This is a genomic window from Enterococcus sp. AMC1157 (assembly GCF_058216555.1).
On sequence record NZ_CM177099.1, the window covers coordinates 2,521,530 to 2,579,200 of the forward strand.

Genomic DNA, 57,671 nt, shown 5'->3' on the forward strand with positions numbered 1-57,671 from the left:
ACGACTGAAAAAAATACGAAAATTGGCTTAATTGGTATTACTGCTCCTTTTCCATTAACGTATTCTCCCAATGGTTGGGACATTCGCCAATGGACGGATATCTTACCAGGATTAATTCAGCATTTGCGTGGACAAGTAGATGTATTAGTTTTAATGAGTCATTTAGGAATTGAAGACGATCATTTGATTGCTAGAGAATTTCCTGAGTTAGATGTGATTTTAGGTTCCCATACCCATCATCATTTTCCGAATGGAAAGACGGTCAATGGAGTTTTGTTAGCAGCTGCTAGTAAGTTTGGTTATTATGTTGGTGAAGTGACGCTTTTACTTCAGGATCATCAAGTTATTCAGAAATCAGCAATCACTTTTGCAACTGAAGATATGCTGAGTGAGACGGCAGATAATGAAGAGATTTTCGAATATACAGAAACAGGTCATCGTTTATTGCAAGCGAAAAAAGTAGCGTGGTTACCCCATGATTTAACTTTAGACAGGTTTGATGAATCGTTAGTTTTGGAGACATTGGCTGCGGTACGCAAACGAGGGAAAACTGAGGTTTCTTTGCTGAATACGGGCTTATTTCTGGGAGAGTTATCTCAAGGTCTGGTTAATCAAGATCAACTTCATCAAATTTTACCCCATCCGATGCGATTGATTCGGGTAACCTTATTAGGAAGAGATGTTGAACGTCTGGTTTTAGAAATTGAAAAGAATCGGCTATTTCTGCGTAATTTCCCAATTTTGGGCATGGGATTTCGAGGGGAAATTTTTGGTGAAGTTGTTTATGATGGCTTGCATTATGATGAAATCAATCATCGTGTTTTTTGGCAAGGTCAACCAATCGAATTAGAGAAAGAATATCAATTAACGACTGTAGATCATTTGATGTTTTTACCCTTTTTCCCTACTATTGAAATTGCTGGAAGGCATGAATTTTTATTTCCAGAGTTTATTCGTACCGTGTTGGCGGAATACTTAAATGAAAAGTATCCCTTGCCAGACTTTGAAGAAAATTAGGGATAGGCTACACAGTGAAATGAAATAAAGGTATAATGAAGAACAAGTGGTTCCAAATGGAAGTCTCGCGGAAAATAACCGTCAGTCTTAATCAATAGGAACACAGGATGAGTACGAGGTGAAAAAATGACCGACGAAAAAACGAATTTAACAGAAGAAATGACGGCAGTATTAGAAGAGATTGTTGAAACACCTGAAAAGGAAAAAACAAAAGGTGAAGTTGTATTGCCGATTAATGATACAGAATTTATGATTGGCTCACGTAAGTATCAATTAGTTACTAATTATCGTGAGGGCTTTAATGCGGAACGATTAGGTGAACGCTTCAGTGAAGTTCTTGCAAAATACGATTATATCTTAGGAGACTGGGGTTATGAGCAATTACGTTTGAAAGGTTTTTTTGACGTAAATAATCGTAAATCATTACCAGATCAACGAATTGATACCCTAGAAGACTATTTGTACGAGTTTTGTAATTTTGGTTGTGCCTATTTTGTGATTCAACGTATCGGTGGCAAACGAGAAAAATCGAACGCTAAGCGTCGCAAGAAAAAAATACCGACACAAGCACATATTTCTGAGAAAAAAGAAGTAGTCAAAGATCGGAAAAAGAAGCCTGTCATTAAAAATAGACAGGAACAAAAACCAAAAAATACGAATAAAATAACGAAAAAAGAAACAAATGAGAAAAAAAATTTTACAATTCGAAAGAGAGAAGATTAGATGACATATAAAGGATATTTGATTGATTTGGATGGAACAATTTATTTAGGAAAGGCGCCTATTCCTGCAGCTAAAGGATTTGTAGAAGAATTACAAAGACGCCAGCTACCTTTTCTATTTGTTACTAACAATACAACCAAGAGTCCACTTACTGTAGTAAATCGTTTAGCAAATGAATTCGATATACACGTCAATGAAGCTCAGGTCTATACAGCTAGTTTGGCAACCATTGATTTTATGAAAGATGATAATAAGGGGAACAAAGTCTATGTAATAGGTGAAGCGGGTTTGATTGATTTAATATTATCAGCTGGTTTCCAGTGGGATGAAGAAAATCCTGATTATGTTGTCGTTGGTTTGGACTCTCAAGTCACTTATGAAAAATTGACGACAGCAACCTTAGCTATTCATAGAGGTGCAACTTTTATTGGTACCAACCCTGATAAAAATATCCCAACTGAACGAGGGTTGGAGCCAGGTGCTGGTTCATTAATTAGTTTGTTGGAGACAGCTACTCGGGTTAAACCAATATTTATTGGAAAGCCTGAAGCAGTAATTATGGAAAAATCACTGGAACGAATTGGTTTGACAAAAGAAGAAGTTATCATGGTTGGAGATAACTATGAAACGGATATTCTTTCAGGAATTAACAACGGAATTGATAGTCTATTGGTCTTATCCGGTTTTACTCCTAAAGAAGCCGTTGCGACTTTGCCTGTAGCACCAACTTATGTCTTAAATAGTTTAGAGGAGTGGGATTTTGACAACTAAATCAAAATGGCTAGAACGGCTGGGCTTTTTATCACTGTTTTTAACCTTAATCACTTTAGCCATCACTATTACTATTAATTTTCAACCATTGTATCGCTGGGATGTGGACTATTTAAATATTTTAGATTATACGCATTTATCAAAAGAAGAGCTGTTAAATAACTATCAACTCTTGATCCGATTTTTGAATAATCCTTGGAATACCACCTTAGCTTTGCCAGACTTTCCAATGTCTGAAGCAGGTGCTGGACATTTTTATGATGTGAAAAATCTATTTCTATTAAATTATGGTATTTTAATTGTAACAATGATTCCAAGTGGTTATTTCCTTGCATACCTATCTAAACAACACCGAGTATGGCGTTTGATACGTCCTATGCAATGGGGAATGATTGTGCCAGTATTTTTTGGTACATTAATGTTTATTGGTTTTGATACATTCTTTGTGAAATTTCATGAACTTTTTTTTAATAATGATGATTGGTTGTTCAATCCAGCAACAGATCCAATAATTAATGTATTGCCGGAACAATTTTTTATGCATTGTTTTATTTTGTTTTTCCTTTTAATTGAAGTATTTTTCTTCATTTTCTTTTGGAGTGGAAAACGAACTTTAAAAAAATAAATACAAACTTTAGTTAACAACAAAGTCCCCTGTAAGGTAAAACGACAACTGCCGTCTTTATCTCACAGGGGACTTTTTTTAGATTATTTGGTAATTGTATCGGCCTTTTCAGGATGTTGATGAGCAATTCGACTAGCAGCAGAGGCAGCAATTGCACCAACAATATCGTCAAGGAAAGTATGAACACGAGGTCCTTCATGGGAATTTAGTTCTGCTAAAATTCCTGGTTTTACTTTGTCGATGTAACCATAGTTGGTAAAACCAATTGATCCATAAACATTGACGATGGATAGCGCTAAAATTTCATCAATGCCGTACAAACCTTCATCTTCTTCAACAATCTCTTGTAAAGGCTGTAATAACTTGTCTTCTTCTGCCAAGATATCTAATTGAATACCCGTTAAAATAGCATTATGCACTTCTCTTTTAGACAATACAGCATTTACACTATCCACGCATTCTTCTAAAGAAAGGTTTGGAATGTACTTTTCTTGTAAATAAATAACCAATTTTGCAATATCAACAACAGCGACACCACGATCACCAAGTAGTTGACGGGCTTTTTCTTCTAACGTTTTTGTTTCTAATACCATAGATGCTCCTCCTAGTTTTTAGTAATGATTGTTACTATTTACAATAAAATCAGCGAATGACAAACTTCCAATCCATCTGTCCGTAAAGAATAGACAATGTGAGAGACCGCTCTGAGCCTCTTATGAGTCTCAGATCTTTCGGCGTTCAAACGCTGTGTAAAAAGTAGCAAATTGCTACTTCCAACACAACGTAATTCATCCTCATCTTTAGCTCACGATGTCTGTCTTTTCTACCAGATGGCTTTCCAGTTTTGACCAATTTGTTTAAGTGAATGTATCGATTAGTCATTTACTAAAGTTGGAAGAACAAAGTGGAGAAAACTCAAGGGTCGTGTTCTAAAGAGCTGAATGAATTACTCTGACTTAGTATGAATATACTTAGTCAGAGTTTGAACGTCAGCAGCCGAAGAGACTCTGTTAAGAGGCTCGTGGCGGTCTCACACGACCCCTGAGCTTTCGGAGCTTTGTTCTGGAAATTTCAAGTTTCGTTTGACTTTAACTGTAAGTAGTACCAATTGATTTTCGATTTCTAATTACTTTCATGGTATACTATTGACGTGTTGGAATCAATGAAAAGGGATGAGGTAAAAGATGTTTCCACTAGTAGAATTCTGCGAAAGCAATTTAGCAGGAGGGAGTCAAATGGTTTTTGATGCGCTAGAACATATGGAAAATGTAGATGTTCTGAGCTACTCCTGCCTAAGTGAGTGTACTCTGTGCGCGCTAAAGCCTTTTTGTTTTTTTGAAGGAGAACGCCTGGCAGCCACGACACCGGAAGAATTACTAGTTTTAGTCAAAGAAAAACTAGCGGAATGGCAAGAAGACTATTTATAGCGTTAGTTAGAATACAAAGCAATAAAAAAAGTCGAATCACCCTACATTTAATGGGGGATTCGATTTTTTTTAATGTTGAAATAAGCTAGTACTATGAGCTGGTTGAGTTCGATTTTTTGGATTGATATAGTGTAAAGCATTATTTACAGCAGTTGGAGCTTCACCAAAACCAGTTGCAATCAAATTCACTTTACCATCATATAAAGTAATATCTCCACAGCAGTATACCCCTTCCATAGAACTGCGCATATCAGAACGCACAGGAATTCCTTGACGACTGCTAGTAATGCCCCAATCTTTTAAGTTAAGAGAAGAAGTGAAACCGTAATTAACAATCAAATAGTCGACAGACAAGCGGACTGTTTCATCACTTTTAGGTGCTTGCAAATGGATTTCTTCCAGCATTCGATCACCATGAACTTCTTTAATGATGTAAGGCGTCATAATATTCACGGAAGATTTTTCTAATTGTTGGATACTATGTTCATGAGCTCTAAATTCTGTTCGACGGTGAATAAGAGAAACTTCAGCTGCAATGGGTGCCAACATTAAGGCCCAGTCAACTGCCGAATCACCACCACCTGCAATAGCTACTTTTTTCCCAGCATACTTCATTAAATCCGGAACGTAGTAATCAACACCATAATTTTCAAAAGTTTCTGCATTAGGAACATTTAACTTTCGAGGTTGGAAAGAACCGTTTCCTAAGGCTAAGATAACCGCTCTAGAATAATGAGTTCGTTTATTAGTAGTGATTTCAATAATGCCATCTTCTTGTCGTTCAATTTTTAAAACTTGTTCTTCCAATCGGTAACGATGATTAAAGGTAGTCAATTGTTTTTCTAGCTTTTGGACAAGTTCCCCCGCTTTGACTTTTGGATAACCGGGAATGTCGTAAATATATTTTTCAGGATAGAGAGTTGCTAACTGTCCTCCTAATTGTGGTAAAGTATCGATAATTTTGGTTTTCGCATTTCGCATTCCTGCATAAAAGGCAGCGAACATGCCAGCTGGACCAGCACCAACAATGGTGATATCGTAAATGTTCATAGTCGGATCTCCTTTATATAAACTTTTTGTGACTACTTGCATTATAACAAAGAATTTTGCACGTGGCATTTTTATTTATTTCTGCTATTATTAAACTATAAAATAAGAAGGAGGAGATTTTGTGTCTCAATATCCACAATTAGATGTAGCAAATCAAACAGGGGTGAAAGCTCTGATCAAAACCAACCGTGGAGATATCACTGTTCAATTATTTCCTGAGCATGCACCAAAAACAGTTGAAAACTTTGTTCAATTAGCTAAAAAAGGTTACTATGATGGGGTGATTTTCCATCGAGTGATTCCTGATTTTATGATCCAAGGTGGCGATCCAACCGGAACAGGTATGGGTGGCGAAAGTATTTATGGAGATAAATTTGAAGATGAATTTTCTAAAGACGTCTTTAACTTACGTGGGGCTCTTTCAATGGCCAATGCTGGACCAAACACAAACGGCAGTCAGTTCTTTATCGTAAGTAATCAAAATGTTCCAGCTAATATGATTAGTCAAATGGAAGCAGCAGGTTATTCGGAAGAAGTGATTGAAGCTTACAAACAAGGTGGAACTCCTTGGTTAGATTTCCGTCATACTGTTTTTGGTCATGTAGCAGAAGGATTAGATGTTGTCGATGAAATTGGTGGTGTTCAACGTGGACCTCAAGATCGTCCGGTTCATGATGTTGTGATTGAAACGATTGAAATTAGCGAATAATTAGCTGATAAATATTATTTACTTAAAGAAGAGCGGCAAAAAAGCCTACTCTTCTTTTTTATATAGAAGCAAACTGTTTCTATGCTTCATTTTTTTCCGACAAAAAGGTATAATGAACTTGCGAAGAGAGGGAAGAATATGACATACAAAATTGGGGATATAATAGAAGGAACAGTTACTGGTATCCAACCTTATGGAGCTTTTGTCTCTTTAGATGAAGAAACACAAGGATTGATTCACGTTTCTGAAATTCAATCAGGTTTTACTAAAAATATCCAAGAAGTATTGACCATTGGTGAAAAAATTAAAATACAGATTATCGATATAGATGAATTTACCAAAAAGATTAGTTTGTCTAGAAGAACACTCGAATCTAAGTTTGTACAGGTGGGCCATCGTAAAAGAAGATATTTTACCAATAAAAATAAACGAATCGGATTTAAAACGATTGACGATCAATTACCTATTTGGATAAAAGAAGCTGTGGAGCTGTTAACTCAAGAAAATTTATCAAAATGAACTGCTACAATCTGAAATATGTGCTATCATTAATAGTAACAAGAAGACCAATTGGGGTGAGTGAATTGAAAGAAAAAATAGTCGCTGGAACAGTCATGCTTCACTTAGATGATGGGACAAAGAAATTTTTAATGTGTGAGAAAGAAAGTCGCATAGAACTTGCTTACACAGCTATTTCTCAAGAGAAGACAGGATTAGCCAATATCTTACAACTATTAAAAGAAGAAGTATGTTTGGATATTGCTAATATCAATTTACTAGAACTGACAAATGGTCAAGCGGAAAATTGCAATGTTCCTTTATTTGTTTTTGAAGCAAAAGAAGCGGAACAACCGACTGATTTGCCAAAAGATTATGAATGGATGGCTGCTAAATACTTCCGTCAAGCCATTCAAGACTTTGAAATTGAAGGAATGCCGTTTTTCTAAAGCCGATTTCGGCTTTTTTTTTACGATTTTAATTCTATATTTATAGGGAAAGCATTCAGTTTTCATGTTGTATATTCAATAAAATAGAGAATAAATTCTTTTTTTAGTTTAAAGGACGAACAATCAATAAAAATCCTTAGATTTCATAGGAAAAATAGCCAAAGAAGGTTGTTGACGAAAAGAAAAATACATGGTAAATTAGTCAACGTTGGTTCTGAACCAACTCGTCAAAAAATAATTTTGGAAAAAATGAAATTAGCAGTTGACGAATTCTGAAACAGATGATATTATAACAAAGTCGTCAAAAACGAATCAAGAAATAACCTTGATAAATCAAGAAAAATTCTTGAAAAAAGTCCTTGACGAATAACAATACATTTGTTAAGATAATCAAGTCGCTGAAAACAGCAGCTCAGTTAGTTGAAAAACTTCTGAAGAAAAACTTTTATAAAATAGTTGACATTTACTTGGTCAGCTGATATGATATAAAAGTTGCTAACGCAGCACAACGTAGACCTTTGAAAACTGAACAAAGCAAGCAAACGAACCAAATGTGTAGGATGCTTCTTTTATAGAAGTAAACAACAAGCAAGCAGTAATGCTAGCAACGTTAATTTTATGAGCTTAACAATCGCAAGATTGTTTTCAAATTTTTTTATGAGAGTTTGATCCTGGCTCAGGACGAACGCTGGCGGCGTGCCTAATACATGCAAGTCGAACGCTTCTTTTTCACCGAACTTCGGTTCATCGAAAAAGAGGAGTGGCGAACGGGTGAGTAACACGTGGGTAACCTGCCCATCAGAAGGGGATAACACTTGGAAACAGGTGCTAATACCGTATAATGCTTTTTCTCGCATGAGAGCAAGCTGAAAGGCGCTTTTGCGTCACTGATGGATGGACCCGCGGTGCATTAGCTAGTTGGTGAGGTAACGGCTCACCAAGGCCACGATGCATAGCCGACCTGAGAGGGTGATCGGCCACACTGGGACTGAGACACGGCCCAGACTCCTACGGGAGGCAGCAGTAGGGAATCTTCGGCAATGGACGAAAGTCTGACCGAGCAACGCCGCGTGAGTGAAGAAGGTTTTCGGATCGTAAAACTCTGTTGTTAGAGAAGAACAAGGATGAGAGTAAAATGTTCATCCCTTGACGGTATCTAACCAGAAAGCCACGGCTAACTACGTGCCAGCAGCCGCGGTAATACGTAGGTGGCAAGCGTTGTCCGGATTTATTGGGCGTAAAGCGAGCGCAGGCGGTTTCTTAAGTCTGATGTGAAAGCCCCCGGCTCAACCGGGGAGGGTCATTGGAAACTGGGAGACTTGAGTGCAGAAGAGGAGAGTGGAATTCCATGTGTAGCGGTGAAATGCGTAGATATATGGAGGAACACCAGTGGCGAAGGCGGCTCTCTGGTCTGTAACTGACGCTGAGGCTCGAAAGCGTGGGGAGCAAACAGGATTAGATACCCTGGTAGTCCACGCCGTAAACGATGAGTGCTAAGTGTTGGAGGGTTTCCGCCCTTCAGTGCTGCAGCTAACGCATTAAGCACTCCGCCTGGGGAGTACGACCGCAAGGTTGAAACTCAAAGGAATTGACGGGGGCCCGCACAAGCGGTGGAGCATGTGGTTTAATTCGAAGCAACGCGAAGAACCTTACCAGGTCTTGACATCCTTTGACCATCCTAGAGATAGGACTTTCCCTTCGGGGACAAAGTGACAGGTGGTGCATGGTTGTCGTCAGCTCGTGTCGTGAGATGTTGGGTTAAGTCCCGCAACGAGCGCAACCCTTATTGTTAGTTGCCATCATTTAGTTGGGCACTCTAGCGAGACTGCCGGTGACAAACCGGAGGAAGGTGGGGATGACGTCAAATCATCATGCCCCTTATGACCTGGGCTACACACGTGCTACAATGGGAAGTACAACGAGTCGCGAAGTCGCGAGGCTAAGCTAATCTCTTAAAGCTTCTCTCAGTTCGGATTGTAGGCTGCAACTCGCCTACATGAAGCCGGAATCGCTAGTAATCGCGGATCAGCACGCCGCGGTGAATACGTTCCCGGGCCTTGTACACACCGCCCGTCACACCACGAGAGTTTGTAACACCCGAAGTCGGTGAGGTAACCTTTTTGGAGCCAGCCGCCTAAGGTGGGATAGATGATTGGGGTGAAGTCGTAACAAGGTAGCCGTATCGGAAGGTGCGGCTGGATCACCTCCTTTCTAAGGAATAGTACGGAGACTACACAGTCGATTGCAACACGCTTTGTTCAGTTTTGAGAGGTTTACTCTCAAACGATTGTTCATTGAAAACTGGATAGATAAAGCAACAAATAATCAAAACAAACCGAGAACACACCGCGTTGAATGAGTTTTTTAAGAAGTTCAATTGCAACTTTTTCTTGATAAAGCTTCTATCGCTAGAAGTACTTTATCAAAACCCAACCGTAAGGTTGATAAGGTTAAGTGAATAAGGGCGCACGGTGGATGCCTTGGCACTAGGAGCCGATGAAGGACGGGACGAACACCGATATGCTTTGGGGAGCTGTAAGTAAGCTTTGATCCAGAGATTTCCGAATGGGGGAACCCAGCATCTTTGATAGGATGTTACTATTAAGTGAATACATAGCTTAATAGAGGTAGACGCAGAGAACTGAAACATCTAAGTACCTGCAGGAAGAGAAAGAAAATTCGATTCCCTGAGTAGCGGCGAGCGAAACGGGAAAAGCCCAAACCAACAAGCTTGCTTGTTGGGGTTGTAGGACTCCGATATGGTAGTCTTTTCAGATAGTCGAACAACTTGGAAAAGTTGGCCAAAGAGGGTAAAAGCCCCGTAGGCGAAAGATGGAAAGCACCTAGGAGGATCCTGAGTACGGCGGAACACGAGGAATTCCGTCGGAATCCGGGAGGACCATCTCCCAAGGCTAAATACTCCCTAGTGACCGATAGTGAACCAGTACCGTGAGGGAAAGGTGAAAAGCACCCCGGAAGGGGAGTGAAATAGAACCTGAAACCGTGTGCCTACAACAAGTTAAAGCCCGTTAATGGGTGATAGCGTGCCTTTTGTAGAATGAACCGGCGAGTTACGATTGCATGCGAGGTTAAGTTGAAGAAACGGAGCCGTAGCGAAAGCGAGTCTGAATAGGGCGAATGAGTATGTAGTCGTAGACCCGAAACCATGTGATCTACCCATGTCCAGGTTGAAGGTGCGGTAAAACGCACTGGAGGACCGAACCCACGTACGTTGAAAAGTGCGGGGATGAGGTGTGGGTAGCGGAGAAATTCCAAACGAACTTGGAGATAGCTGGTTCTCTCCGAAATAGCTTTAGGGCTAGCGTCGAAGTGAAGAATGATGGAGGTAGAGCACTGTTTGGACTAGGGGCCCATCTCGGGTTACCGAATTCAGATAAACTCCGAATGCCATACATTTATATTCGGCAGTCAGACTGCGAGTGATAAGATCCGTAGTCGAAAGGGAAACAGCCCAGACCACCAGCTAAGGTCCCAAAATAACTATTAAGTGGAAAAGGATGTGGGGTTGCACAGACAACTAGGATGTTGGCTTAGAAGCAGCCACCATTTAAAGAGTGCGTAATAGCTCACTAGTCGAGTGACCCTGCGCCGAAAATGTACCGGGGCTAAATAGTTTACCGAAGCTGTGGAGTGCACCTTAAGGTGCATTGGTAGGAGAGCGTTCTAAGGGCGTTGAAGGTAGATCGTGAGGACTACTGGAGCGCTTAGAAGTGAGAATGCCGGTATGAGTAGCGAAAGACAGGTGAGAATCCTGTCCACCGTATGACTAAGGTTTCCTGGGGAAGGCTCGTCCGCCCAGGGTTAGTCGGGACCTAAGCCGAGGCCGAAAGGCGTAGGCGATGGACAACAGGTTGATATTCCTGTACCCGTCTCTTTTGTTTGAGCAATGGAGGGACGCAGGAGGCTAAGGAAAGCAGACGATTGGAAATGTCTGTCCAAGCAACGAGTCTAAGTGAGAGTCAAATGCTTTCATTTGTGAAGGATGAGTTGTGATGGGGAGGGAAATAATAGTACCGAAGTTCCTGATGTCACACTGCCAAGAAAAGCTTCTAGCAAGAAAGAAACGGCCCGTACCGCAAACCGACACAGGTAGTCGAGGAGAGTATCCTAAGGTGAGCGAGAGAACTCTCGTTAAGGAACTCGGCAAAATGACCCCGTAACTTCGGGAGAAGGGGTGCTGCTCTAAGAGCAGCCGCAGTGAATAGGCCCAAGCGACTGTTTATCAAAAACACAGGTCTCTGCAAAATCGAAAGATGAAGTATAGGGGCTGACGCCTGCCCGGTGCTGGAAGGTTAAGAGGAGTGCTTAGCGTAAGCGAAGGTACGAATTGAAGCCCCAGTAAACGGCGGCCGTAACTATAACGGTCCTAAGGTAGCGAAATTCCTTGTCGGGTAAGTTCCGACCCGCACGAAAGGCGTAACGATTTGGGCACTGTCTCAACGAGAGACTCGGTGAAATTTTAGTACCTGTGAAGATGCAGGTTACCCGCGACAGGACGGAAAGACCCCATGGAGCTTTACTGTAGTTTGATATTGAGTGTCTGTACCGCATGTACAGGATAGGTAGGAGCCGAAGAATTCGGGACGCAAGTCTCGAAGGAGGCAATGGTGGGATACTACCCTTGCGTTATGGCCACTCTAACCCGCACCACTAATCGTGGTGGGAGACAGTGTCAGATGGGCAGTTTGACTGGGGCGGTCGCCTCCTAAAAGGTAACGGAGGCGCCCAAAGGTTCCCTCAGAATGGTTGGAAATCATTCGAAGAGTGTAAAGGCAGAAGGGAGCTTGACTGCGAGAGCTACAACTCGAGCAGGGACGAAAGTCGGGCTTAGTGATCCGGTGGTTCCGCATGGAAGGGCCATCGCTCAACGGATAAAAGCTACCCTGGGGATAACAGGCTTATCTCCCCCAAGAGTCCACATCGACGGGGAGGTTTGGCACCTCGATGTCGGCTCGTCGCATCCTGGGGCTGTAGTCGGTCCCAAGGGTTGGGCTGTTCGCCCATTAAAGCGGCACGCGAGCTGGGTTCAGAACGTCGTGAGACAGTTCGGTCCCTATCCGTCGCGGGCGTTGGAAATTTGAGAGGAGCTGTCCTTAGTACGAGAGGACCGGGATGGACTTACCGCTGGTGTACCAGTTGTCTCGCCAGAGGCATTGCTGGGTAGCTATGTAGGGAAGGGATAAACGCTGAAAGCATCTAAGTGTGAAGCCCACCTCAAGATGAGATTTCCCATTTCTTTAAGAAAGTAAGAACCCTGAAAGATGATCAGGTAGATAGGTCAGAAGTGGAAGTGCAGTGATGTACGGAGCGGACTGATACTAATCGTTCGAGGACTTAACCAAAGAAAAAAAGTAAAATTGCCGTTCGAAGAACGTTTTGATTCATGTTTTATCATCCAGTTTTGAGTGAGCAATCACTTGAAAATCAAATAGTGTGGTGGCGATAGCGAGAAGGATACACCTGTTCCCATGCCGAACACAGAAGTTAAGCTTCTTAGCGCCGATTGTAGTTGGGGGTTTCCCCCTGTGAGAGTAGGACGTCGCCACGCTGTAAATATTCCGGCATAGCTCAGTTGGTAGTAGCGCATGACTGTTAATCATGATGTCGTAGGTTCGAGTCCTACTGCCGGAGTCTTAGAGATAGCAATATTGCTATCTCTTTTTTTGTACGATTTTCCTTTTGTATCAATGAAATATCATTTAAAATAAAGAAAAGGGGATGAATACAATATGAAAAAAGCGCATATTTTGTTTGACTTAGATGGAACAATCATTGATTCTAGTGAAGGAATTTTTAATTCAATTAACTATGCTATGAAAAAACTAGTAAAAGAAGAGCTTCCGCTAGAGGTGTTAAAAACCTTTGTCGGTCCACCACTACAGGATTCCTTTGAACGTATTGGTTTAAGTGAAGAAAATGCGACTCTTGCGGTGACCTATTATCGAGAATTGTATTCGAAAGAAGGAATTTATCAAGCTAAACCCTATGATGGAATAGAAAAAACATTAACTGAATTATCTAAAAATCAAAAGCTTTATTTAGCAACTTCTAAACCAGAGTTTTTTGCTAAAAAGATCTTAGAGCATCTTGGGTTTACTGAATACTTTACAGGAATTTATGGTGCAGATTTAGAAGGATTGAGAATAGCTAAGGCCGATGTGATTGCCTATGCACTTAGAAATGCTACATTGGAAGATAAAGAAACGATTGTAATGATTGGTGATCGAGAACACGATATTTTAGGTGCAAAAATAAATAGTGTTGATAGTATTGGTGTGTTATATGGTTTTGGTAGTCAAAAAGAATTGTCTCAAGCAGGTGCAGCCGAGATAATTGAAAAACCTGAAGAGCTACTATCGTTAATTGATTAAAATGTTTCGGTTATTGAGTAGAAAGGGATAAGGAGCTTCTTTTCTCTTTCTACAAAAAAGCCAAGATTGTATTGACTTTCATAGTCAAATTAGGTATTCTAATACTTGTGTTAAATAACTAAATGCCGCCTTAGCTCAGTTGGTAGAGCACCACCATGGTAAGGTGGGGGTCGCCGGTTCAAGCCCGGCAGGTGGCTCTTAATAAAAAAGCTATAAACCTATTCCATTAGAGTTTATAGCTTTTTTTGTGTCTCCAATATTTTAACTTTCTGGGCAGTATGAGTCTTTGATAAACAACACTCAATATCAAAATAATCAAAAAATTTAAAATTCTTCTTCACTTTTTAATTATGTTTTGTTAGAATGTTTCATTGTGAGTCCGCTGTGTGATTGTCATGACTCTTTTTTTATAATTGAAAGGAGGCATACAATCATGATTACACTAGAAAACATTTCAAAGGCATACCGAGTTCCCGTAAGAAATGCAGGATTTAAACATGCTGTTTCTTCATTTTTTAAACGAGAATATCGTCATGTCAAAGCATTGGAACAGATTTCTCTAGACATTCAAGAAGGAGAAATGGTTGGTTACATTGGACCGAATGGAGCGGGAAAAAGTACGACGATAAAAATTCTTTCAGGAATTTTGTATCCAGATCAAGGAACAGTACGAATTAATGGTTTAGATCCATTCACAGAACGAAAGCAACATGCACAGCAAATTGGGGTTGTTTTTGGACAACGTTCTCAATTGTGGTGGGATTTACCAGTGGGAGATTCGTATGAATTATTAAAAGATATTTATAAGATTCCCAACGAAGAATACGAGCAACGATTGAAAGAATTTGTTGATTTATTTGAATTAGCAGATATTATTCAAAGACCTGTTCGTCAATTAAGTTTAGGGCAACGTGTACGTTGTGATATTGTGGCAGCCTTGCTCCACAATCCGAAAGTGTTATTTTTAGATGAGCCGACAATCGGATTGGATGCGCATTCAAAACAAAAAGTCCGTGAGCTAATTAAACATGTCAATCATAAATACCATACAACGGTAATTCTAACTACTCATGATATGCAAGATATTGAACAGATAGTATCTAGAGTAATTTTAATTGGTCATGGCGAAATTTTATATGATGGACAACTTGTGGATCTAGTTAAAAATTATGGGGCAAAAAAACAAATTCAATTACGCTTTCAAGGTGAATTGACAGAACACTCTGGCTATACAATTTTGGAATCGGATCAAGAATCAGCCTTGCTACAAATTGAAACAGATTTAGCTTTGGTGATTAGTACTTTACAACAGTCGTTGCAGATTGATCAGTTGGAAGTGTTAAACACGACGATTGATGATGTCATTCTTAATTTGTATAAGGAGTATCATGTATGATGGGATATGTGACGTTATTTAAACTCAGAATGAACGCTGGATTACAGTATCGAGGAGCGGCTTTGTCTGGTATCGTGACGCAATTGGCATGGGGCTTTCTGTTGATTACTTTGTTTCAGCTATTGGGTCAAAATACTATGCCAGCAGCAGAAATTGCCACTTATTTTTGGATGAATCAGGCTTTTATAGCAATGAATGCGATTTGGACCATGGATGGCAGCTTGTTTCAAGAAATTGAAACGGGGAATGTGCAGTATGCAATTTTAAGACCTCAAAATATTTATTTTCAATGGTTTGTTCGAAATGGAGCTTATCGTTTATCAAGAACTATTCTTCGGGCAACACCATTGTTTTGTATTGTTTTTTTATTACCAGAACCTTATCGAATGGGACTTCCAGCAAGTGGTATCTTCTTTATAGGTTTCTTATGCTCATTAATATTGTCTTTTTTGACGCAGTTAGCTATTGGAAATATTATGGTTGCTTTAGTGATGAAAAGTAAACAGGCGATGGGTGTTAGAATTTTATTTCTGTCACTTTTTGATTTTTTGGATGGAGGAAATATTCCTTACGCTTATTTCCCACCAGTTTTGCAAACAATTTTGACAAGGACTTTCTTTTATAGCATTAAATCAGCTCCCTTTCTAATGTATATGGGAAATATTTCCATTCTTTCGACTTTGCTCTTTCAAGTAATCTGGTTGATTATTTTAGTGATTATTGGTTACCAAATGGTTTCTTCAGAATTACGAAAATTGGAGGTATTTGGAGGATGAAACTATATTTTAAATTTTTTAGTATGCATCTACGCAGACAGTTACAATATCGTACGTCGTTTTTCTTTGTTGCTTTTGGACAAGCCTGTGTAGCCGCGACTAGTTTAATTTCGATTGTCTTTTTAATGCCACCTGGAATTGCCGTGATGGGGTTTAATCGAAATGAAGTATTACTGGCTGGAGCGATTATTAACTTATCTTATGCCACAGCAGAATGTTTTGCCAGAGGGTTTGATTCTCTTGGAGGAATGATTCAAAGTGGTGAATTTGATCGAGCGATCGTTCGACCGATTTCAGAAATTCGACAAATTTTTATGATGACGATGGAATTTACGCGGATTGGTCGCTTTTTAGTGGCGCTTTTAACACTAGGAATTGTTTTATCACAACTACCAGCCATTCCGATTTGGTATTTAATCTTTTTAGTTTTAACAGGTGCTTTTGTTTACACGTGTTTATTTATTATTTATGGTTCAATATGTTTTTATACCACAGAAAATCTGGAGTTTTTTAATATTGTAACGGATGGAACAAAGGAATTTGGAAAAGCACCTTTTTCTTTTTATGGGGAGTCGATACTAAAATTCTTAACTTATGTGATTCCACTGGCTCTGATTCAATACTATCCTTTACTTTATCTTTTAGGAAAAAGTCAAAATATTTTTTATGCTTTTGTTCCTGTATTTGCGTATTTGTTTGTGATTCCCACTATTTCCATTTGGCGAAAAGCGCGTAAACATTATGGTTCGACAGGGAGTTAGAAAATTGAGTAAAAAAGCAGTGGCCAACAAGTGGTCACTGCTTTTTTATATTGAAGTGCAATAGGTTAAAGTCATGTAGACGTGTAAGTTCCATATAGACTTGTATGATTAAAAAAACAATCATACACCTATTTATTGACAAAAAGTAAGTGATTTGATATATTTATTTCGAAATCGAAATAAAGGAGGAGGACCATGACAAGATCTGAAGAAGCCTTAAAAACATTTGTTGGGATTAAACGGACAAATGACCGTTTGAATAAAGCTGTAAAAGTGGATGTTAAAAATTATGGTCTAAACGTTAATGAATTTACCGTTTTGGAAGTTTTATTTCACAGAGGTAAACTACAAGTGCAGCAAATTAAAGAACTTATTTTGATTGCGAATAGTAGCACAACCTATATTATTGATAAACTGTGTCAAAAAGAGTTGGTCAAAAGAGTTCAGGATAAGGTTGATCGACGTATTACTTATGTTGATTTGACGGATGAAGGATATCAGTTAATGAAAGAAAGTTTTCCAAAACATGAACGGACGATTTTAAGCCTATTTGATAGGCTTGATGACGAAGAACTTGTTGAAATGAAAAGACTATTGAAAAAAATGAATGGTCACACATAAAAAGTATAGTTCTATACTTCAATTATATTTCGAATTCGAAATATATAAAAATATTATAAAAAAGAAGGTAATTATTATGTCAAATTTATTAGGGATTCATCATGTTACAGCAATAACAGATAGTGCAGAACGAAACTATCAGTTTTTTACAGAAATATTGGGAATGCGTTTAGTTAAAAAAACGGTCAATCAAGATGATATTCATACTTACCATACTTTTTTTGCAGATGATGAAGGAAATGCGGGAACGGATATGACTTTTTTCGATTTTCCTCAAATTCCTAAAGGTTCTAAGGGAACAAATTCAATTAGTCGAGTAGGTTTACGTGTACCTAGCGACGAGGCACTTGAATATTATGTAGGGAGATTTGAAAAATATGGTGTAAAACATGAAGGTATTCAAGAACTCTTTGATACTAAAGTAAAAGTTTTACCCTTCGAAGAAAGTGACGGGCAATACTATCAACTATTTTCAGATGAAAATAATCAAGGGATAGAAGGGGGGATTCCTTGGAAAGAAGGTCCTGTACCTGCTAAATACGCTATTTATGGTTTAGGACCAATCGAAATAACTGTAAGCTACTATAATGATTTCAAACAAGTATTAACAAATGTATACGATATGAAACAAATAGTAAATAAAGAAAGTTATGCTATTTTTGAAGTTGGAAAAGGTGGGCATGGAGGTCAAGTCATTTTAAGAAACGATCAAAAGAGTAGACAGGCGCTTGAAGGTTATGGTCAGGTTCATCACGTATCTTTTAGAGTAAAAGATCAGAATGCTTTAAACGAATGGTTTACAAAATACCAAAAGATGGGGTTACCTAACTCGGGTTTAGTCGATCGATTCTATTTTGGCGCTTTATATGCTCGGATTGGACATATTTTAATTGAACTATCAACGGATGGACCGGGTTTCATGCAAGACGAACCATACGATTCTCTAGGTGAAACTTTGTCTTTACCACCAAAGTTAGAACCACAGCGTGAAATTATTGAAAGTCAAGTTCGTCCATTCAATACGGTTTGGGACAAAGAAAAGAGGAATAAAGATGGAAATTATTAAACGTATTCATCATATCAGTGCGATTGTTGGAAAAGCACAAGAAAATTTAAATTTCTACCGAGATATTTTAGGCTTAAAACTAGTTAAGAAAACAATTAACTTTGATGATCCAGGAGTATATCACTTATATTTTGCTAACCGCGCCCTTGATGATGGAACGATTATGACGTTTTTTCCATGGGAAAATCATAATAAAGGACAAAAAGGTAGTGGTCAGGTAGGTCGTATTGCTTTTAGTATCCCTAAAGGAACCATAAACTATTGGAAAACTAGATTAATCGACCATAACATTCACTATTCAGAAAGTCAGTTATTCGCAAATAAAACGTTGGAATTCCAAGACGTGCATTCATTAGACTTAGCATTAGTGGAAAGCAATCAAAATTCAAATTCACAGGATATTTTAGGTTTTTATGGTGTAGTTTTAAATTCGAATAAACCATTGGAAACAATCAAGCTATTGTCAGAACACATGGGACTGAGGAAGGTTACTGAAGATGACAAGTACGTTGTGTTAGAAACTATTGGAAAAGAGCAACATCGTGTGATTATTCCCAAGGTTTCAACTTATCCCGGCCGTTTTGGAATAGGGACGGTTCATCATATTGCTTGGTCAGTTCCAACAAAAGAGAAACTTATAGAATGGCAAGATTACTTTATGAATCATAACTATGGTGTAACAGAAGTCAAGGATCGTAAATATTTCAAGTCTATCTACATGCCCGAGTCTGGCAACATTATTTTTGAATTTGCCACAGATGGTCCAGGTTTTGATGTGGATGAATCTAGAGAATCCGTAGGTGAAAAACTGATGCTACCAGAAGAATATGAAACTAGCCGAAAAGAACTAGAAAAGATATTACCGAAGCTCGATTAGGAGAGAATGAGACATGTTATCATACAAAGCAAGTGAATTAACTCAAAAGGAAATGTACAAATTATTAATTGGCTCAGTTATTCCAAGACCCGTTTTAATGCTAAGTACCTTATCAGAAAATAATCAGATAAATTTAGCACCCTTTAGCTTTTTTAATATCGTATCCTATAATCCACCGTTGTTGATGGTATCCATACAGCGGAAAAATGGTGAAAAAAAAGATACCGCTAGAAACATTTTAAACATGGGAGAAGCGGTTGGCCATATTGTGGATGAACAAACTGTACAAGCTGTCAACATAACAGCTGCGTCTTTCAAATATGGTGAAAGTGAATTAACTGCGAGTGGTTTAACAGCTGTTGAGAGTCTTGTGGTTCAACCGCCAGGGATTAAAGAAAGTAAAATCCGTTACGAATTATCCCTGTATCAACATATCCCCATTAAAGATGATGATACAAAGATGATTGCAGATTTATTTTTACTCAGAGTCGAATATATTCATATCAATGAATCAGTTAATCAAGACACCTATGTATTACCAGAGAAATTAAATCCGGTGAGTCGATTAGCTGGGAATGATTATGCTAGCCTAGGGAATATTTTTACTATAGAAAGACCAAAGTAGGAGGGATATTATGAATCATATTTTTTTAGAAGGTCATCAGCGAAATAAAACAATCATCTTGTTACACGGAACAGGGGGAAATGAACAGAGCCTGCTTCCTATAGCAGAGTATCTAGACACAGGCTATAATATTTTGAGTATTCGTGGAACTGTGAATGAAAATGGGGCGCTACGATACTTTAAGCGTAAATCAGAAGGAATTTATGATGTTGAAAATTTAGAAGAGAATGCGAGAAAGTTAGTTGGATTCATCAAAGAGGCAAGCAAGGAATATGAATTTAGTTTATCTGAAGTTGTTTTTGTAGGTTTTTCAAATGGTACCAATATGGCAACACATATTCTTTTACACCCTGATTACCAATTTACTAAAGGTGTTCTGATGGCTCCACTCTATCCTTTCGAAATCGATAAAAATCAAGACTTATCTGACATGAAACTGTTTGTTTCTATGGGAAAGCAAGATCCAATTGTCCCAATGGTAGAAAATGAAAAATTCCTGCTTCTCTTAAAAGAAATGAATATAGATGTAACCGTCACTTGGGTAAAGGGTCATGAAATAACAGAAACAGTTTTGAACAAGGCAAAAGAATGGTTTGAAACACTCTAATAAAAAAGTTTTGAAATATTACAAAACTGATTCAAAGAACTACGACATAAGTGGTTTAATAGTAAAATATTAGAAGGATAGAGAATTGACGAAAATCTTTCTTTGTTCAGATATTTTTGTCTTTTTACTTATGTCGCAGTTCCTTTTATACTTCAATATAAAAGGGGTGAATGTCTTCATAACTACCATTTTTTAAGCGGAATCCTTTTGGAATAGTTCCTAATTGAGTAAAACCTAATTTTTTATATAAATGAATGGCCCCGTGATTTGAAGCAACCACTGCATTAAATTGCAACAGGCTAAAGCCATGTAGACGGGCTTGTCGGATCGAATCTATTACTAGCTTCTCGCCAATTTTTTTACCTCTTTGATTGGCAGCAACGGCATAAGACGAATTGCCAATATGACCACAGCGACCAATATTATTTGGATGAAGGATGTACAAACCAAGAATATCTTGTTCTTCTTCAGCTACGGCAGTGTAACTTTGTTCTGCAAAATATTTACCTGCACTTTCCACGGTCAAGAATTCTTCTTGAGGAAAAGCAACACCATCTTCCACAATGCGATTCCAAATCTGACACATTGCTGGTAAATCAGTTGTTTGATAGTCACGTATATTAATTGTCATAAAATCCCTCCTTGATTGAATAGCAAAATAGTTCTCTATTATCATAACTAATTTGATTAAAAAATTCGAGTGGAGTTTTTAATTTTAGATGAAACTAAAAAACGGTGATAAAACGGGATAAATTTTATCTTTCGAATGACTATGATTCATCTTCAAATTCCATAAAAAATAACAATAAAAACTAAAAAAAGTGCTTGATTCACTGATGAAAAATTGCTATTATACATATAGTTATTCCGGCATAGCTCAGTTGGTAGTAGCGCATGACTGTTAATCATGATGTCGTAGGTTCGAGTCCTACTGCCGGAGTTAAAATCCCCATCTTCTTTAATTGAAGATGGGGATTTTTTATGTGATATTAAATTTGTTTCTTATTGAAAATAAGAATAGCTAAAAGATTGAAAATAACTAGTAGCAACAAACTAATCCCAATTGCGATTAAAAGATCAGAAGGTTCGACTGTTCCAACGAGTAAATCCATATTTTTTGTTGCTAATGATAAAGGATTAAACTTTTCTAACTTAGGTAGAATATTTAATAATAGCCCTAGGATAAAGGCTCCTCCAACAATGATTAAACTCCCATAAATGGTGTTGGTGAGGGTGGAAGCAAAAAGTAAAATTGAAATTAATAAGAGGGCGAATAACCAAATACATAAAACAGAAAAAAATAAATGATTGACAGCATCCGTTGGAAATAAATAGCTATTATAAGCCCAAGTAATAAGGAATGAGAGGCTTAGACTCATTGTCCAAATCAATGCAACAGCAGTAAACTTTGCAAGAATGACCGCTTTACGGGACAGACCTTTTGTCAGAACATTAATAAGCGTTCCTTTAGCAAGTTCAGAAATTAAGACACCACTAAAAATTAATAGAGTTATGATAATGCCCATTTGATTGATATTTTTGAAGAATTGTCCCCAAGAATCAAAGGCTGTGGGATCAGGAATGGTTACTTGATCCCCAAGCGGAAGAAAGGATTCGACAAGTGTGGGTGTTAGTTTCGCCACTAAAGGATTCATCACACCAAACAAAGCAAAAATCAGAAGCATAATCCATAACTTAAAGGTTCGTAGACTTTCAAGTAATTCTTTTTTTAAAAAGGCATAGTAGTGTCTCATTGAACCACCTCCGTAAATAAATGCTCTAAAGAAGTCTCGATTTTTTCAAATTTTAAAGGAACGATTTGTTGCTCAGACAATAGTTTTACCAAAAAAAGTCCGTCTTGTTGTGTATTCTCAAAGCGAATGGTTAAGGTATTTTTATTTCGGACTATCTCTGAAGGAAAAGCGGCTAATTTTTTGGATTGCACAAATCGACTTAATTGTGACTCATTGGCAAATTCAATAGAAAAGCTATTACTATTGTTTCGGGCTTTAATTTCTGAAAGAGGACCTTGTAGGACTAATTTTCCTTTGTGTAAAAAAGCGACATAATCACAAACTCTTTCAACGTCTGAAAGAATATGAGTAGAAAAAATGACGGTTGTCTTTCCCTTAATTGCCAACAAGATATCGAGAATTTCTTTTCTTCCGATTGGATCAAGTGCGGAAGTAGGCTCGTCACAAATCAATAATTTTGGTTCGTTAAGTAGAGCTTGAGCGATTCCTAATCGTTGTTTCATTCCACGGGAAAAGGATTTTATTTTTCGTTCTTCATTTTTTAGTCCGACTAAGTTTAACAAGTCTTCGCTTTTTGAAAGAGTCTCAGTCCTGGATAAGCCTGTGATTTCCCCACATAATAACAAATATTCTTTTGGTGTCATGTAGTCATAAAACTCAGGAACATCGGGTAGATAGCCAATAGAACGGTTTGTCTTAGTTTCGCCGTAAGTGACTTCTTCTCCGCAGATTGAAATGCGACCACTGTCAGCTTTTAATAAGCCTAATATCAATCTCATTGTCGTGGTTTTCCCAGCACCATTTTGTCCAACAAAACCAAAAATCGCATGTTCGGGAACTTTCATGTCCAAGTTTTTCAAAATGGCTTGATTCCCAAATTGTTTCGTCAGTTGTTTGATTTCTAGAATATTCACTAACTGTCACCTCTCCCAAAGGCAAAATAAATGACAGGTCCGACAATTTGAAAAAGTAAGACAATGACAATCCACATCGGTTTTGTTCCAAAACGATAGTTAGGATTTTTTAAAACATGCAAGAGAGCAGTAATAGCGAGTATTAATTGTAAAATAATCAAAGGAATTAAAAAGGGTAAATATTCTTTGAGGATTTGTAAATCGTTCATGGTAAGCACCAACCTTATTCTAGTTTTTTAGTGAGTTCTTCATAAGTAGCTATTGTTTTTGCCGAATTTTTATTTGTGTAGTAATAGTCTCTTTCCTTTGTCCGAATAAAAAGAATCGGCTGGGAGTGGTAGTCAACATACAGATTTGCTGGTCGACCCTCTACAGTAAAATGTCCTGTCGCGTAGTTATCGGTAGCTGTACCAAAGTTTCGTTGTCGATTTGCTGAAAGTTCATCTACAAGTGTTACTTCTCTGATATTTTCTAAGTCAATAGTGACGGTTCTAGTAAATGGAGCAGAAATCGTTACCGTGGTTTCTGTCTGATTCAGTTGAAAAGCATTATCGGAAAAATCGTAAAGATAAAAAGGAATTAAGGTTGCCAATAATACACCGAAAAGTAAAATAGCCGTCAGTCCAGCTAAAATTTTTCCGATAGGTCTTCCAAGATTGATTCCCATATTCAAACCAATTCGATCGGGAATAAAAAAACGAGTATCATTAGGATTAATGTAAAAGCCAAAGCGCCAGTATTCGTCGTCTCCGTAATAACGATAACCTGTGGCAGTTTTTAATAACTCATCTTGTTTGATTCTTAAAGAATATAGATACCAAAAAGTAAAAATCAGATATCCAGTGAGCAGAACAAAAATGATGCCTGTTAAAATCGTTTCAAGCAAAACGGATTGTAATAAGCTCATCGTTGGAATAAAAAGGATTGGCAGAATGAACCAACCAATTGTAATCATCATAAAGGACCAATGATGTTTTGTTAGATCATTCGCTTTCTGATTGATTTCTCGATTATTTGTCATTGGTCGAACAGGTAATTTACTCACAAAATACCAACCACCAATCGAAAATGCCAAAGTCAAGCCACTGACGAGAAATAAAATGAGTCCACCTTCGATAGGGGTAAAATAAAGAACAAAACTACTACCAAGTAACCAAAATAGGGTGGGTGGAAGGAACCACCAAGCAGACACGATTTTTTTATTTTTTTGCATAACTAATTTTGTATCAACTAATACGGGCTGGATGGTCATTCCCCAACTATTTTTAGCAAGTAAATCACGCATTTTACGAATATACTTAATTTCAGTCAGAAACATAGTTAGTGTGGAGGTGAGGAGGAAAAACCAAAAAGCACTCATAATTAGTGAATCGTAATTTAGAAAGATGATTCCTAGAGTTAGTACACTAAAAATTCCAGCAATTCCAAACATTGTATGGCTGTATTTTTGAGAAAGACTTAAAATTTCAGGTTGTTGTAAATATTCTTTTTCAATAGTATTTTCTAAAATGACTTGTTTATTGGGTTTTCCAGCTAAACTTAAAGTAAACGCTTGAATAAAATAAACAAAAAACAATAAAATAATAAAAACAATTTTCATTCTTCTCGTCCTTTCGAATAGTGGGTCAGATACTTGTCAACATCTTGTAATATTTCTTCTTTGGATTGATTGTGTAAAAAGCCTTCTGCTAATAATAAAGCAAGTTGATGTTGATAATTTTTTTCAGCAGTGTGATCAAAAGTTGTTTGTTGTGCCACAATCGTGCCATTTCGTCGATCCGTAATTAAGTAGCCTTCATCTTTTAGTAGATTGTAGGCTTTAGAAATAGTCATTGGATTTACGCCTAATTCTTCGGCTAACAAACGAACAGAGGGGAGTAACTCTCCCGCAGTTATCTGATTTTGTGCAATCGCCAAAACAATTTGATCACGAAGTTGTTTATAAATAGGTTCAGAACCTAAAGAATCAATTTCAAAAATCATTGTATTCACCTCTTTGTATTGCATGATATAATACAAATAATATAAAATCAAGAAATGTTAATTTGTTTTATCATATTGTTACTAGTTTGAAATAGTTCTTCTGTATAATATAAGAGAGAGGAGTTGGTCAAGATGAAACAAAAATTTCGTGATCCTTATTTTGATAATGCGAAATTTCTTTTAATGGTTTTTGTCGTATTTGGACATCTACTACAACCTTTTATTGAACAGTCAGCATGGAGTAAAAATCTCTATTTTTCTATCTATACTTTTCATATGCCAGCTTTTATTTTAATATCGGGATATTTTGCAAAATCATTCGACTATAAAAAAGCTGATCAAGTCCGGATGAGTTTTCAAAAATTTATTTTACCTTACCTTTTTTTCCAATGGATATATACCTTCTTCTATTTGCTAACAGGAGCTAGAGAAAGTTTTTCTTTTCAACTACATATCCCAAATTGGTCCTTGTGGTTTTTGATTAGTTCGTTTTTCTGGCAAATCACTTTGTACTTTTTCCAGAAAGTACCTCCAAAAGTAGGAATAAGTATGAGTATATTATTGAGTTTACTAGTGGGCTACATTCCATTTCTTAACAGAGAATTGACTTTGCAAAGAACTTTTGTCTTTTTACCTTTCTTTGTAATCGGTTATTATTTAAAACCGGAAGAAGTTGAGAAATTTAGACAATGGCAATATAAAAAATTCTTAGGTTTGGGTTTTCTAGTTATTTATGCCGTGATTCAAATGGTTGATATTTGGGATAAATATATGTTCTTTGGTTCCAAACCCTACGAAGATTTTTTAAACTTTCCAGAATGGGGAGGATTCGTTCGGATTGTCACCTTTGTATTAGCTTGGGTGGGAATTCTCGCTTTCTTTGCTTTGGTACCGGCTAAGCACAAACCTTATACAGAGAATGGACGCTATACCTTAGTTGCTTATCTTTTACATGGCTTTATTGTTCAAGGTTTACGTGGTTTAAATGTTCAAAGTCTTCCTTTTAATGCTTCGACAGCAATCATTGTTTTAGTTGGTAGCATTGTCTTAACCTTCGTTCTATCCAGCGAACCAGTAGGGGAATTGTACGCAAGTATTGAGCAAACCTTGCTGGGCTATAATCATAAACCTAAAAAGAAAATTACCCTTCATAATCAAAATTAGTCTATTAAAATTTCCTTGTTGTGTGAGATCGCTCAGCTCTTACATGATAAGGAATTTTTTTCTTCCATTTCTGTCCTTCTTGGGATAAAGGAAACAGACAAAATCAAGTATTCCTCTAACTTCAACTGGATAAAGTCAAGAACCAAACACAATTTGCTTATAAGTAAGAACGGTTGTTTTTCAATAAAGGTAGGAGTACAATATTAACTAGATGATTAAAGGGAGATGTTTAGATGTCTGAAATTACTAAGGAAATGACTGCGAAATATGCAGCCGATTTTAAAGACAACAACAAACAAACAGCATTACAACGTGCTGTAGTCAAGAATGGTATTCGAGCTTCTGCGGAAAATATCAGTGCGAAGGTCAATAATGTACCTGTGTTTTCAGTAGACATAAAAACTGGAAAGGTATCTAACCAAAAACAATCTGGTCGTTGCTGGATGTTCGCTGCTTTAAATACATTCCGTCATAGAATGTTGAATCAATTTGATTTAAAAGAATTTGAGTTATCTCAAAACTATACTTTTTTCTGGGATAAATATGAAAAAGCAAATTACTTTTACGAAAACATTTTAGCTACAGCTGATCAAGACTTAACTAGTCGTAAAGTCGCGTTTCTTTTACAAGTTCCCCAACAAGATGGTGGACAATGGGATATGATTGTATCGATTTTCCAAAAATATGGAGTCGTACCGAAATCAGTGATGCCTGAAAGTAATAACTCTTCTAGTTCACGTGAATTAAATACTTACTTAAATAAAAAGTTGAGAAAAGATGCTTCTGTTTTGCGTCAATTAGTTGCAGAAGAAAAATCAGCTGAAGAAATTCAAGCAGTAAAAGCAGAAATGTTACAAGATGTGTATAACTTCCTGGCAATTTCTTTAGGTACTCCACCAGAAGCGTTTGATTTTGAATACCGTGATGAAAATCAAGAGTATCACTTAGACCGTGAGTTGACTCCACAAAGCTTCTTTGAAAAATACGTAGGAGTGAATCTAGATGATTATGTAAGTATTATTAATGCTCCAACTACTGACAAACCATACAACAAATCTTATACGGTTGAAATGTTAGGAAATGTTGTTGGCGGAAAAGAAGTCAAATACCTAAATCTAGACATGGATAGCTTTAAAAAATTAGCCATTGCTCAATTAGAACAAGGTGAATCTGTTTGGTTCGGTTGTGATGTCGGTCAATCTTCTACTAGAGATTCTGGTATTATGGCTTTAGATGCTTATGATGTGGACGACTTATTTGATGTTGAATTTGAAATGTCCAAAGCAGACCGTTTAGATTACGGTGAAAGCTTAATGACACATGCGATGGTTCTAACAGGTGTGGATTTAATTGATGGCGAACCAACCAAATGGAAAGTTGAAAACAGTTGGGGAGAAAAAGTTGGCGAAAAAGGGTTCTTTGTTGCTAGTGATGCTTGGATGGACGAATTTACTTATCAAATCGTTGTCCGCAAAGACTTACTAACTGCAGATCAATTAGCTGCCTTTGATGCAGCACCAACCGTTTTAAAACCTTGGGACCCAATGGGAGCCTTGGCTTAAGATTGATAGATCAACATTTTTAACTCGTCATAGATGAATATGAATAAAACTGGCAAAAAAATGCCATTTTCGAAGGGATAAAAAGCTTTACGCGATAGTTTTTTATCCCTTTTTATGTACCTAAAAAGAATTTGTGTTTTGTTGTTAAATAAGATTTGATTTTTAAGGAGGAGTATTAAATGGAAAAAACAACAATTTTACCTAACACGGAAGAATATTTACAATTAAGACAAGCAGCAGGTTTGTCTTTGCGAGACGAAGCTTATGTTGAACAAGCCTTGGAAAATAGTATTTATGGAGTATTTTTAAGAGAAAAAGATCAGTTAGTAGGGATGGGAAGAATTATTGGTGATGGTGGGACAGCCTATCAAATTGTCGATATTGCTGTTTCTCCGGAGTATCAAGGGCAAGGATTAGGCAAAATCATAATGGATGAGTTACATACGTATATTGAACAAAGTATTCCTAAAAAAGCGTATATCAGCTTAATCGCTGATGGAAATGCCAAATTTTTATATAAAAAATTCAATTTTATTGAAACTGCACCCGATTCAGTAGGAATGTACTATCGTAGAAATTAGAAAAATCTCATATGAAATAAAAGTCATGTATTAGACAGAAAAAATAACCTTCGATATAATAAATATGTCACTAATGAAAATTTCGCACGCATTTTCATTAGAGTGCACTGTTGAAGAATGGTCACTAGGAACCTTTCATTCCGTTGACGGACTTGTCATTACAGGTGATCTTTATTTTCTGAGATGGCCGTAAATCATAATTTTTAGGAGGAAAGATAATGACAACTCTGCTCACAGTACTTGTCTTAGCTATTTTTGTAGCAATTTTATTTGTTTTTTACCGACTACAACAAAAGCATATTAAATTCTCAACAAGAGTGTTTGCTGCTTTATTTGTCGGAATTGTTTTTGGAGGAATTTTACAATTAATTTTTGGTAATGATCATGCCGTGGTACTTCAATCCTTAGATTGGATTAAGGTTGTGGGAAATGGTTATGTATCACTATTACAAATGCTGATTATGCCATTAGTTTTTGTTTCGATTGTCAGTGCGTTTACTCGTATGAAAGAAAGTGGCAAAATTGGAAAAATCAGTTTTACCGTAATAGCCACGTTATTAGTAACTACTGCGATTTCTGCTTTAGTTGGAATTGGCATGGTTATGCTCTTTAATTTAGATGGAGCGACCTTTACAGAAGGAGCAGCAGAAACTGCTCGTATTGCTGAGCTGGTAGAACGCCAGGCTCAAGTGGAGAACTTATCTATTCCGCAACAAATTTTGTCATTTATTCCACGCAATGTCTTCGCTGATTTAGCAGGAACTCGCGCAACAAGTACGATTGGTGTAGTTATTTTTTCTGCTTTTGTTGGAGTGGCCTACTTAGGCATTAAACGAAAAGCACCAAAAGAAGCGGAATTTTTCTATAACTTAATGGAAAGCTTGTATAAAATTGTCATGCGAATTGTGACATTGGTCTTGCGTTTAACTCCTTATGGGGTATTTGCTTTAATGACGAATGTTTTAGCAACCAGTGATTTCCAAGCAATTCTTAATTTAGGTGTATTCATTCTAGCGTCATATGCGGCTTTAATTTTAGTATTAATTGTGCATTCGTTAGTTTTAGTTGGTGTAAAAGTCAATCCACTTACGTATTTCAAAAAAGCTTTTCCAGCTTTAAGTTTCGCTTTTACTTCTCGTTCAAGTGCGGGAACCTTGCCATTGAACATTGAAACTCAACGTAAAGCATTAGGTGTGGACGATACCACAGCAAATTTTGCAGGAAGCTTCGGTATTTCAATTGGTCAAAATGGTTGTGCTGGTGTTTATCCAGCCATGCTTGCTACGATGGTTGCACCAACAGTCGGTATTAATGTTTTTGATTGGCAATTTATATTGATGCTTGTTGCCATAGTAACTATCAGTTCTTTTGGTGTAGCTGGTGTTGGTGGAGGAGCGACATTTGCTTCTTTAATTGTTTTAGGAGCGATGAATTTACCAGTTGCTATCGTTGGTTTAGTCATTTCAGTTGAACCTTTGATTGACATGGCTAGAACTTTAGTAAATGTCAGTGACAGTATGGTAGCTGGTGTGGTGACTAGTCATCGAATCAATGAACTGAATCGGGAGACCTTAAATAATCCTGAAGCAGTAGTAAGCGAACGAGAATAATTAAATACGGAGTGCGTGTGCTCCGCTTTGGACTTATAATGAAGTCTGTGATATCCAAGCAATGTAGAAGAAAGACTTCAGATAGTCAATTTCTATATTGCTTGGATTTTTTTAGTAGAAGTTGGTTTTAAAAATTTTTGTTATACTAAAAGAAGAATAGGAGGAATAGAATTTGGCTACAAAATATACAGCACCTCATGAAGTAAGCTATTATGAATGTGATGTCAACGGTACAATGACCATGTCATCTATGATTGCAATTGCGATTAAAGTATCGGAAGATCAAAGCGATCAATTAAATAGAGGAACGGATTTTGTTCGTTCATTTGGTTTGACTTGGATTGTGACAAATTATCAATTTTTTATTGAGCGTTTACCTAAAGTTGGCGAAAAAATTTATATTTCTACTCAAGCACAAGAGTATAATAAATATTTTTGTTACCGGAATTTTTGGTTAACCACAGAAGAGGGAGAAGAACTTGTTCGAATCGAAACCATCTTTGTATTAATGAATATCGAAACGAGAAAAATGAGTAGCGTGCCCGAAGAAATTATAACTCCATATGAAAGTCAGAAAGTGAAAAAAATCAAACGCTATCCTAAGATTGAGAAAGTTTCTGATGGAGAAAGTCTACCGTTTCGAGTTCGTTTCTATGATATTGACAGTAATCAACACGTCAATAATTCTGTTTATTTTAACTGGATTTTAGATGTATTAGGTTATGACTTTTTGACGAACCATACGCCAAGTTATCTACATATTCGTTTTGATAAGGAAGTAGAGTATGGTAATGAAGTGGAGAGCCATTTTGAAGTTAAAAAAGCAGAGACAATTCGTAGTCTGCACGAAATTCGTATAGGGGAGCAAACTTACTGCGAAGCTAATATAGAGTGGCGAGAAAAATAATGAAAAATATCCAAACTGTCTAGTAAGAAATACTCTTCTAAACGGTCTGGATATTTATTATTATTAGGATATTCGAATTTAATTCTCCATAAAATAAATAAATTCTTCTGATGTGAGTTGGCGATTTTTGGCGATTAATAATTTAATTCGTGCTTTTTGACTGTTGATACTATTGCAAAAGATAATGCCCATTTCTTTTAACTCAGCACCGCCACCTAAATAATCATAGACAGGTTCTGCAATTCCGTTAAAGCAACGAGAAACGAGAGCGACTGGAATCTTTTTTTCTAGCATTTTTTGAATAGGTGGTAATGTTTCAGGTGGCAGATTTCCAGCACCTAAAGCCTCAATCACCAAGCCATCAATATCTGAGGATAATAAGCCTTCAAACAGTTCGCCATGCATTCCGGCATAAGCTTTCACAATCGGAATCAATCCATCGACGCTGTCTACATCCCAATGTGGTGTTTCTAATAGTTCTTGCATAAATAAAATGCGTGTTTTACTGACTAAACCGATGGGACCTAAAGTGGGTGTACGGAAAGTTGCCACATTGGTTGTATGGGTTTTAGTGACATAACGAGCAGAATGAATTTCATCATTCATAACCACTAAAACACCTTTACCAAGGGCATCTCCGCAGGCAGCAACACGAATAGCACTTTCGAAGTTGTATAAGCCATCGCTACCTAATTCATTACTAGAACGCATGGCACCAGTAATCACAATCGGAAGTAAATTGCCGATTGTCGTATCTAAAAAGAAAGCTGTTTCCTCTAAAGTATCCGTTCCATGGGTAATCACGATACTATGGATACCAGCTAATTTTGCTAATTGAATCCGTTCTTTGATTTGTAACATATGCTCTGGTGTAATATGAGGACTAGGAATATTAAAAATATCCTCTACTAATAGCTCCACGTCTTCAGGAATGTCCACGACAGCATCCATTAAAGGGTTCGCTACATCTGGACTCACGCCACCAGTTAAAGAATCTTCTTTCATGGCAATGGTTCCACCAGTATGAAGAACGAGTATTTTTTTCATAAAATTAACCTCATTTCTGCCAATATGCAAATTCAGTGTAGCGTAAAAACTCAAAAAAAGAAACAATATTTATTTTAACTTTTAAAAATTGGAATGTTGCGAAAATGACAGAGACTCATTATAATTATTCTGTATTGAAAAGTAGGTGTGTCAATGATTCGAATCGGATGTACAAGCTTTAAAGAACATATTTATTTAACTGGGAAAAAATCAGCCTCACTTTATGAGTATGCTGGTCATATGCCTTTAGTCGAATTAGATACGGGCTTTTATAATATCCCTTCCCAATCCAATGTGGAAAGTTGGTTGGCTCAAGTACCTAAAGATTTTAAGTTTATTGTCAAAGTACAGAAGGTTTTTACCAAGCATCAAGAACTAGAAGCAGGACAGTCGATTATTGAAATGGCTTCCATGTTGAGAAATAATTTACGACCAATGATAGAAGAGAATAAATTGTTATGTTTGTTAGCTCAGTTTTCTTCTTCTTTTAAATGTACAAGAGAAAATGTTGACTATTTACGCATGCTGCGAAAATTATTAAAAGATTTGCCAGTTGCCATTGAGTTACGAGATCGCTCATGGTATGACGAAAAATTTTTAAAAAATACCCGTCAATTTATGAAAGACCATCAATTTTCGTTAGTAATTGTGGATCAACCAAAAAAACTAACGACTACGGTACCACTAGATCCTTATGTAACGAATGAAGATTTTACCTTTTTCCGTTTTCATGGAAGAAATGATATCGGTTGGACTGCAACTGGTCCAGATGCCCAAAAGGTTCGCACAAATTATTGCTACAATGATAAAGAATTATTAGAATTACAACAAGCAGTTGAAGCCGTGCAGAGTAAAACCAAAGAGATAGCCATTATTTTTAATAATAACGCGGGCGGAGATGCCGCAGCGAATGCGATGCAGTTTAAAAAGCGTTTAGATATTGACTTCGATGATTTAAATCCTAGTCAATTAGGACTCTTTTAAAAATGAGAAAAAAAGGCAGGTGAACCAATGATTAAAGCTATTTTCTTTGATATTGATGGTACCTTACTGAGCAGTAATGGTAGAATTTTAGAAAGCACAAAACGAGCAATTCAAAAAGCTCAACAAAAGGGCATCCTCTGTGGTGTTTCCACAGGACGTGGACCAGAAAGTATTCGTGAAATTGTAGAAGAGTTAAATTTAGATATGTTTGTGACTTATAACGGCCAACTTGTCTATACTAAAACAAAAACTTTGTATGCACGACCTTTTGATCAAACTGTTTTACAAAAAATTATTGATTACGCCAATGACAATTCTCGTCAGATGATGTTAGGCAGTAGAACTCATATGGAAGGTAGTTTGACGATGAGAATTGGACAATCACGCTTTGTTCGGAGAATGATTCGTTTTGTACCTAGACACTTCCCTATTCGTTGGATGAAATTAGTGTTACAAAGATATAGCCCAAATCGTCGTTCCCACAGATATTCTCAATTAAAAATTGTGAATGAACCGATCTATCAGTGTGTAATGTTAAGTGGTGAATACGAATTAGATAAATTACAAAATAGGTTACCAGAATGTGATTTTCAACGTTCTAATCCTTACACAATTGATATTGTTCCTAAAGGTGGATCTAAATTACAAGGTATTCGTTTTTTCCTTGCTCATAAAGAAATTGACTTATCTGAAACCATGGCATTTGGCGATCATCTAAATGATATAGAGATGCTTCAAGGTGTGGGTGTCGGTGTATGTATGGGAAATGGCATGTTAGAGACACAGGAAGTTGCTGATTTTGTTACTGCAAGTAATGATGATGATGGAATTGAAAAAGCATTGCTTCATTATCAACTTATTTAAGCAAGGAGACTTAGTTATGAAACCATATGAAATGACGGAAGAATTTCATCGCACCTTTGATCCTAGAAGACCCAAAGAACCCACGGCTTTTACCAAAGAAGATGTCTTACACCGAGCAGGATTTAAAGTAGAGGAATTGGTTGAATTTGTTTATTCGATTAGTGAAAATAACCCGCAATTATTTGAAACAGCCGTTGATTCCTTACATCAATCTTTGGACCAAGCCAAAGCAAAAGTTCTAGCTAAGGGAAATTCTGTGACAGATCCATTAGTTGAACAAGTGGATGCCTTAATTGATTTATTATATTTTACCTATGGTTCATTTTCACTACTAGGAGTTGATCCTGAACCGATTATAGAAATTGTCCATCAAGCAAATATGGGAAAACTTTTTCCAGATGGTAAACCTCATTATGATCCAGAAACAGGCAAAGTGCTAAAACCTGATAATTGGGAACAAGACTTTGCACCAGAGGGTAAAATTAAAGAAGAGCTAGACAGACAAAAAAATCAAAGATAAAAAAAAGTCGCTGACCGGAGAGTGTGGTTTCTCCAGTCAGCGATTTTTTGTGTTTATTCAAAGAAAGTATAGTAAAGTGTTCGAATGGCATCTTGTTCACGTTCTTTGTGAATGCCAAACATGATACTGACTTCAGAAGAGCCTTGGTTAATCATTTCAATATTGATACGTTTTCGGGCTAAGGCTGCAGCGCTTTCAGCCATACTTCCGACACGATGCTTCATGCCTTCACCTACGACTACAATCATGGACAAGTCATGAGTAATTCTTAGTTCATCAGGATCAATTTCATAGGCGATTTTTCGCAAAAGTTCTTCTTCCAGTTCAGGATTTAATTGATTTGCTCGAAGAATGATCGAAATATCGTCAATTCCTGATGGCATATGTTCGTAGTTAAGATTGAAATCTCTCAGAATTTCTAAGACACGTAAGGTGAAACCGACTTCTCTATTCATCAAATATTTGCTGATATAAATCATGCTAAAACCTTCATCACTAGCAATTCCCACTACAGGATTCTCACGATTGTCTCGTTCTGTTGTAATCAAAGTTCCAGGATGAGAAGGATTATTCGTATTTTTAATCACTACCGGAATTTTCGCTCGGTAAGAAGGCATCAAAGCTTCTTCATGAAAGACACTAAATCCAGCATAAGCCAACTCACGCATTTCACGATAGGTGACTTCTGGCATGGATTCAGGATGATGGATATATCCTGGATTAGCAACAAAAATACCATCAACGTCTGTGAAATTCTCATATAAATCGACTTTTAAACCAGCAGCGACAATCGCACCTGAGATATCTGAGCCACCACGAGAAAACGTACAAACCTCACCTTGCTCTGTATAACCAAAGAAACCGGGAATTACCAGAATCTCTTCACTATTGCGCCATTGATAAATATTTTTATAGGATTTCATTAGAATTCGAGCATTCTGTGGTTCATCAGAAACAACCATACCTAGATCTCTTGGATTGACATAACGTGCTTTAAGACCTTCTGCTTGTAAAATACCAGCAATCAATTTAGCATTATTGTCTTCACCACTAGCAAGGACCGTATCATAAAAATGTGGGTTATTTTCAAAAGGAATATCTAATAAACTTTGTAAGTCTTTATGAATTTGTCTCAGAATACCATTGTCTACTTTGTAAGGAGCTCCAATTTCTTGGTAGCGTTCAACGATTTGGTCAATAATTGGTGTTACTTCTTGATTGGCTAAACGACCTTGATATAGTGCGACAAGCAAGTCGGTAACCTTAATATCTTGTGAATTACGCTTTCCTGGAGCAGACACGACAACAAAACGCCGTGCTGGATCTGCTTTGATAATATTGACAACTTTTCTAACCTGGGCAGAAGATGCCAACGAGCTCCCCCCGAATTTTGCTACTTTCATTTCCCTGTACTCCTTTTTATTCATCCAACCCTTAAAACTTGTTTTAAGTTATTATTTGCAAAGAGTGATGAAAATTACATGTATAGTTTTTATAAGAATACAGTTTGACCGATAAGAAATCAAGCCTTTTAATTAAAAACAAATGAGTAAAAATGAAAATAAAGGGAGTTTTTATGCATTTTTTCCAAAAGGTAAAAAGCAATCAAAAAAAGTCTTATTTTTTTGAGAGTAATTAGTGATTGATTTTTTTGTTTATGCTATAATTTAACGTAGATGTCTTTTGGCTAGAAATATAGATTTTTTTGATATAGATATGCCGGTTTTGTTAGTAAATACAAACGGCAAGTGGAACTTGGAAAATTGGAGGAACTTTAAAATGGAGAGTAGAGTAATTATTGGAATAGTCATTGCCATTGTCGTGGTAGCGGCGATCTTATATGGAATCAGCTTTTTCATGCGTAGAAAAAATCAAGAAAAATTAAACTCATTAGAAAAGAGAAAAGAAAATTTATTTGATTTGCCTGTTATTGAAGAAGTCGATGAAGTGAAAAAGATGCACCTTGTGGGACAAAGTCAAAATACCTTTAGAGAATGGAATCAACGATGGACAGATATTTCCACTAGTTCTTTCGCAGAATTAGAAAGTCAAATTTTTGAAGTTGAGAGCTTAAATGAAACTTTCCGATTTTTCAAAGCAAAAAGTGCGATTACTGAAGCTGAAACAACTATGCAAGACATGGAAGATTCAGTTGCGGATATTCGTAATGGATTAAAAGAACTTCGTGAAAGCGAAGAACGCAACTCCTTACAAGTTCAACAAGCTTTGGATGTTTATGAAGAATTAAAACAAACATTAAAAGATAATGATGAAAGTTTTGGACCTGCTTATCCAGAATTACAAAAACAAATTCGTAATATTGAAATTGAGTTCACTCAATTTGTTACCTTAAATACTTCTGGAGACCCAGTAGAGGCTCGTGAAGTATTAGAAACAGCGGAACAACACACGTATGAAGTAGAAGATTTAATGAAACGTATCCCAGTTGTTTATGAAGAGTTGAAGAGTACTTTCCCAGCTCAAATTAAAGAAATTGAAGATGGTTATAAAAAATTAAAAGAAGCTAAGTACGTATTCCCTGATGATGATATGGATACTCGTATTCAAAAAGTTTCTCGTCGTGTTGAAAATTCTTTAGGTGATTTAGCCAAAGCTGAAGTAGCGACTGTTGAAGTTGCTAACCGTGATACTGCAAGTGAAATTGATTCCTTGTATACAGTCATGGAAAAAGAAATTGACGCACGTAAATATGTGAGAAAAAATCGCAAAATTATTGAAGATTATCTAGGTCATGCTACTAAGAACAATCGTCAATTATTAATTGAAATTGATCATACTGCTCAAAGTTATGCATTGAACCATAATGAATTAGGTCGAGTACGTGGTTTCCAAACAGAAATCGAAGAAATTACTCGTCGTAACAATACCTATACTCCTCAAATGGACGAACTTGAAGTAGCTTATACAGAAGTACAAGCCTTCTACAAAGATGCCTTCAAAATTTTGGATGACGTTGAAAGCCAACAAGTTGAAATTGACAATGGCTTACGTGAACTAAGAAAAGGCGAGCAAGTTGCACAAGAAAAAGTTGAGAGCTTCGAATTCAAATTACGTAACTTAAAACGTTTTGTTGAAAAACAACGCTTACCTGGATTACCTGGTGAATATTTAGAATTCTTCTTTATGGCAACAGATCGAGTGGAAGAGTTAAATAAAGCTTTAAACAAAATCCGCATTGACATGGAAGAAGTTAATAAATTAACTGCCATCAGCGAAGAAGATATTGAAATGTTAGAACAACGCACCAATGATTTAGTGGATGCTGCAGCTTTGACTGAACAAATGATGCAATATGCTAATCGTTACCGTCACTCTCATTCAGAAGTGAAAGCATCGATTGACCGTGCATTACTTCTATTCACACAAGAATACCGTTATCAAGATGCACTAGATGAAATTGGAACTTCTTTAGAACGAGTGGAACCAGGTGCTTTCAGACGTTTAGAAGATTTCTACTTCAAAAATAGAGACTTAGTATAATTGAGAATGAACCGTTTTTGATCGTTGATCAGATACGGTTTTTTATTTGAGAAAAATAGGGTTAAATATGCGGAAAATGATTTATCTTCGAAAAAGTGAAAAAAGCGAAGATAAAAGAGTGTTTATCTTTGAAAAAGTGAAAAAACCAAAGATAAAAAGATATTAGCAATCGTTAGAACCTCTAAATGCCAAATAGTTAAAGTTTCTTGGCTTGAAAGCATCCGAACTAGTCGTTATAATAGGAAAGAATGTGACAAAGAGAGGATCTTTAAGAATGATTTATTTTGATAATAGTGCAACAACTCCGATTTTTCCCCAAGCATTAGATACCTATATAAAAACCAGTCAACGAATTATTGGTAATCCTTCAAGCTTACATGATTTAGGAACGCAATCTAATCGTCTCCTGCAGCAAGCAAGAAAACAAATTGCGGATCAACTAAATGTTTCCCCTAAAGAAATTTTCTTCACTAGTGGAGGCACTGAGGGAGATAACTGGGTTCTAAAAGGAACTGCCATTGAAAAAAGAGATTTTGGTAATCATATGATTATTTCAAGTATTGAACATCCTGCAGTCAGTGAGACTGCAGCGCAACTAAAGGACTTAGGAATGGATATCAGTACTGCACCGGTAACCAAGGATGGATTTGTTGATGTTGAAAAACTTAAGAAATTGATTCGTAAAGATACTATTTTAGTTTCTGTCATGGCAGTTAATAATGAAATTGGTTCGATTCAACCAATCAAAGAAATTAGTGAAGTCTTGGCTGATTATCCTAAAATTCATTTCCATGTGGACGCTATCCAAGCTATTACCAAAGTTGAAACCTCAGAATGGTTGACGCCACGAGTAGACTTTGCGACATTTTCTGCCCATAAATTTCATGGTCCAAGAGGAGTAGGTTTTAACTTTTGGCGAGAAGGACGAAAATTAGCTCCCTTGTTAACAGGTGGTGGACAAGAAAATGGTTATCGCAGTACCACAGAAAATGTACCAGCGATTGTGGCTATGGCAAGAGCTTTACGCATCTCATTTGAGATAAAAGCCGAAAAACCGAATCACGTCCAACTTTTAAAGAACTATTTAATAGACGCTTTAAAGACTTATGAAAAAGTGACAATCTTTTCTGAAGGGGAACGTTTTGCGCCACATATCCTGTGCCTTTCTTTAAAAGGAATTCGTGGGGAAGTTTTAGTACATGCACTGGAAGAAAAAACTATTTATACTTCAACAACAAGTGCTTGCTCCAGCAAAAAAAATTCAGCCTTAGGAACCTTACATGCGATGAATGTGCCGAATCAAATCGCCACTTCTGCTATCCGTATCAGCTTAGACGAAAGTAACACCATGGCAGAAGTAGAACAATTTTTGATTGTCTTTCGCCAGTTGTATGGGAAGTTTTCGAAGATTAATTAACTAGCAGTTTTAATTCCCGACAAAAGCTTGTTTGTCGGGAGTTTTTTTGTGAAATTGGATAAAATAGAGCTAGTGACTTACATGAAACAACTTAGTATTGATGAAACCTACCACGCACGCACTATTTCCTCTTCCCATACTTTTATGTTACAATACCCACTGTGTCGAAAAGAATTCGTTGATTTTTAGATAAATATTTAGAAGAAATAGGAGGCAATAGCTGCTGTGAAATATACAGAAATTATGGTTCGTTATGGCGAACTTTCAACAAAGGGGAAAAACCGTCATACTTTTATTAGTCGATTGGCTTCAAATGTCAAAAAGACATTAATTGAGTATCCTCATGTCCGTGTTCATGCGTATCGTGACCGGATGCACTTATTATTGAATGGGGAAGATAGTGATATCATTATCCCTAAGTTACAAAAAGTATTCGGCATTCAAAATTTCTCTCCAAGTGTCCGAGTGGAAAAAGAAATTGAAGCAATTAAATCAATGGCACAAGAAATGATGAAGGAAGTTTACACTGGGAAAGAAACTTTCAAAATTACAGCTAAGCGTAGTGATCACGACTTTGTGCAAACGAGTGGCGAATTAAACTTGACTCTTGGAAATGCTGTGATTGATATTTTTCCAGATATTAAAGCAAAAATGAAGCAACCAGATATTAATTTGCGAGTAGAAATTCGTAGAGATGGGGCTTATCTTTCACATGAAACCATTAAAGGTGCGGGTGGTTTACCAGTTGGAACAAGTGGTAAAGGTATGCTGATGTTATCAGGAGGAATTGATTCGCCTGTTGCAGGTTATTTTTCCATGAAGCGTGGTGTGGAGATTGAAGCTGTCCATTTTGCTAGTCCCCCTTACACCAGCGAACAAGCACTGAAAAAAGCCAAAGATTTAACAGCAAAATTAGCTCCTTATGTAGGAAGTATTCAATTTATTGAAGTTCCTTTTGCGGAAATTCAAGAAGAAATTCGTGACAAGGTTCCTCAAGGGTATTGGATGACGATTACCCGCCGAATGATGTTACGTTTGACAGATGCAATTCGTGAAAAACGTAAGGGCTTGATTATTTTAAATGGAGAGTCTCTAGGGCAAGTCGCTTCGCAAACACTACAAAGTATGGTAGCTATTAATGAAGTGACGAATACACCAATTGTTCGTCCTGTAGCGACAATGGATAAATTAGAGATTATTGATGTTGCACAAAATATTGATACCTTTGAATTAGCGATTCAACCTTTTGAAGATTGCTGTACGATTTTTGCACCGCCACAACCAAAAACGCGTCCTCGTTTAGATAAAGTTCATCACTATGAAGAACGTTTGGACATTGAAGGCTTGATGGAACGTTCATTGGCTGGTTTGAAATTAGAAGAAATCCAACCTGAAACAGAACAAATGGAAGCAGAAGAATTTTCTGATTTCTTATAAAAAATTAAAAACAAGAAGTTTCTCACGAAGTTTCTTGTTTTTTTCGTTGGAATTTTTAATAGTGCTTGCACATGTGGGATTTAAGTGATAATATTTTATGTGAATATGTTAACAAAAAAGGAGTTGGCAAAGTGGAAAAAAGGAAAGAAGGAAAATTACCTCGTGCAACAGCCAAACGTTTGCCTCTTTATTTAAGAAATCTGAAAATACTAGAATCCTCAGGAACGACTCGAATCAAATCTAAAGATTTTTCAGTGATTACGCAAATTCCTGCAGCAACAATTCGTCGAGATTTTTCTTATTTAGGAGAACTAGGTCGCAGTGGTTATGGGTATGATGTCTCGTATTTGATTGAAGTATTTAGTGACATTTTGGCAACGGACGATGAAAAAAGAATTGCCTTAATCGGATTTGGAAATTTAGGAAGAGCTTTGGCAAGAAATAATTTTCGTCGCAATGATAATTTGAAGATTACCTGTGTCTTTGACAATAATCCCGAATTAATTGGTAACAAAGTAGACGGTTTTATGATTTATGGGATGGATGAATTGAAGGCTATCTCTGAAAAAAATGGTGTGACAGTTGCAATTTCAACGGTTCCTAGTCAGTATGCTCAGGAAGCGATTGATGCTATTGTTGCCGCTGGTGTTACAGCAATTCTTAATTTTGCTCCAGATCGAGTGATTGTTCCGAAGAATATCAATATGCGTTATATTGACTTGACCACAGAATTGTTAACTTTAATTTTCTTTGATACTCATTATCAAAATCGCCCACTGGTGGCAACTTCTTAAAAATGGAAAATACATGGGTAAGAACTCGAATGACTGATTTTTCAGTTGTGCGAGTTCTTTTTTAATTATCTTCCGTATCATTAAGGAAATAGCTTGGTTTCACATTGAAACCGCTTTACATTATTATTTAGTTAATAAATTAAAGGGGGATAGGTTATTATAAAGATATCAAAGCTTACAAAAAATGGAGGAAATAATATGAAAAAAGCATTAATTATTTGTGCAGGTGGAATGTCATCATCTGTTATTGCTAAAAAAACAACGGAATTTTTTGCAAATAAAGGTGTTGAAATTTCTTTAGACGCGACTTCAGCGACACAAGGGGCAGCAACAATCGAGAAAGACGAGTTTGATTTGTATTTAGTAAGTCCACAAACAAAAATGTATTTTGCTAATTTAAAAACAGCTGCTGACAAGAAAAATAAACCAATTGTGAATATCCCACCTCAAGCGTATGTTCCGATCCCAATGGGAATTGAAAAATTGGCAACAGTTGTAGAAGAAAATATTTAATTATTTAAGGGCTGAGGAAAATGTTGAGCCAGAAAGAAACAATCATACTAAGACTGTTATACAACAATCTTCACACGTATGTCACTAGCCAAGAAATTGCTTCTGAGTTGAGTATGTCAGATCGAACCGCTCGTAAATATGTAAATTCCTTAAGAGAAAAACTGATTGCTAATCAAGCAAAATTGGATGCGAAACAAGGGCAAGGATATCGTTTAGTTATTATAGACGATTCAGTTTTCGAAAAATTTTATCGACATGAATTACATTTGATTCCTAACAATCACGAAATAACATCGATCCATGAATCTCAAGATCGACAGTATGTTATATTAAATCGTTTATTTTTTGGAGATGAAAATATTTATGTAGATGATTTAGCTAATGAATTATTTGTTTCTCGCTCAACTATTTCTAACGATATTGTCGAAATTCGTAAAATATTGAAGCCTTATGATATTGAGATTAAGAGTCGAGCAGGAAAAGGGATTTATGTTTCAGGAAGTGAACAAAACTATCGTCATTTTATCATGAACTACTTTTTTATGAATCGTTTGCAGGATAATTTATACACATTTTCTAGTTATGAAAATTTCTTAGAGGGAATTAGTATTGAAGAAATCGTCATCATTGTACTAGATGAGTGTCGTGAATCACATTTAGGGTTATCTGATTTTATTATTTACAATATCGTCTTACACATTGGACTTGCCATTAAGCGTATTCAAGCGGGTTTTGAAATTGAACTTGGTTTCGTAGAAGAATTTTCTCAAGAAACAAAAGAATACCAGACGGCAGTAAAAATAATTCAACGAATGGAAGAATCTTTAGACATTCAGTTTCCTGAAGAAGAAGCAACCTATATTGCAATGCATTTGCAAAACAAAGTGACTTCCCAGAAGGTATTTGAGAAATCTACTTATTCTGAAGAAGAAATTAAGCGACAGTTAATTGCAGCGTTGAGTGATATCGATCAAAAGACAGGATTTGAGTTTCATCAAGATACGATTTTAATTGATGGACTAATGATTCATGTCACACCACTGTTGACCAGATTGCAAAATCAAATGTCTATTGAAAATCTTTTGTTAGAAGATATTAAAAATAAGTATGGAGAATTGCTAAATCTAACCGTGACTCACGTATCTAAAATGCCTGTATTTCAAGAGTATAAAGTGACGGAAAGTGAATGGGCGTATATAACGATTCATTTGACTGCTGCAGTGGAACGATTTTATAATGCGCAAAAAATTCGAGTGATAGTGATATGTGCCACCGGCTTAGGTAGTTCACAAATGTTACGCATTCGTTTAGAACATGAGCTAGGATCAAAAATTATTATTGAAAAAGTGATTAGTTACTATGAAATTACAGAAGAGCTTTTAGAGGGCATTGATTTGATTATTTCATCTATTCATTTGCCAAACGTCGTTTATAGTGTGCCAATTGTTAATGTAAGTGTCTTTTTAGATGAACAGGACATTCAGGCAATTAATCATGAAATCTCCCGTCAAAAAGGGACGCAAAAGATTTTGAATGAGAAAAGAGAAACGCCTCTTGTACAAGATATTCAGGAAATTACTCAAGCAGTATTTAAACCAGAATTATTTTTCTATACATCGGAAAAATGGGATAAGGCAGAATTGGTTGATTATTTGATTCAACAAATTAATCAATTGGAACCGACTGATGTACAAGAAACTTTGAGCAAACAAATAAAGCTTCGAGAGTCCTATAATTCAGTCGCTTTTTCTCCCTACTTGGCAGTTCCACATCCGATTGAGCCAGTGACAGAAAAAGCATATGTTGCAGTTGCAGTTGTGCCAGAAGGAGTTTATTGGGATGAACAGCATCCGAATATTCAGCTAGTCTTTTTGATGTCGCCAGATTATGGTCATCAGATTGAATTGGAAAAAATAAGCCAGCACATAGTACCAATTATTGAAGACGATCAACTTAGAAAAGAGTTAGTTGCTAGTACCAATTATCAAAAATTTATTGCAACATTTAATCGTCGTTAATAGAAAGGGGAAAAAGAAATGGATCAAGAGACATTGCAAGGTGTTGCTTTTGAAATTATTCTTAGCAGCGGGGATGCAAGAACCATTATTCATGAGGCCTTTGGGAATATGAGAAAGAGTGAATATGACGAAGCAGCTAAAAAGTTGGAAGATGCCAATGATGCTTTAGTTAAAGCCCATCAAGCGCAAACGGGGCTTTTAAAAGAGTATGCAAACGGCGAAACAATCGTAATGGAAGTTATTATGGTACACGCTCAGGATCATTTAATGACCACTATGACTTTAAGAGAAATTGCGTTGGAAATGCTAGAGCTTTACAAAAGAAAATAAAGGTCGGCAATTAGATTAACAAGAAAAGGTGAGAAAATGGAAAAAACGAAGCAATTACAAAGAAAACAATTACAAAAAGAAACCTCAAAAAAGAATTTTAGATACAACCGCTTTTTATTATTGCGCTATACGTTGGCCTTTTTCTTTTTTGTTAATCTGCACTTAGTTATCTTTTTAGTTCTTGGAAAAAGTTTAGCTGTCATTTGGCCACTGGCTTTATTATTTGTGATTTTACCAGCGGTTTTTGAGCACGTGAAATTATATGGAGCTTCAGAAAATGATTCGGCAAATCAACTACATGCTAGTGATGTGTACTTACGCATCCAGTTAATTGTTAACGGTTTATTGTTACTCAGTGCAGGGACGGGAATTGGATTTCAAACTGTGCTCCCATTTCTGAGTAACACTAGTCAAACAAGAATTTTTCTAGCAATTTTAGTTCTTTTGGGCACTACCCTTGTATGTATTTGCTTGAAACGTATTTCAGCTATTCGTTCAAATCAAGATAAACATTATCAGTACATTCAAAAATTTGAAAAAATGTAAATCAAGAAAGGTGTGTTAGTAAATGGAACAATCAAGTGGATTATTTGGGTTTTTAGAAAAACATATCATGGGTCCAATGGGAAAACTTGCTCAATTTCGTTTTGTTCGAGCGATTATGGGAGCTGGGATGGCAACTATTCCTTTTACCATTGTCGGTTCAATGTTCTTAGTTTTAAATGTTTTACCTGATGTTATTCCAGCTTTGGAAGGTTTTTTTAGTGCAACATTTTTCAAAATTAGCAGTTTATACATGGTAGCGAATACCGCAACTATGGGAATCTTGGCTTTATATTTTAGTATTGTATTAGGTTATGAGTATACAAAAATTATTGCAGAAGAAGAGGATATTGATTTGACACCTATTAATGGTGCGTTACTATCAATGTTTGCTTTCTTTATGACTATTCCTCAAATCATTTTTGAAGATGGAACAATGACGCGTGTGCATATTGCAGATGTTGAAAATGGTGCCTTTACAATTGGTGGTTGGGAATTAGGCGGCGATGGTGTCGCAAGATTAGGAACTGTGGGGATTTTTACCGCAATCTTGATGGCAGTATTAGCTGTTCAGCTATATCGTTTATGTGTGTCTAAAAATTGGGTTGTTAAAATGCCAGAAGCTGTTCCATTAGGAGTGGCACGTGCATTTACCGCATTGATTCCAACTTTCTTAGTATCCTTTGTTGTTTTAGCGATTAATGGTGTATTGGTTGCTTTAGGAACAGATATTTTCCAATTAGTAGCCATTCCATTTGGATTTGTAACTAATTTGACAAATAGTTGGTTAGGTTTGATGGTTATCTACTTCTTAGTGCATGCTTTATGGTTAGTGGGGATTCATGGAGCAAATATTGTTTTCGCTTTTATTCAACCCATTGCTTTAGCTAACCTTGCTGCTAACGTTGGAGGGGCACATATTCCTCTTGCAGGAGAGTTTAACAATGCCTTTGTAACTGTAGGTGGATCTGGTGCAACATTAGGTTTGACTATTGCGATGATTTTCTTAGCACGTTCCGAACAATTAAAAGTATTAGGTCGTGCATCTATTGGCCCCGTGTTATTCAATATCAATGAACCGTTAATTTTTGGTATTCCAATTATTTACAATCCATTCATGGCGATTCCATTCTTCTTGGCACCAATGGTTTCTGCAACTATTGCTTATTTTGCAATTCAAACAGAATTTATTCGTCCAATGATTGCTCAAATGCCTTGGCCATCACCAGTTGGAGTGGGAGCCTTTATTGGATCAGGTGGAGACTGGAAAGCTGGAGTTGTCGCCTTAGTTTGTGCGTTTGCCGCTTTCTTAATTTGGTTACCATTCTTCAAGAGTTATGACAATCGTTTAGTGAAAGAAGAGCAAGCAAACCTAGCAGAATAAATTAAATAAATAGAGACTATGAATGATGAGTTGTTCATAGTCTTTTTTATAATAACAAAGAGAACTTTTGAACGAAGAGAGTAAGAACTCAAACTCTAAAGTAGAGTAATTTACAAGCAGATGTTTTTGTAAATTATTGGCCCTCCTTTATACTCGAAGAGAAAGGTGTTAAAAGAACATTGTCAATTTTGCCAATGTAAAATAATACTTTAAAAGAATTAAGAGGTGTATATTAGATGAAAATTACTCGTAGAGAAGATGTATTAGAAGTACCAGGAACACAACCAACAGTTGGGGAAAAAGCGCCCGCATTTGCTTTGAAGGATTTGCAAGATCAAACACACACGCTAGCAGAATTTGCTGGTAAACCAACAATTTTGAGTATCGTTCCAGATATCAATACTCGTGTCTGTGCCTTGCAAACAAAACAATTTAATGTCGAAGCAAGTCAACTAACAGAAATTAACTTTGCTACTATTTCTAACAATACCAAAGAAGAACAAGCTGCATGGTGCGGTCAAGAAGGTGTTGACATGATTATGTTACACGACCCAGAAAATACTTTTGGTGAAAGTTATAGCTTAATTATTTCTGATGTGAATCGTTATGCTCGCTCGATTTTTGTATTAGATGGTGAAGGTGTCATTCGTTATGTGGAAATCGTTTCTGATATGACCCACGAACCTGATTATGCTAAAGCGATTGAAGCAGCCAAAGCATTAGCCTAAAGTTGACTTTCAAAATACTTCATTGTAGAATTAGTCAAGGCGAAGAACAAGAGGAGTAACTAGCCGTGCTGTTTATAGAGAGAAAATCAAGTGGTGGAAGATTTTCAATAGTCACTAGTGAAGGTAGCTTGGGAGTCTTTGATTTGAAAAGAGAGTAGAATCAAACGAGTAGTGACCGTTAACTCACTATCGAGAGGTAGAGCAGGTCTCTACAAATTAGGTGGTACCGCGTAAATTACGTCCTAAAATGCATTGTGCATTTTAGGGCTTTTTTGTTTGTTGCTGGGTTTTGTTCATAGGAGTGTGAAAAATATGCCGATTAAATTTGCTAAACGAGTATCAGACATTCAATCATCAGAAGTTCGCGAGTTATTAAAGCTAACGGAACAACCGGATTTTATTTCCTTTGCCGGAGGTTTGCCCGCACCGGAATTATTCCCAATTGCGGAAATCGCCAAAGCCAATGAGATTTTACTAAAGGAAGATGGAGCGGCAGCCTTGCAATACAGTACAACAGAGGGCTTTGAGCCTTTGAGAAACTGGATCGCTCAGCGGATGAATCAACGTTTGCAGACGAATTTTACCCAAGAGAATATTTTAATTACCAGTGGTTCCCAACAAGCGATTGATTTGACGGGAAAAATTTTTCTAGATGAAGGCGATGTCGTTTTTTGCGAAAGTCCGACTTATCTAGCTGCTTTAAATGCGTTTCGAGCATACGGTTGTGAATTTGTTGAAATTGACACCGATCATGAGGGCATGGTAATGGCGGATTTAGAAGCGAAAATCCAAGAGTATCCTCAAGCGAAATTGATTTATGTGATTCCTGAATTTCAAAATCCCACTGGACTGAGCTGGAATTTGGAACGTCGTCAACAATTAGCTGACCTTTCGGAAAAATACCAATTACCGGTATTGGAAGATAATCCTTATGGTGAATTGCGTTTTGAAGGCGATACCTTGCCATCGATTGCTCATTTTAATCAATCGGGAAATATCATTTGCACGGGAACTTTTTCAAAAATCTTTTGTCCAGGGTATCGAATTGGTTGGATTGCCGGCGATGAAGAGATTCTGCAAAAATACACAATTATGAAACAAGGGACCGATTTACACAGTAATACCAAAGCGCAAAGGGAGATTGCAACTTACTTAACTCACTTTGACATCGATCAACACATTCAGAAAATCCGCGAATTGTATCGGAAACGTCGAGATACAATGTTGGCACAAATGGCGACTTCTTTTCCTGAGGCTGTCAGTTATACTCATCCAGAAGGCGGTTTATTTATTTGGGTAACTTTGCCAGATAATCAAGATGTGAATCCAATTTTGCAAGATTGTTTACAAGAAAAAGTTGCTTTTGTCAGTGGGGAAACTTTTTATCCTAACAGCCAGAAGCGAAATACCTTCCGCTTGAATTTTTCTAATATGCCAGAAGAAAAAATTACTATCGGAATTCAAAAATTAGGAAATGTACTTCATACGTACATTGATAAATAAACAGAAGATTTTTAGGAGGAAAAGAAATGTCAGATAATAATTTATCGACAAAGTATCAACCACAAGAGGTTGAAGCTGGCCGCTATCAAAATTGGCTAGACCATGATTTGTTTAAACCAAATGGAGATAAAGAGGCGAAACCTTACTCTATCGTGATTCCACCACCCAATGTGACCGGAAAACTTCACTTAGGACATGCGTGGGACACAACCTTACAAGATATGATTATTCGTCAAAAACGGATGCAAGGTTTTGATACGCTTTGGTTACCAGGAATGGACCATGCGGGAATTGCAACCCAAGCGAAAGTAGAAGAAAAGCTACGTGAACAAGGAATTTCTCGTTACGATTTAGGTCGGGAAAAATTTGTGGAACAAGTTTGGGATTGGAAAGAAGAGTATGCTGGGCACATTCGTGAACAATGGTCGAAACTAGGTTTGTCTTTAGACTATAGTCGTGAACGTTTCACTTTGGATGATGGTTTATCAGATGCCGTTCGTAAAGTCTTTGTAACTCTTTATGAAAAAGACTTAATTTATCGTGGGGAATACATTATCAACTGGGATCCACAAGCTCGTACTGCTTTGTCAGACATTGAAGTGATTCATAAAGATGTCGAAGGTGCTTTCTACCATATGAGCTATCCATTAGCCGATGGTTCAGGCGTTGTGGAAATTGCCACGACTCGTCCAGAAACCATGTTAGGAGATACCGCCGTTGCTGTTCATCCTGAAGACGAACGCTACCAAGACTTGATTGGTAAAAATGTCGTTTTACCATTAGTTAATAAAGAAATTCCAATTATTGCTGATGAATATGTGGAGATGGAATTTGGAACAGGTGTCGTGAAAATTACTCCTGCCCATGATCCAAATGACTTTGAAGTTGGTAATCGTCATGACTTACCTCGTGTGAACGTCATGAATGAAGATGGCTCAATGAATGAGTTAGCGGGTAAATATGCTGGCATGGATCGTTTTGCAGCCCGTAAACAAATCGTTAAAGATTTGGAAGAGTTAGGACGTTTAGTAAAAATTGAAAAAATGAGCCATAGTGTGGGACATTCTGAACGTACAGGTGTTGTCGTTGAACCACGCTTATCTACGCAATGGTTTGTAAAAATGCAACCTTTAGCAGAAGAAGCGATTCAAAATCAAGCCACTGAAGATGCCGTTGAATTTTATCCACCACGCTTTAATCAAACTTTCTTGCGTTGGATGGAAAACGTTCATGATTGGGTAATCTCTCGCCAATTATGGTGGGGACATCAAATTCCTGCTTGGTACCACAAAGAAACCGGCGAAATGTATGTCGGAATGGAAGCGCCAGAGGACAGTGAAAACTGGCAACAAGATGAAGATGTTTTGGACACTTGGTTCAGTTCAGCTTTATGGCCGTTTTCAACAATGGGATGGCCAGATGAAGAGTCTACCGATTTCCAACGTTATTTCCCAACCAATACTTTAGTTACTGGTTACGACATTATCTTTTTCTGGGTAAGTCGGATGATTTTCCAAAGCTTGGAATTTACCGATCAACGTCCATTTAACAATGTATTGATTCACGGTTTGATTCGTGCAGAAGATGGCCGTAAAATGAGTAAATCTTTAGGCAACGGAATTGATCCAATGGAAGTGATTGATCAATATGGTGCCGATGCCTTGCGTTGGTTCCTATCAAACGGTTCCGCTCCAGGGCAAGACATGCGTTTTAGTTACGAAAAAATGGATGCTGCTTGGAACTTTATCAATAAAATTTGGAATGCTTCTCGTTTCGTATTGATGAATGTGGAAGGCATGACCGTTTCAGATATTGATTTTTCTGGTGAAAAATCAGTTGCCGATCGTTGGATTCTGACTCGTCTAAACGAAACCATTGAAAAAGTTACTGATTTATTTGATCGCTTTGAATTTGGTGAAGCTGGTCGTCAATTGTACAATTTCATCTGGGATGATTTCTGTGACTGGTATATCGAAATGAGTAAAGAAACCCTTTATGGTGAAAACGAAGCAGCAAAACAAGTCAATAAGAGCGTGCTTGTTTATACTTTAGATCAAATTTTGCGCTTATTGCACCCAATTATGCCATTTGTAACAGAAGAAATTTGGAATAAAATTCCTCATGAAGGAGATTCCTTAGTGGTAGCTGCCTACCCAACTGTTCAAGCTGAATTAACTGATGAAACAGCAGCCAAAGGGATGGAAGTATTGCAGGAATTGATTCGTTCAGTTCGTAATATCCGATCAGAAGTAAACACACCATTATCTAAACCAATCACTTTGTTGATTCAAACAAGCGATGAAGCGATTGATACCTTCTTAAAAGGCAACCAAAATTATATTGACCGCTTCTGTAATCCAGAAGAATTAGTGATTGATAGTAGCTTGGAAGCTCCTGAGTTGGCAATGTCAGCTGTCTTAACTGGTGCAACAATCTATCTACCATTAGCAGGTCTAATTAATATTGAAGAAGAAATCGCTCGTTTGGAAAAAGAATTAGACAAATGGAATAAAGAAGTTAAACGCGTACAAGGTAAATTGTCTAACGAACGTTTTGTGTCAAATGCTCCTGATGAAGTCGTTGCACAAGAACGTGAAAAAGAAGCCGATTACCTTGAAAAACAAAAAGCAGTGGAAGAGAGAATCGCCCAATTGCGTACAATTTAACTTTGTAAGAGTAGGACCTTAGCGCCCTACTCTTTTTTTGAGGAGTTGTAGTGAACGAATGGTTGGTAAGATAGCTTGGGATGGATTTGTGTTCGATTATTGCAGATTTTGGAACACAAGCGAAGAGTTGTGTTCGATTTTTTCTGATTTTGGAACATAAGTGAAGAGTTGTGTTCGATTATTGCTATTTTTGAAACAAAAGCCAAGAGTTGTGTTTGATTATTGCAGATTTTGGAACACAAACTGAGACTTGTGTTTGATTATTGCTATTTTTGAAACAAAAGTGAAGATTTGTGTTCGATTATTGCAGATTTTTGAAACAAAAGCCTACCCTTGAACTAGATTCTCCAATTTTTTCTCACACAAGAATATGTTTCTGGTAAGTGGCTACTATTTTTATAAAAATTAATTGGCATCAAGAGCAACTATTCAATAAATTTGCTATAATGATGCGAGATAGCATAGTAAATATTGACAGAAATTAGGTGAAACGTTGTGGCATTAACAATAGAGGAAGCAATTGAATGGATTCATAGTCGTTTAGCTTTTGGTTCACGTCCAGGATTGGATCGAATAGAAGCACTTTTAGCATTAGTGGAAAATCCAGAGAAAAAAGTTCCGACGATTCATGTGGCCGGAACCAATGGGAAAGGCTCAACCGTGAGTTACTTGCGAGCACTTATTCAAGAAACAGGCTTAACGGTAGGGACTTTTACTTCGCCTTATATTGAAAGCTTTAATGAACGGATTGCAATTGACGGAAAAGCCATTCCAGATGATGATTTGGTCATTTTAGTTGAACAAATCCAACCTTTAATTGCACAATTAGATCAACAAGAAGCAGTTTCAGGAATTACTGAATTTGAAATTTTAACAGCAATGGGTTTGATGTACTTTGTTGAAAAAAAAGTAGATGTAGCAGTGATTGAAGTGGGACTTGGTGGACTTCTAGATAGTACCAACGTCGTTGAACCGATGTTGACAGCTATTACAACAATTGGCATGGATCACACAGACATTTTAGGTGACACACTTGAAGAAATTACTGCTCAAAAAGCGGGTATTATTAAAACGGGTATTCCAGTAGTTACTGGAAATATTCAATCACAAGCCTTAGCGGTTATCGAAGCCCAAGCTCAAGACAAACAAGCCCAAACATATCGATTTAATCAAGAATATGAGGTTGCTTATCGTAATCCTGACTCACAATGGGGAGAAATTTTTGATTTTTATAATGAAGCAGGAAAACTAACCGAATTAAAAACTTCACTTTTAGGTCAACATCAAATCGAAAATGCTGGTGTAGCAATTCAAACTTTTTATTTATTTTGTAAATTGAAATCCGTACCTTTTAAAGAAAAAGAAGTTCGTGACGGATTGAAGAAAACATTTTGGCCGGCTCGCATGGAACGAATGAGTTCAGAACCACTAATTATTTTAGATGGTGCCCACAACGAACACGCCATGAAACGATTGGTAGAAAATATGAAGCGAGAATTTAACAACTACCATATCAATATTTTATTTTCAGCATTGGAAACCAAAGATATTTCTAAAATGTTGGAACAGTTACTGGAAATACCAAACAGTGAAATTACATTAACTTCCTTTGAATATCCAAAGGCTTTAGACTTAGCTAAAAACTATCAAAATGTTGATGAAAGCCGAATAACGGTTGCTTCTTTATGGCAATTTGGTTTGGCAGACTTATTGGAAAGAACAAGTAGTGAAGATTTAATTTTAGTGACAGGTTCACTTTATTTCGTATCAGAAGTAAGACAACTATTACAAACTATTGGAGGATGAGATGAAGACAAAAAAAGGGATTATATTTGACATGGATGGCTTAATTTTTGACACAGAACAGTTGTATTATCAAGCAACTCAAGAAGTAGCGGATGCTATGGGATTCAACTATGATTTTAGTATCTATGAAAAATACATTGGTGTTTCTGATGAAGAATTATGGGAAGCCTATCATGAATTTTACGATGAAATTCATGGCAGAGAGGCAGTTGTTAGATTTATTGACCGAGCCTTTGATCGAGGAATAGAATTGTTTGAAGCGGGTCTAGCAGAACTAAAACCAGGCGTTCTTGAATTACTGGATTACCTAGACCAAAACAAAATTCCACGAGTGATTGCTTCTAGTAATCAACGCCAAATAATTGATATCTTATTAGAGAAGAAAAATATAGCTAAAAGATTTGACCAAGTGATCTCTTTTGAAGATGTGAGTCGTGCCAAACCTGATCCAGAAATTTTTGAAAAGGCTCATCAATTTTTAGCTTTGCCAAAAGAAGACCTACTCATTTTAGAAGATTCAAAAAATGGTGTTTTAGCTGCTCATAGTGCAGGAATAGATGTGATTATGATTCCAGACTTACTAGCGCCGACACCAGAATTAAAAGCAAAGTCCTTAACTATTCTAAATTCTTTGCTAGAAGTTCCAAATTTTTTAGAAAAATAAATAAAATGAAACTCTTTTGCGTATCTATTAATGAATAGACGTAAAGGAGTTTTTTAGATGAAAAAAGAAACTGTAGTACCTATTAGTTCTCTGCCGAGAGAACGAATGATGAGTTTTGGTGAAAAAGCTTTATCCGATCAAGAATTATTAGCTATTTTATTACGAACGGGTTCAGCCCCGTATAATGTTTTAGAATTGGCAGGCTTACTATTAGCAGAATTTCCTAATTTGTATGAATTAAAGACAGCCAGTTTAACTGAACTACAGGAAATTCGAGGAATCGGTCAAACCAAGGCAATTGAATTAAAAGCGATGATGGAGTTAGGCAGTCGCGTCCATCAGACCAATCAACCAAAATATGGTCGAGTTCAATCCAGTTTTGGTATTGCTCAACAATTAATTGATGAACTTAAAGATTGCCATCAAGAACATCTAGTATGTCTTTATTTAAATACTAAAAATGAAATTATTCATCGAAAAACGATCTTTATTGGTTCTTTGAATCAATCTATTGCTCATCCAAGAGAAATTTTTCGTGAAGCAGTTCGTTGTAGCGCGGCTCGTCTTATCTGTTCACATAATCATCCCTCTGGTGCTCCAGGACCAAGTGAAAACGACCGTTTATTTACCAAAAGGTTGCAACAATGTGGAGATATGATGGGAATTGAGTTATTGGATCACTTGATTGTAGGAAATCAAGGCTATGTTAGTTTGCGAGAAGAAGGATTTTGGGAATAATAATTTAGAAGAACGCTTGCAAAAAAATAACAGCAAGTGTAAAATACACTTTGTAATCTTGTTTGAGCATAGATGTTGAAACAACTGTGACACCTCTATCGTTGGCGAGCAAAGTTACAATTATTTAAGTGCATCAGCACGAGGAGGTTCTTAAAATGGAACAAGGAACAGTAAAATGGTTTAACGCAGAAAAAGGTTTTGGTTTTATTTCACGTGAAGATGGAAGTGACGTATTCGTACACTTTTCAGCTATCCAAACTGACGGCTTCAAAACTTTAGAAGAAGGTCAAGCTGTATCATTTGATGTTGAGGATTCAGATCGTGGCCCACAAGCTACAAACGTTGTTAAAGCATAATAAACCAAAAAGCTGAAAGTGGTATTTCCACTTTTAGCTTTTTTATTGTATTAAAAAGTAAGAAACTAGCTGACGAATCGGTCCACTGTTCGAAAAAACGAAAAACTCGAACGGTGGCTGGTTCCACTGTTTGAAAAAACGAAAAACTCGAACGGTGGCTGGTTCCACTGTTTGAAAAAACGAAAAACTCGAACGGTGGCTGGTTCCACTGTTTGAAAAAACGAAAAACTCGAACGGTGGCTGGTTCCACTGTTTGAAAAAACGAAAAACTCGAACGGTGGCTGGTTCCACTGTTTGAAAAAACGAAAAACTCGAACGGTGGCTGGTTCCACTGTTCGAAAAAACGAAAAAATCAAACGGTGGCTGGTTCCACTGTTCGAAAAAACGAAAAAATCAAACGGTGGCTGGTTCCACTGTTCGAAAAAACGAAAAAATCAAACGGTGGCTGGTTCCACTGTTTAAAAAAATGAGAAACTCAAACGGTAGAATGGTCCACTGTTTAAAAAAAAGAAAAATTCAAACGGTGGCTGGTTCCACTGTTCGAAAAAACGAAAAAATCAAACGGTGGCTGGTTCCACTGTTCGAAAAAACGAAAAAATCAAACGGTGGCTGGTTCCACTGTTTAAAAAAATGAGAAACTCAAACGGTAGAATGGTCCACTGTTTAAAAAAAAGAAAAATTCAAACGGTGGCTGGTTCCACTGTTCGAAAGAACGAAAAACTCAAACGGTAGAATGGTCCACTGTTAGAAAAAAACAAAAAAACCGACAGAAGATGTCAAATTAGACACCGGCTGTCGGTTTTGATTCATTACTCTTCATCCAATGTCATAATCATGGATAAGATCATTGGGTGACGTTCAGTTTTTTCATATAAGAATGGTTGTAGTGCGGCAGACATTGCTTCGCGAAGTTTATATTCGCTACAGTCTGGTTGATACAAAGCTTCACGCAAAGCATGGAATAAAATACTTTGTCCTTCGCTAATCATTTCTCCAGACTCACGCATATACACAAAGCCACGAGAAAGAATATCTGGACCTGCTAAAATTTCTTTTTTCTCGATATCAATTGTTGCAACAGCCAATACCAGACCTTCTTCAGAAAGAATGCGACGATCTCGTAATACAACATTCCCAATATCACCAATTCCACTACCATCAACATAAACATCGCTAGCATTAAATTGACCGGCCATACGTGCTGAGTCAGGTGTTAGAGCTAACATGTCACCATTTTCCATGATAAAACAGTTTTCTCTAGGAACACCAGTATCTTGGGCAAGTTGTGTATGGATTTTTAACATTCTAAATTCACCATGCACAGGCATAAAGTATTTAGGTTTCATTAAACGCAACATTAATTTTTGTTCTTCTTGTCCACCGTGACCAGAAGTATGAATATTATTCAATTTACCATGAATGACTTCAGCACCAGCTTCTAATAACAAGTTAATTAGATGATTAACACTGGTTGTATTTCCAGGGATTGGTGAACTTGAAAAGATGACCGTATCATCTGGATGAACATGAATTTGGCGGTGAGTACCGTTGGCAATACGACTTAAGGCCGCCATTGGTTCCCCTTGAGAACCGGTACAAAGAATCATTGTTTCATTTGCCGGTAAACGATTAATTTCACTGGCGTCCACAAATGTTCCTGGTGGCACTTTAATGTAGCCTAATTTTTCTCCATTAACGATGGCATTTTCCATACTACGACCAAAGACAGCAATCTTTCGTCCAGTAGCTACAGCAGCATCTGCCGCTTGTTGTAAACGGAAAATATTGGAGGCAAAACTTGCAAAAATAATTCGACCTTCAATTTTTTCAAAAATTTTGACAATTGAAGCACCAATTGTTTTTTCTGATTTGGTAAAAGTAGGAATCTCCGCATTGGTACTATCAGATAAAAGACAAAGTACGCCTTCTTCACCAATTTTTGCCATTTTGTGCAGATTTGCTGGTTCGCCCACTGGAGTGAAATCAAATTTAAAGTCCCCCGTAGCAACAATATTCCCACAAGGCGTTTTAACAACAACACCTAAAGCATCAGGAATACTATGAGTCGTTCTAAAAAAGCTAACAGATGTTTTTCTAAAACGAATTACTGTGTCTTCATGAATTTCATGTAGTTCGGCATCTCGTAATAAACCATGCTCATCCAATTTGTTGGTAATCAAAGCAAGTGCTAATGGTCCAGCGTAAATTGGAATATTTGCTTGGCGAAGTAAATAAGGAATTCCACCGATATGATCCTCATGACCATGAGTGACAATTAGACCTTTTACTTTTTGGATATTTTGAACGATATAGCTATAATCAGAAATTACATAGTCAATCCCAAGAAGTTCATCTTCAGGGAATTTTATCCCTGCATCAATGATGATAATTTCATCTTGAAATTGTACCCCATAACAGTTTTTTCCGATTTCTCCTAATCCTCCAATACCGAAAACACCGGTTTCGTTGTTTTTAAGAGATACTTTCATTCTAAAACTCCGTTAATTGGAAATCAGTATTTTCTTTTTCATACTCAAGATGATTTCCCTCTAATGCGTAGACAAGTTCAATATTATATGGGGTATTGTCTTCGACTAATTGACGTGCAGCTACTTCACTTTCTGCTTCGATGTAAATAGATTGTGTTTGTTCTCTCTTTGGGTTACGTTCTTTTGTTTCTTGATAAAAAACTTTAAAAATCATGGTTCTATCTCCTTTGTCTGCGTCATGCAGATTATTAATTTTTTTGTTTGAATTTTGTGACACAACAAACTCGAGGTCAACGAAATCAGAGACCTGTACGGAAAAAGAGTTCCGCAAAATACTTTTTTTCAGACAAGGTGTGAGAAAAAAAGAGAAAGCCTGTCGTTGCTTTCCGAATGTTTAACCTGAAAATTCAACCGAGTGGATCTTCCTAGACAAAAAATATTGACTATTTAAAAGACCATTTTGTATTAGTTTATCACAGAAATCAGAATAAGTATAGAAACTAA

At 36.8% G+C, this 57,671-nt stretch carries 53 protein-coding genes, 3 tRNA genes, 3 rRNA genes and 1 other annotated feature (1 of these 60 only partly in view); of the genes, 47 read left to right on the plus strand and 12 right to left on the minus strand.

Annotated features, from left to right (window positions below; all coding sequences use genetic code 11):
• The 4 genes from AC4BBX_RS12290 to AC4BBX_RS12305 all read left to right on the plus strand — a co-directional run.
• Positions 1-1,017, plus strand: the 3' portion of a protein-coding gene (locus tag AC4BBX_RS12290; RefSeq protein ID WP_490454109.1) for a bifunctional metallophosphatase/5'-nucleotidase. The gene continues 363 nt to the left of window position 1, outside the view; 1,017 of the gene's 1,380 nt are visible here — the last part of the coding sequence; its start codon lies beyond the left edge, outside the window; its stop codon occupies positions 1,015-1,017.
• Between the two features lie 126 nt (positions 1,018-1,143).
• Complete coding sequence (locus AC4BBX_RS12295) at positions 1,144-1,740, plus strand: YutD family protein (protein ID WP_490454110.1); 597 nt, start codon at positions 1,144-1,146, stop codon at positions 1,738-1,740.
• Positions 1,741-2,511, plus strand: a complete 771-nt coding sequence (locus tag AC4BBX_RS12300; RefSeq protein ID WP_490454111.1) for a TIGR01457 family HAD-type hydrolase — start codon at positions 1,741-1,743, stop codon at positions 2,509-2,511.
• Entirely contained in the window at positions 2,498-3,136 is a 639-nt protein-coding gene (locus tag AC4BBX_RS12305) for a TIGR01906 family membrane protein (protein ID WP_490455813.1), read from the plus strand. Before AC4BBX_RS12300 ends, AC4BBX_RS12305 begins: the two co-directional genes overlap by 14 nt.
• An 83-nt stretch (positions 3,137-3,219) precedes the next feature.
• Here the strand turns inward: AC4BBX_RS12305 and AC4BBX_RS12310 are convergent, their stop codons facing one another.
• The gene (locus tag AC4BBX_RS12310) at positions 3,220-3,729 is read right to left on the minus strand and encodes a phosphatidylglycerophosphatase A family protein (protein WP_490454112.1); all 510 of its coding nucleotides are present in this window, start codon (positions 3,727-3,729) and stop codon (positions 3,220-3,222) included.
• A 591-nt stretch (positions 3,730-4,320) separates the two neighbouring features.
• Here AC4BBX_RS12310 and AC4BBX_RS12315 point away from each other — a divergent pair.
• On the plus strand, positions 4,321-4,563 hold the full coding sequence (locus tag AC4BBX_RS12315; protein WP_490454113.1) for a YuzB family protein: 243 nt from the start codon (positions 4,321-4,323) through the stop codon (positions 4,561-4,563).
• Positions 4,564-4,632: 69 nt separating this feature from the next.
• On the opposite strand, the gene AC4BBX_RS12320 is transcribed toward AC4BBX_RS12315, so the two are convergent.
• Positions 4,633-5,613, minus strand: coding sequence for an NAD(P)/FAD-dependent oxidoreductase (locus tag AC4BBX_RS12320; RefSeq protein ID WP_490454114.1), 981 nt, complete (start codon positions 5,611-5,613; stop codon positions 4,633-4,635).
• Positions 5,614-5,734: 121 nt separating this feature from the next.
• Between AC4BBX_RS12320 and AC4BBX_RS12325 the strand changes: the two genes are divergently transcribed.
• From AC4BBX_RS12325 to AC4BBX_RS12405, 17 genes are all read left to right on the plus strand, one after another.
• Positions 5,735-6,322, plus strand: a complete 588-nt coding sequence (locus AC4BBX_RS12325; RefSeq protein ID WP_490454115.1) for a peptidylprolyl isomerase — start codon at positions 5,735-5,737, stop codon at positions 6,320-6,322.
• Positions 6,323-6,460: 138 nt separating this feature from the next.
• Positions 6,461-6,841, plus strand: a complete 381-nt coding sequence (locus AC4BBX_RS12330; protein ID WP_490454116.1) for a CvfD/Ygs/GSP13 family RNA-binding post-transcriptional regulator — start codon at positions 6,461-6,463, stop codon at positions 6,839-6,841.
• A 65-nt stretch (positions 6,842-6,906) separates the two neighbouring features.
• On the plus strand, positions 6,907-7,269 hold the full coding sequence (locus AC4BBX_RS12335; RefSeq protein WP_490454117.1) for a hypothetical protein: 363 nt from the start codon (positions 6,907-6,909) through the stop codon (positions 7,267-7,269).
• A 653-nt stretch (positions 7,270-7,922) separates the two neighbouring features.
• Positions 7,923-9,480: ribosomal RNA gene (locus AC4BBX_RS12340) — 16S ribosomal RNA — on the plus strand.
• Positions 9,481-9,717: 237 nt separating this feature from the next.
• Positions 9,718-12,632, plus strand: a 23S ribosomal RNA gene (locus AC4BBX_RS12345).
• A 90-nt stretch (positions 12,633-12,722) separates the two neighbouring features.
• Positions 12,723-12,838: ribosomal RNA gene (rrf, locus tag AC4BBX_RS12350) — 5S ribosomal RNA — on the plus strand.
• The 16S, 23S and 5S rRNA genes sit together here with 1 tRNA gene alongside, the layout of an rRNA operon.
• Before the next feature lie 9 nt (positions 12,839-12,847).
• Positions 12,848-12,921: transfer RNA gene (locus AC4BBX_RS12355), tRNA-Asn, on the plus strand.
• Positions 12,922-13,019: 98 nt separating this feature from the next.
• Positions 13,020-13,661: an HAD-IA family hydrolase gene (locus AC4BBX_RS12360; protein WP_490454118.1), complete on the plus strand. Its 642-nt coding sequence runs from the start codon at positions 13,020-13,022 to the stop codon at positions 13,659-13,661.
• A gap of 124 nt (positions 13,662-13,785) precedes the next feature.
• Positions 13,786-13,858 (plus strand) — tRNA-Thr (locus AC4BBX_RS12365).
• A gap of 236 nt (positions 13,859-14,094) precedes the next feature.
• Positions 14,095-15,057, plus strand: coding sequence for an ABC transporter ATP-binding protein (locus tag AC4BBX_RS12370; RefSeq protein ID WP_490454119.1), 963 nt, complete (start codon positions 14,095-14,097; stop codon positions 15,055-15,057).
• A complete protein-coding gene (locus AC4BBX_RS12375; protein ID WP_490454120.1) occupies positions 15,054-15,833 on the plus strand; it encodes a hypothetical protein in 780 nt (259 codons plus the stop codon). Before AC4BBX_RS12370 ends, AC4BBX_RS12375 begins: the two co-directional genes overlap by 4 nt.
• Positions 15,830-16,594 carry an ABC transporter permease gene (locus AC4BBX_RS12380; protein WP_490454121.1) on the plus strand — a complete coding sequence of 255 codons (765 nt, stop codon included), beginning with the start codon at positions 15,830-15,832 and terminating at the stop codon, positions 16,592-16,594. The genes AC4BBX_RS12375 and AC4BBX_RS12380 overlap by 4 nt, the downstream gene beginning before the upstream one ends.
• Positions 16,595-16,789: 195 nt before the next feature.
• Entirely contained in the window at positions 16,790-17,215 is a 426-nt protein-coding gene (locus AC4BBX_RS12385; RefSeq protein ID WP_490454122.1) for a MarR family winged helix-turn-helix transcriptional regulator, read from the plus strand.
• A 70-nt stretch (positions 17,216-17,285) separates the two neighbouring features.
• The gene (locus tag AC4BBX_RS12390; RefSeq protein WP_490455814.1) at positions 17,286-18,281 is read left to right on the plus strand and encodes a ring-cleaving dioxygenase; all 996 of its coding nucleotides are present in this window, start codon (positions 17,286-17,288) and stop codon (positions 18,279-18,281) included.
• Positions 18,268-19,158 carry a VOC family protein gene (locus AC4BBX_RS12395; protein ID WP_490454123.1) on the plus strand — a complete coding sequence of 297 codons (891 nt, stop codon included), beginning with the start codon at positions 18,268-18,270 and terminating at the stop codon, positions 19,156-19,158. Before AC4BBX_RS12390 ends, AC4BBX_RS12395 begins: the two co-directional genes overlap by 14 nt.
• A 13-nt stretch (positions 19,159-19,171) precedes the next feature.
• The gene (locus tag AC4BBX_RS12400) at positions 19,172-19,783 is read left to right on the plus strand and encodes a flavin reductase family protein (RefSeq protein WP_490454124.1); all 612 of its coding nucleotides are present in this window, start codon (positions 19,172-19,174) and stop codon (positions 19,781-19,783) included.
• A gap of 10 nt (positions 19,784-19,793) precedes the next feature.
• Positions 19,794-20,390: an alpha/beta hydrolase gene (locus tag AC4BBX_RS12405; RefSeq protein WP_490454125.1), complete on the plus strand. Its 597-nt coding sequence runs from the start codon at positions 19,794-19,796 to the stop codon at positions 20,388-20,390.
• A gap of 145 nt (positions 20,391-20,535) precedes the next feature.
• On the opposite strand, the gene AC4BBX_RS12410 is transcribed toward AC4BBX_RS12405, so the two are convergent.
• A complete protein-coding gene (locus AC4BBX_RS12410; protein ID WP_490454126.1) occupies positions 20,536-21,021 on the minus strand; it encodes a GNAT family N-acetyltransferase in 486 nt (161 codons plus the stop codon).
• A gap of 235 nt (positions 21,022-21,256) precedes the next feature.
• On the opposite strand from AC4BBX_RS12410, the gene AC4BBX_RS12415 reads away from it, so the two are divergent.
• Positions 21,257-21,330: transfer RNA gene (locus AC4BBX_RS12415), tRNA-Asn, on the plus strand.
• A gap of 49 nt (positions 21,331-21,379) precedes the next feature.
• Here the strand turns inward: AC4BBX_RS12415 and AC4BBX_RS12420 are convergent.
• From AC4BBX_RS12420 to AC4BBX_RS12440, 5 genes are read right to left on the minus strand one after another with little or no spacing between them, the layout of a single operon-like run.
• Positions 21,380-22,144 carry an ABC transporter permease gene (locus tag AC4BBX_RS12420; protein WP_490454127.1) on the minus strand — a complete coding sequence of 255 codons (765 nt, stop codon included), beginning with the start codon at positions 22,142-22,144 and terminating at the stop codon, positions 21,380-21,382.
• Positions 22,141-23,058, minus strand: a complete 918-nt coding sequence (locus AC4BBX_RS12425; RefSeq protein ID WP_490454128.1) for an ABC transporter ATP-binding protein — start codon at positions 23,056-23,058, stop codon at positions 22,141-22,143. The genes AC4BBX_RS12420 and AC4BBX_RS12425 overlap by 4 nt, the downstream gene beginning before the upstream one ends.
• Positions 23,058-23,267, minus strand: coding sequence for a PLD nuclease N-terminal domain-containing protein (locus tag AC4BBX_RS12430; protein WP_490454129.1), 210 nt, complete (start codon positions 23,265-23,267; stop codon positions 23,058-23,060). The genes AC4BBX_RS12425 and AC4BBX_RS12430 overlap by 1 nt, the downstream gene beginning before the upstream one ends.
• Positions 23,268-23,281: 14 nt before the next feature.
• Positions 23,282-24,658, minus strand: coding sequence for a PH domain-containing protein (locus tag AC4BBX_RS12435; RefSeq protein ID WP_490454130.1), 1,377 nt, complete (start codon positions 24,656-24,658; stop codon positions 23,282-23,284).
• Complete coding sequence (locus AC4BBX_RS12440) at positions 24,655-25,041, minus strand: GntR family transcriptional regulator (protein WP_490454131.1); 387 nt, start codon at positions 25,039-25,041, stop codon at positions 24,655-24,657. The genes AC4BBX_RS12435 and AC4BBX_RS12440 overlap by 4 nt, the downstream gene beginning before the upstream one ends.
• 132 nt (positions 25,042-25,173) lie before the next feature.
• Between AC4BBX_RS12440 and AC4BBX_RS12445 the strand changes: the two genes are divergently transcribed.
• From AC4BBX_RS12445 to AC4BBX_RS12465, 5 genes are all read left to right on the plus strand, one after another.
• Positions 25,174-26,205, plus strand: coding sequence for an acyltransferase family protein (locus tag AC4BBX_RS12445; RefSeq protein ID WP_490454132.1), 1,032 nt, complete (start codon positions 25,174-25,176; stop codon positions 26,203-26,205).
• Between the two features lie 233 nt (positions 26,206-26,438).
• Positions 26,439-27,767: a C1 family peptidase gene (locus AC4BBX_RS12450; RefSeq protein WP_490454133.1), complete on the plus strand. Its 1,329-nt coding sequence runs from the start codon at positions 26,439-26,441 to the stop codon at positions 27,765-27,767.
• Between the two features lie 179 nt (positions 27,768-27,946).
• Positions 27,947-28,348: a GNAT family N-acetyltransferase gene (locus tag AC4BBX_RS12455; RefSeq protein WP_490454134.1), complete on the plus strand. Its 402-nt coding sequence runs from the start codon at positions 27,947-27,949 to the stop codon at positions 28,346-28,348.
• A gap of 218 nt (positions 28,349-28,566) precedes the next feature.
• Complete coding sequence (locus AC4BBX_RS12460) at positions 28,567-29,958, plus strand: L-cystine transporter (RefSeq protein WP_490454135.1); 1,392 nt, start codon at positions 28,567-28,569, stop codon at positions 29,956-29,958.
• 172 nt (positions 29,959-30,130) lie between these two features.
• Positions 30,131-30,865, plus strand: a complete 735-nt coding sequence (locus tag AC4BBX_RS12465; protein ID WP_490454136.1) for an acyl-ACP thioesterase domain-containing protein — start codon at positions 30,131-30,133, stop codon at positions 30,863-30,865.
• Positions 30,866-30,943: 78 nt separating this feature from the next.
• On the opposite strand, the gene AC4BBX_RS12470 is transcribed toward AC4BBX_RS12465, so the two are convergent.
• Entirely contained in the window at positions 30,944-31,912 is a 969-nt protein-coding gene (locus AC4BBX_RS12470) for an asparaginase (RefSeq protein ID WP_490454137.1), read from the minus strand.
• A gap of 153 nt (positions 31,913-32,065) precedes the next feature.
• On the opposite strand from AC4BBX_RS12470, the gene AC4BBX_RS12475 reads away from it, so the two are divergent.
• From AC4BBX_RS12475 to AC4BBX_RS12485, 3 genes are read left to right on the plus strand one after another with little or no spacing between them, the layout of a single operon-like run.
• A complete protein-coding gene (locus AC4BBX_RS12475) occupies positions 32,066-32,896 on the plus strand; it encodes a DUF72 domain-containing protein (protein WP_490454138.1) in 831 nt (276 codons plus the stop codon).
• Between the two features lie 27 nt (positions 32,897-32,923).
• Positions 32,924-33,760 (plus strand): Cof-type HAD-IIB family hydrolase, encoded by an 837-nt coding sequence (locus AC4BBX_RS12480; protein WP_490454139.1) that lies wholly within the window; start codon positions 32,924-32,926, stop codon positions 33,758-33,760.
• A gap of 16 nt (positions 33,761-33,776) precedes the next feature.
• Positions 33,777-34,280 carry a pyrophosphohydrolase domain-containing protein gene (locus AC4BBX_RS12485; RefSeq protein WP_490454140.1) on the plus strand — a complete coding sequence of 168 codons (504 nt, stop codon included), beginning with the start codon at positions 33,777-33,779 and terminating at the stop codon, positions 34,278-34,280.
• A gap of 53 nt (positions 34,281-34,333) precedes the next feature.
• On the opposite strand, the gene AC4BBX_RS12490 is transcribed toward AC4BBX_RS12485, so the two are convergent.
• Complete coding sequence (locus AC4BBX_RS12490; protein ID WP_490454141.1) at positions 34,334-35,683, minus strand: aspartate kinase; 1,350 nt, start codon at positions 35,681-35,683, stop codon at positions 34,334-34,336.
• 376 nt (positions 35,684-36,059) lie between these two features.
• On the opposite strand from AC4BBX_RS12490, the gene AC4BBX_RS12495 reads away from it, so the two are divergent.
• From AC4BBX_RS12495 to AC4BBX_RS12570, 16 genes are all read left to right on the plus strand, one after another.
• Entirely contained in the window at positions 36,060-37,781 is a 1,722-nt protein-coding gene (locus AC4BBX_RS12495; RefSeq protein WP_490454142.1) for a septation ring formation regulator EzrA, read from the plus strand.
• Positions 37,782-38,055: 274 nt separating this feature from the next.
• The gene (locus AC4BBX_RS12500) at positions 38,056-39,198 is read left to right on the plus strand and encodes a cysteine desulfurase family protein (RefSeq protein ID WP_490454143.1); all 1,143 of its coding nucleotides are present in this window, start codon (positions 38,056-38,058) and stop codon (positions 39,196-39,198) included.
• A 225-nt stretch (positions 39,199-39,423) separates the two neighbouring features.
• A complete protein-coding gene (thiI, locus tag AC4BBX_RS12505) occupies positions 39,424-40,635 on the plus strand; it encodes a tRNA uracil 4-sulfurtransferase ThiI (protein ID WP_490454144.1) in 1,212 nt (403 codons plus the stop codon).
• Positions 40,636-40,766: 131 nt separating this feature from the next.
• Positions 40,767-41,429 carry a redox-sensing transcriptional repressor Rex gene (locus tag AC4BBX_RS12510; RefSeq protein ID WP_490454145.1) on the plus strand — a complete coding sequence of 221 codons (663 nt, stop codon included), beginning with the start codon at positions 40,767-40,769 and terminating at the stop codon, positions 41,427-41,429.
• A gap of 198 nt (positions 41,430-41,627) precedes the next feature.
• Complete coding sequence (locus tag AC4BBX_RS12515) at positions 41,628-41,942, plus strand: PTS cellobiose transporter subunit IIB (RefSeq protein WP_490454146.1); 315 nt, start codon at positions 41,628-41,630, stop codon at positions 41,940-41,942.
• 20 nt (positions 41,943-41,962) lie between these two features.
• Positions 41,963-43,960, plus strand: a complete 1,998-nt coding sequence (locus AC4BBX_RS12520) for a BglG family transcription antiterminator (protein WP_490454147.1) — start codon at positions 41,963-41,965, stop codon at positions 43,958-43,960.
• A gap of 18 nt (positions 43,961-43,978) precedes the next feature.
• Positions 43,979-44,290 (plus strand): PTS cellobiose transporter subunit IIA, encoded by a 312-nt coding sequence (locus tag AC4BBX_RS12525; protein ID WP_490454148.1) that lies wholly within the window; start codon positions 43,979-43,981, stop codon positions 44,288-44,290.
• Between the two features lie 36 nt (positions 44,291-44,326).
• Positions 44,327-44,836 carry a hypothetical protein gene (locus tag AC4BBX_RS12530; protein WP_490454149.1) on the plus strand — a complete coding sequence of 170 codons (510 nt, stop codon included), beginning with the start codon at positions 44,327-44,329 and terminating at the stop codon, positions 44,834-44,836.
• Between the two features lie 22 nt (positions 44,837-44,858).
• A complete protein-coding gene (gene celB / locus AC4BBX_RS12535; protein ID WP_490454150.1) occupies positions 44,859-46,217 on the plus strand; it encodes a PTS cellobiose transporter subunit IIC in 1,359 nt (452 codons plus the stop codon).
• Between the two features lie 236 nt (positions 46,218-46,453).
• A complete protein-coding gene (gene tpx, locus AC4BBX_RS12540; RefSeq protein WP_490454151.1) occupies positions 46,454-46,945 on the plus strand; it encodes a thiol peroxidase in 492 nt (163 codons plus the stop codon).
• Positions 46,946-46,978: 33 nt separating this feature from the next.
• Positions 46,979-47,193 (plus strand) — a binding site (T-box leader).
• A 64-nt stretch (positions 47,194-47,257) separates the two neighbouring features.
• Positions 47,258-48,448, plus strand: coding sequence for an aminotransferase-like domain-containing protein (locus AC4BBX_RS12545; protein ID WP_490454152.1), 1,191 nt, complete (start codon positions 47,258-47,260; stop codon positions 48,446-48,448).
• 26 nt (positions 48,449-48,474) lie between these two features.
• Positions 48,475-51,114 (plus strand): valine--tRNA ligase, encoded by a 2,640-nt coding sequence (locus AC4BBX_RS12550; protein WP_490454153.1) that lies wholly within the window; start codon positions 48,475-48,477, stop codon positions 51,112-51,114.
• Positions 51,115-51,609: 495 nt separating this feature from the next.
• Positions 51,610-52,920 (plus strand): bifunctional folylpolyglutamate synthase/dihydrofolate synthase, encoded by a 1,311-nt coding sequence (locus AC4BBX_RS12555; protein ID WP_490454154.1) that lies wholly within the window; start codon positions 51,610-51,612, stop codon positions 52,918-52,920.
• Position 52,921: 1 nt separating this feature from the next.
• Positions 52,922-53,584, plus strand: coding sequence for an HAD family hydrolase (locus AC4BBX_RS12560; RefSeq protein WP_490454155.1), 663 nt, complete (start codon positions 52,922-52,924; stop codon positions 53,582-53,584).
• Positions 53,585-53,641: 57 nt separating this feature from the next.
• A complete protein-coding gene (gene radC, locus AC4BBX_RS12565) occupies positions 53,642-54,322 on the plus strand; it encodes a RadC family protein (RefSeq protein ID WP_490454156.1) in 681 nt (226 codons plus the stop codon).
• 155 nt (positions 54,323-54,477) lie between these two features.
• Positions 54,478-54,678 (plus strand): cold-shock protein, encoded by a 201-nt coding sequence (locus tag AC4BBX_RS12570; protein WP_490454157.1) that lies wholly within the window; start codon positions 54,478-54,480, stop codon positions 54,676-54,678.
• Positions 54,679-55,487: 809 nt separating this feature from the next.
• Here the strand turns inward: AC4BBX_RS12570 and rnjA are convergent.
• Both rnjA and AC4BBX_RS12580 read right to left on the minus strand, forming a co-directional pair.
• The gene (gene rnjA / locus AC4BBX_RS12575; RefSeq protein WP_490454158.1) at positions 55,488-57,167 is read right to left on the minus strand and encodes a ribonuclease J1; all 1,680 of its coding nucleotides are present in this window, start codon (positions 57,165-57,167) and stop codon (positions 55,488-55,490) included.
• A gap of 1 nt (position 57,168) precedes the next feature.
• Entirely contained in the window at positions 57,169-57,381 is a 213-nt protein-coding gene (locus tag AC4BBX_RS12580) for a DNA-directed RNA polymerase subunit epsilon (RefSeq protein ID WP_490454159.1), read from the minus strand.
• Positions 57,382-57,671: the final 290 nt, after the last annotated feature.

Bases quoted from the DNA above. Each gene is read 5' to 3' on its own strand.
- AC4BBX_RS12295 (WP_490454110.1), top strand. From the start codon at position 1,144: ATGACCGACGAAAAAACGAATTTAACAGAAGAAATGACGGCAGTATTA.
- AC4BBX_RS12300 (WP_490454111.1), top strand. From the start codon at position 1,741: ATGACATATAAAGGATATTTGATTGATTTGGATGGAACAATTTATTTA.
- AC4BBX_RS12310 (WP_490454112.1), bottom strand. From the start codon at position 3,729: ATGGTATTAGAAACAAAAACGTTAGAAGAAAAAGCCCGTCAACTACTT.
- AC4BBX_RS12315 (WP_490454113.1), top strand. From the start codon at position 4,321: ATGTTTCCACTAGTAGAATTCTGCGAAAGCAATTTAGCAGGAGGGAGT.
- AC4BBX_RS12320 (WP_490454114.1), bottom strand. From the start codon at position 5,613: ATGAACATTTACGATATCACCATTGTTGGTGCTGGTCCAGCTGGCATG.
- AC4BBX_RS12330 (WP_490454116.1), top strand. From the start codon at position 6,461: ATGACATACAAAATTGGGGATATAATAGAAGGAACAGTTACTGGTATC.
- AC4BBX_RS12360 (WP_490454118.1), top strand. From the start codon at position 13,020: ATGAAAAAAGCGCATATTTTGTTTGACTTAGATGGAACAATCATTGAT.
- AC4BBX_RS12370 (WP_490454119.1), top strand. From the start codon at position 14,095: ATGATTACACTAGAAAACATTTCAAAGGCATACCGAGTTCCCGTAAGA.
- AC4BBX_RS12375 (WP_490454120.1), top strand. From the start codon at position 15,054: ATGATGGGATATGTGACGTTATTTAAACTCAGAATGAACGCTGGATTA.
- AC4BBX_RS12380 (WP_490454121.1), top strand. From the start codon at position 15,830: ATGAAACTATATTTTAAATTTTTTAGTATGCATCTACGCAGACAGTTA.
- AC4BBX_RS12385 (WP_490454122.1), top strand. From the start codon at position 16,790: ATGACAAGATCTGAAGAAGCCTTAAAAACATTTGTTGGGATTAAACGG.
- AC4BBX_RS12395 (WP_490454123.1), top strand. From the start codon at position 18,268: ATGGAAATTATTAAACGTATTCATCATATCAGTGCGATTGTTGGAAAA.
- AC4BBX_RS12400 (WP_490454124.1), top strand. From the start codon at position 19,172: ATGTTATCATACAAAGCAAGTGAATTAACTCAAAAGGAAATGTACAAA.
- AC4BBX_RS12405 (WP_490454125.1), top strand. From the start codon at position 19,794: ATGAATCATATTTTTTTAGAAGGTCATCAGCGAAATAAAACAATCATC.
- AC4BBX_RS12410 (WP_490454126.1), bottom strand. From the start codon at position 21,021: ATGACAATTAATATACGTGACTATCAAACAACTGATTTACCAGCAATG.
- AC4BBX_RS12420 (WP_490454127.1), bottom strand. From the start codon at position 22,144: ATGAGACACTACTATGCCTTTTTAAAAAAAGAATTACTTGAAAGTCTA.
- AC4BBX_RS12430 (WP_490454129.1), bottom strand. From the start codon at position 23,267: ATGAACGATTTACAAATCCTCAAAGAATATTTACCCTTTTTAATTCCT.
- AC4BBX_RS12435 (WP_490454130.1), bottom strand. From the start codon at position 24,658: ATGAAAATTGTTTTTATTATTTTATTGTTTTTTGTTTATTTTATTCAA.
- AC4BBX_RS12440 (WP_490454131.1), bottom strand. From the start codon at position 25,041: ATGATTTTTGAAATTGATTCTTTAGGTTCTGAACCTATTTATAAACAA.
- AC4BBX_RS12445 (WP_490454132.1), top strand. From the start codon at position 25,174: ATGAAACAAAAATTTCGTGATCCTTATTTTGATAATGCGAAATTTCTT.
- AC4BBX_RS12450 (WP_490454133.1), top strand. From the start codon at position 26,439: ATGTCTGAAATTACTAAGGAAATGACTGCGAAATATGCAGCCGATTTT.
- AC4BBX_RS12455 (WP_490454134.1), top strand. From the start codon at position 27,947: ATGGAAAAAACAACAATTTTACCTAACACGGAAGAATATTTACAATTA.
- AC4BBX_RS12460 (WP_490454135.1), top strand. From the start codon at position 28,567: ATGACAACTCTGCTCACAGTACTTGTCTTAGCTATTTTTGTAGCAATT.
- AC4BBX_RS12470 (WP_490454137.1), bottom strand. From the start codon at position 31,912: ATGAAAAAAATACTCGTTCTTCATACTGGTGGAACCATTGCCATGAAA.
- AC4BBX_RS12475 (WP_490454138.1), top strand. From the start codon at position 32,066: ATGATTCGAATCGGATGTACAAGCTTTAAAGAACATATTTATTTAACT.
- AC4BBX_RS12480 (WP_490454139.1), top strand. From the start codon at position 32,924: ATGATTAAAGCTATTTTCTTTGATATTGATGGTACCTTACTGAGCAGT.
- AC4BBX_RS12485 (WP_490454140.1), top strand. From the start codon at position 33,777: ATGAAACCATATGAAATGACGGAAGAATTTCATCGCACCTTTGATCCT.
- AC4BBX_RS12490 (WP_490454141.1), bottom strand. From the start codon at position 35,683: ATGAAAGTAGCAAAATTCGGGGGGAGCTCGTTGGCATCTTCTGCCCAG.
- AC4BBX_RS12495 (WP_490454142.1), top strand. From the start codon at position 36,060: ATGGAGAGTAGAGTAATTATTGGAATAGTCATTGCCATTGTCGTGGTA.
- AC4BBX_RS12500 (WP_490454143.1), top strand. From the start codon at position 38,056: ATGATTTATTTTGATAATAGTGCAACAACTCCGATTTTTCCCCAAGCA.
- AC4BBX_RS12515 (WP_490454146.1), top strand. From the start codon at position 41,628: ATGAAAAAAGCATTAATTATTTGTGCAGGTGGAATGTCATCATCTGTT.
- AC4BBX_RS12520 (WP_490454147.1), top strand. From the start codon at position 41,963: ATGTTGAGCCAGAAAGAAACAATCATACTAAGACTGTTATACAACAAT.
- AC4BBX_RS12525 (WP_490454148.1), top strand. From the start codon at position 43,979: ATGGATCAAGAGACATTGCAAGGTGTTGCTTTTGAAATTATTCTTAGC.
- AC4BBX_RS12530 (WP_490454149.1), top strand. From the start codon at position 44,327: ATGGAAAAAACGAAGCAATTACAAAGAAAACAATTACAAAAAGAAACC.
- celB (WP_490454150.1), top strand. From the start codon at position 44,859: ATGGAACAATCAAGTGGATTATTTGGGTTTTTAGAAAAACATATCATG.
- tpx (WP_490454151.1), top strand. From the start codon at position 46,454: ATGAAAATTACTCGTAGAGAAGATGTATTAGAAGTACCAGGAACACAA.
- AC4BBX_RS12545 (WP_490454152.1), top strand. From the start codon at position 47,258: ATGCCGATTAAATTTGCTAAACGAGTATCAGACATTCAATCATCAGAA.
- AC4BBX_RS12550 (WP_490454153.1), top strand. From the start codon at position 48,475: ATGTCAGATAATAATTTATCGACAAAGTATCAACCACAAGAGGTTGAA.
- AC4BBX_RS12560 (WP_490454155.1), top strand. From the start codon at position 52,922: ATGAAGACAAAAAAAGGGATTATATTTGACATGGATGGCTTAATTTTT.
- radC (WP_490454156.1), top strand. From the start codon at position 53,642: ATGAAAAAAGAAACTGTAGTACCTATTAGTTCTCTGCCGAGAGAACGA.
- AC4BBX_RS12570 (WP_490454157.1), top strand. From the start codon at position 54,478: ATGGAACAAGGAACAGTAAAATGGTTTAACGCAGAAAAAGGTTTTGGT.
- rnjA (WP_490454158.1), bottom strand. From the start codon at position 57,167: ATGAAAGTATCTCTTAAAAACAACGAAACCGGTGTTTTCGGTATTGGA.
- AC4BBX_RS12580 (WP_490454159.1), bottom strand. From the start codon at position 57,381: ATGATTTTTAAAGTTTTTTATCAAGAAACAAAAGAACGTAACCCAAAG.